The organism is Corynebacterium sp. NML 120412 (assembly GCF_002285155.1).
Classification (GTDB): domain Bacteria; phylum Actinomycetota; class Actinomycetes; order Mycobacteriales; family Mycobacteriaceae; genus Corynebacterium; species Corynebacterium gottingense.
Genome location: NZ_NSGL01000001.1, coordinates 115343 through 173013, shown reverse-complemented (window position 1 = coordinate 173013; position 57671 = coordinate 115343). Strand labels below are relative to the sequence as shown.

The following is a 57671-nucleotide window of genomic DNA, read 5'->3' as shown; positions in this document are numbered from 1 at the left end:
TATCATCGGCTACACCGACCTCGACGACGCAATCGACCTGGTTGCGCTGGGCAAGGGTTCCCTCGTCGCCTCTGCAGTGACGCATGACTCCGAAGCGGCGCAAAGACTCGCATTGGGCGTTGCTTCCCACCACGGCCGGCTCCACTTTCTTGACCGCGACGACGCCAAGACATCCACCGGGCACGGGTCTCCCCTCCCCCACCTCGTCCACGGCGGACCAGGCCGTGCAGGCGGTGGCGAAGAACTCGGTGGCGTGCGAGCCGTCAAACATTACATGCAGCGAACCGCAATTCAGGGTAGCCCGCAGCACCTCACCTCCATTACCGGCGAGTGGCACCGCGGCGCAGACGTGCGGCGCGCCACCCGGGAAGAAGTGAGCGCGGGTACCGCGGTCCACCCCTTCCGCAAGGACTTGGCGACGCTGAAGGTGGGCGACCAGTTCGCCTCCGGCCTGCGCCAAGTCACGCTCGATGACATTCTTCAGTTTGCTGAGGAGACCGGCGATACTTTCTATGCGCACACCAACGAAGAGGCCGCCACTGCTAACCCCTTCTTCCCCCGCCGAGTAGCGCACGGGTACCTGCTTGTCTCCTGGGCTGCGGGCTTGTTCGTGGAGCCGCAACCCGGACCAGTACTGGCCAATTACGGGCTGGATAACCTGTCCTTTCTCAAGCCAGTGACCTATGGCGACTCCATCCGCGTCGAGCTCACCGCCAAGCGGATCACTCCGCGTGTGACCGACGACTACGGCGAAGTTGTCTGGGACACAGTTTTGTACAACCAGAACGACGAAATCGTGGCGACGTACGACGTGCTCACCCTCGTGGAAAAGGTCAACACGACGTACGCGAACTAGGAGTAGACCACCCCCTTTCCGCAGCGCACGGGCGTGTTCGGCGCGGTTGCTACACTCACCACACAACCGCCACTCGCCCGAAAGGTCCCACCATGCTCCTGCCACAGCAGATAGGTCACGTGAACGTGCCGCCGCTGAAGATCCAAGGGATCAAGACCAAACTTGTCCCCTTCATCGCGGCGAACGTTCGGTGGGACGGATCGGGAACCTATTACGAACCGTTTATGGGTTCGGGCGTCGTGGGGTTCAACCTCGCACCCCAGCGCGCGGTGTTTGTGGACATCAATCCGCACCTGGTCAACTTCTACCGCAGCATCCAATCCGGGGAGCTCACCGCCTGGAGGGTCCGCGACTACCTGGAGCAGGAAGCGCCGAAGCTGGCCGCAACTCCGGCGGACAAGCACTCCTACTACTACGAGGTCCGCGACCGTTTCAACGAGACCGGCAGCCCCTTCGACTTCCTCTTCCTGCAGCGCAGCAACTTCAACGGCATGATGCGGTTCAACGCCAAGGGCAGGTACAACGTCCCCTTCTGCCGGAAGCCGCAGCGCTTCCAGCCTGCGCTGATTACCAAGATCGTGAACCAGGTCCACTGGGTGGAAACGCTCCTCGCCCAGCGCCCCGAGTGGGAGTTCCGCCACGCCGACTTCACCGACATCATCGGCCAGCTCACGGAGCAGGACTTTTTGTACTTGGATCCGCCGTACATCGATAGGCATGACGAGTACTTCTGCACGTGGAGCCAGGACCTCGCCGACCAGCTGGCCCGCCAGGTGCAGGACTCCCCCGCCGGGTACGCGCTGAGCATGTGGCACTCCAACATCCACCGCGAGAACATGCATTTGCGCGCCTGGGAGGGCGAGCTGCGCACCACCGAGCACTTCTACCACGTCGGCGCGTCGGTGCAGAACCGCAAGGCGATGACGGAGGCGTTGGTCATTTCGCCCGGGCACGCGGTGCCGGGGGATGAAGTGGCGTCGACAAGCGCCAAGGCAAGCGCCGAAGCAAGCCTGGCAACGCTGTTTTAGTTCAGCCGAATCGCCCAGCCGCGATCGGCCACGAAGTCCTTGTACTGCGCGTAGGACGCGCGCAGCTGCGCGGGGTCGAACGGGGCGCTGTCCTGGCGTTCCAGCCAGTCGAAGTACGCGGGCAGGTTCTTGAACTTCGCACGTTTGACCTCGGCGGAGTCGGCGTTTCTGGGGTGGTTGCGCCAGTAGTGCTCGAACACGTCGTGGCCGAGCAGGGCGAACGGGCCGGCGCCGTATTGGAACGGCTCCATCGACGTCGCCTTGAACGTGGCCAGATTGTCGGTGTTGCCGCTGCCGGTCTTGTCCCCGGCCAAGCGGTACTTCTCCATGAACGCCACCTCGACGTCCTCGTAAGCGGGGCGGATGCGGTCGATGTCGGTGACGGGAACGCGGGTCGTCTCGAAGCGGTTGGTCCGCGAATACAGGAACGCCAGCACGTAGTGCGCGTCGTAGTCGTCGTACGTGCGGTAGATGTTCTTCGTCCCGTTGCGCAGGTAGCTGGTGAAACTGCCCAGGGTGAAGCTGAACGCGCGCGTCGCCCCGCGCTTGCTCACGCTGCGGTACGTGGACTTGATGTCAATGGCAATGAGCCGCCCGTTCGGCTTCTCCAGCACGAAATCCGGGTACTGGGTCTGCACCTCGCTTTCGCGGAAGGTGTACCCCAGCGCATCGGCAAGCTGCTTCACGTACGCCGTTGCCACCACCTCAAACGCCCGCCCCACGATCTTCGAGTCATTCCCAAACGTGAACACGTCCCCGTCCTTGTTCACGATCCCCACCAGCTGCCAGTCCGCCGCATCCTTGGGCAGCAGCCCCAGCATCGTGCGCACCACCGCGTCCTCGTGCCGAGGCAGCAGCGCCTCCCGCTCCACTTCGCTTGCCGACGCCACCGGCCCCTCTTCAATCCGCATTCCCCTACCCTAAACCAGGGCGGTCTCGCTTATCGACGCCACCGCGCCCGGCGTATTGGGCGGGAACCCGCGCCTCTCCCTATCAATGGAGCCAAAGCGAATCCCCCCATCCCCGGTGGTTACGCTACCCAGTTGAGGCAGAAGACGATCCATGGCAGCGCAACAATGTCAATCAGCACGGCACCCGAAAGTGGGACAACCACCATTGCTACCTTTGACTGCAATCCGTGCTTGCGGCCAACCGCATCCATGTTGGCAACCGCGTTCGGAGTGCCGCCAAGGCCGTGCCCCATCATGCCTCCGCAAATGACTGCGGCATCGTAGTTTCTGCCCAGAACCCGAAAAACGACAAACACGACCAAAGCAGCAAGTACAGCAACCTGTACAAGCAAGATGACCAGGAGCGGCAGTGCGAGATCGTAGAGGTCCCAAATCTTGAGACTCATCATGGCTTGGGTGAGGAAGTAGCCTAAGGAGACGTCAGAAATCAGCTTGAGGGTTTTCCCGTGAATCTTCGCCCAACCAAGCGCGTCATTCAGGTTGCGCAAGACAATCGCAATGAGCATGGCACCGACGTATCCCGGCAGCGAGTACCCGGTCCATTCACCGAAGAGCTCGCCCAGGTAGACACCGATCACGACCACTACGCCGATCACGGCCGCAGTCGCGGTGACGGACCCTTCGCTGATGTCTGAGTCGTTATCTACTCCGCGCTCTTCGACGTTGCCGATATCGTGGGTCTCCACCGCGAGGTTGTTTCGCTTGATTAACCAGGTTGCCAAGGGGCCGCCAATGAGCGATCCCGCGATCAATCCAAATGTTGCTGCCGCAATAGCGACAGCGGTAGCACCTTGCGCGCCAAGCTCTTCTGCCGTTGGACCGAACGCCGCAGCGGCGCCGTGGCCACCTTCGAGTGAAACCGCTCCTGCCATAATGCCCAGCAGCTCGTTGAGCCCCAAGACCTTGGCAAGGCCAATTCCAACGAGATTCTGGAGAATCGCTACCGACCAACACGCCAGCAGGTACACCATGAGAAAACGCCCGCCAGTCTTAATCAGGCTGAGCGATGCTCCCAGACCAATCGTGGTGAAGAACGCCAACATTGCGGGCGACTGCAGCGTGGTGTCAACCGTGAGCTCAACCGATCCCCACTCCCGCAGCCCAAGCACCACAAGGGCAAAGAGAAAACCCCCAACCACGGGACCCGGAATGGCAAACATGCTGAATACCTTCCAGCTTCTCGCTGCCCAAGCGCCAAACAACAGCAAAAGCAGTGTGATTGCTGCCGAGCCAATCAGGCCTATCTCAATTTGCATATGTCACCCTCTCTCATTATTTGTGAACACGATTACTTTAATCACCACCGTGAGGTAGCTCGCACTTCGGGCGGGTGTTATCACCTTCACAAAAGGAGAAATAGGTTCAACTAAGCGACGCTCCATAAACCGAAAGACCAAAGGCCCCGCGTAACTCATTTTCCGTTCCCGCAGGACCTTGCCTAAGAGAAACCCCTACACCTCCGGCAGCAGCTCCGACTGCTCGCCCACCGTCGTGATCACCAGCGCGTCGCGGGCGCGCGAGGCGGCGACGTAGAGCAGGGAGCGCTCCTGCTGCAAAGCGGCGGCGCGGTCGTCGTCGGACAGCCCGGCGAGGCGGAAGGGCTGCGGGAGGATGTCGCGGCCCACGCTCATCAGGATGACGTGCGTGAACTCCATACCCTTGGCGCCGTGCATGGTCATCACGGCCACCTGCTCCCCCGACGCGTGCGCCGCGTCCTTGGTCTGCACGGCGTCGATGCCGTGGTCGGCCAGCCCGCTGACAATGCGGCTCAGCTGCCCGCGGGTGCGGCACATCACGCCGATGCGGGGCTCGTGGACCTCGTCGGCGTCCAGCCAGTAGTTGATGTAGGCAGCCGCTGCGTCGAACTCCTCGTCCGGTGTGGCGCAGCGCAGGAGCTGGGGGTTCGGGCCGGAGCGGGCGGATCGGTAGCCGTGGGTGTCATCGGTCTCTCCCGCGGAGTCGGTGAACTCCCCCGCCGCGCTGAGGATGCGCACGGCGTAGTCCAGGTTTTCCTTGGTGGTACGGTAGTTCAGCGTGAGCTTGCGCGACGCCTTGCCGCGCGTGGAGATGCCGAAGCGGCTGAGCACCAGGGGCTGGCCGTAGATGCGCTGGTGGGAGTCCTCGGCGAGGAAGATGTCGTTGGGGCCCGGGTCCACGCAGGCGCGGAGGAAGCGCCAGTGGCCGGCGTTGAAGTCCTGGGCCTCGTCAACCACGACGTGGTCGAACAGGGCGCGGTCCGAGCGGTCGCGTTGGATGCGCAGGAGCTCGGCACCCACGGCGGACATGGTGGGCCAGAACAGCTTGCCGTCCACCGCCTGGGTCTGCATCGCGGACTGCAGGAGCGTCCACACCACCTTTCGTTGAGCTCTACTCAACGGCGTGCCGCGGCCGGTACGGGCCACCTTGAGGTACTCCGCCTTGGTGGTGATGGAGTTGGCCAGCACAACGCCCTCGTACTCGCGCTGGAGGAAGGTCTCGTTGGTGGTGCCGGCGGGGAGGGAATCGGCGACGGTGGCGTCGATAAGCAAGAGCCCTCCCCAGACGCGGGCGGCCTCGTCGTTGCTGTACGGGCGCACGCGCGGGGTGCCGGTGCCGAGGACGCGGCGGGTGGCCTCCTCGACGTCGGCGGGCGCCGCATTGGAGATCACGTGGCGGACCAGCTTGTCAATGTTGGTGACGCACAGGCCGGGCTCGCCGGGCTCCGCGGCGGGATAGTTGGGGTTGAGCGCGGCCATTTGCTGGCGCAGGCCGCCCGCCAAACCGTCCGTGAAGGTGGTGAGCAGCACGCGGGGATGCCCCCGCTTGAGCAGGTGATTCGCGCGGTGGACGGCCACGACCGTCTTGCCGGTGCCGGCGCCGCCGAAGACGCGGGCCGAGCCCTTGTGGTCGCCCTCGACGATGCGGCGCTGCTCCGGGTGGATGTACACGCGCCACTGGTCGAAGCTGCCGGACTCGATGACTGCGCGCAGCGAGTCGGTGTCCACGTCGTCCACGTAGGCGAACTCCAGCTGGGCGGCGTCCTGTTTGAGGCCGGCGAGGATGCGCGCGTCCTCGGAACCCGGCTGGTCAGCGGCCTTGCCCGCAGCGTCGGTGGTGAGGTTGAGCATCTCCTTGACGTCGTCAATCGTGTAGCCGGCGACGAGCCCCTCCACGGCCTCCGTCTCCCACTTCGGGCGGCCCTGCATGAGCGCCACCAGCTGGGATTCGCGGGTGAGCACGAAGAGCATCTCCGCGATCGTCTCGTCCACGCCGAGCTCGTCGTGCAGCAGCGCCGGCGTGTACCCGCGCTTCTCCAGCTCGGTGCGCGGCGGCACCTCCTCCGGCTTCAGCTCCACCGGCGTGACAGCCGCCTGCGCCTTGGCCAGCTCCTCGGCCTCGCGAGCCGCCTCCTCGGCCTTACGCTGCGAGTCCGACACCTCCGGCTCGTGGGCGCCCGAATCGTCCGCACCATCCGGCGCCGTCCGCTCGATCAGCTCCGTGATGCCGTTGACCGCGTTGGCGCGCAGCTCCAGCCGGGCCGGGTCGAAGCGGCGCGCGGACTCGATGCCCTCGTCGTGCGAGTCGACGTGGACGAGGACGAAGTGGTGCACGTCGCCGTCGCGAAGCTCAAAGAGCACGGCGCGGAACTGGTCATTGATGCGCCCGGTGCGCACGCGCTTGTCCACCGAGTTCTTAATGGTCTTGATGTTCAGCGACGGGTTCGTCGGGTCCGCGGCGAGCGTCTGCAGGAAGTCCATCGTGGGCTTCATCAAACTGCCGTCCAGCTTCAACCCGCCGTACAGCGAGAAGGTCACCATGCTGTTACTCCTTCATGTCCTGGTCCGATGCTAGTTGCCCAGCAGTGCCTGCGGAATCGCGTCCGGGGTCAGCCCCTCCGGATGCACAATGGTCCACCCGCCGCGCACGAGGTCCGCCTCGGCCTCCGCGTACGACGGGTCCGCCTCCAGCAGCAGCGCCACCTTCGCCTCGCGCCAGATCAGCGCGGTGGGCAGGCTGCCCAGCTCCTCGCCGATCTCGCTCGCCGGCGTCGCGTGCTGCGCGGCAAGCGTGCGCAGCGCTGCCACCACGGCCTCCTCGTCTTCGAATTCCTCGATCGCCACGGCCCAGGCCCCAGCGACCTGCGGCGCGGGCTCCGCGGGCAGGGTTCGCTTCTCGACGCCCCCCGCACTCGTCTCCACACGCACACCCTGACCCGCAAGCCAGAGCACGTTGGCCATGCGCAGGTACTCGTTCCACGCGTCGGCCTCCAGAACGCCCGCGGAGGTGTCCATGAACAGGCGCTCGGGCACGAACTCGGTTGGCGAAAGCGGGCGCAGGTCCAGGCACGCCCCGCTCGGCAGGGCAACGCGGACCATGGAATCGACCACGCTCTGCTGCCTGCCCGGCGCGCCCAGCACCAGCTCGGCCAGCCCGCGTCCCAGCGCGGGGAAGGTGGCGGTGCGCGGCGCCTTGAGGTAGCGCAGCAGCTGCTCCATGGGGGAGGCGAGGAGGAAGTCGACGGCGTCGCTGTCCAGCTTGGGCAGGCCCGAGATCGTCCGGCGCAGCTCCGCGGTGACCCACCAGGGGGCGACGGCGTCGGCGCCCTCGCGCTCGAATCTGTCCAGGTCGGCGTCGGTGAGGCTCCACGGGATCGTGTCGTCCTCGAAGTGCAGGGTGGCGCGCTTGATCATGTCCTGCGGGAAGCGGAAGTGCGCCTGGCTGGCGTGGTAGGCGTAGCCGTCCGTGTACACGGCGACGGGGCGGATGTCGCCGCGGCGCCGGTGGGTGAACAGGAAGTCGGGGACCGTGTGCCCTTTATTCACCTGCTCCTTCATCACCCACTGCTCGCCGCTGGTGCCGGGGAACGTGATCTCCAGCTCCATGCGCCCGGCGTTCGGGCGATCCGTCACTGTGACGTTTCGCGCCTCGAGCGCGGCGCGCAGCACCTCGCGGAAGCGCAACTCCAGGGTGGAACCCTCGTCGGGCGCGGGCGGGGTGGTCTGCGGCTCCCACGGCACCGCGAGCGCGTCCGCGCCGTCGGCCGGGTGGGCCTCGTTGCGCAGGATGGCGCGGATGGCGCGCTCGGCAGCGCCGCGCGAGGTCACGTCCTTGTGGCGGAACTCGGTGTAGGGGAGCAGGCAGTGCGCGCAGGCGAGGCGCTCGTCGCTGTGGCACTCGCACGCCGCCACGCGCCGGTACGCCTGCTCGAACAGGCCGCGGACCTGCTCCGGGGAGGCGAACTGGGAGAGGTAGCCGGTGCCGCCCGGCACGCTGTCGTGCAGGAGCAGCGCCTCGATCACGCCGCCGCCCGCCGGGTTGGGCACCGTCACCGTGTCCACCTTGAGGTGCTCCGGGTCGCCGCCGAGCACCTCCTTGAAACCCAGGCGAAGCGCCGCGGTGAGGCTGGGCACGGTGGCCTTGTCGCCGGCGGTGAGCGTGCGCGGGATGTGCAGCAGCACGCCCTGGGTGCGCAGCGAGCGGCCGAGCGCGGTGGTGACCGTGTCCTCGTCGCGCTCCTTGCGCTGCGGGCACCAGGGGCGGTGGTCCCACTTGCTGTTCTCGCCGCGGGCGGAGTCCACGTGGCCGCAGATCCGGCACAGCGTGAACAGGGGAGCGTCCACCTCGCGCCCGGCGAGCATGCGCGGCTGCGCCTGGCCCTTGCCCAGGTTGAACCAGCTCAGGTCCGCCTGCGGCAGGTACTCGGCGCCGAAGCCGCCGCTTAAGTACCAGTGCCCGCCGTCGGGGGCGTGCTCGGGCACGGCGAAGGACATGGCGGTGTGGAAGAAGGTGGTGCGGCGCTCCTCGGCGGAGGCGTCGATGGTGGCGTTGCTGCGGTCCACCTCGGCGGCCACCTTGCGCATCTGGATCACGTCCATGAGCTGGCCCTTGTCCGCAAAGGCGGCGGCGCCGCAGCGCGGGCACGGACCAGCCCCCGGGGTCGCGCCGCCGGAGGCGACGCGCTCGCCGTAGGAGCACTCCGGGCACAGCCGCCACTGCTCGATGTTCTGGCCGTCAAAGCCCATCTCCACCGAGTCGATGGTGGCGGCGATGCCGCGGGCGTAGAAGGTGGCGCCCGGCGCGAGCTCCTGCAGGGCGGAGGAGACGCCGCGTTCCACCTCGAAGCTTTCCGGCATGAACTCCATGGTGGTGGGGTTGAGGTAGGAGATGGCCACGGCGAGTTCGACGGAGTCGTCGATAAGCGTGAAGTTGGGCAGCAGGCCGTAGCGCTCCAGGGCGGAGATCCAGCGCTCGCCGAAGGCTAGTTTGTACAGGTCGCGCTTGGTGCGCTTGAGCGCGGCCTTGACGCTGCGCTTCTCGCGCTCGAGGTCCTCGTCGATGAACTCGGCGTCCAGGTTCGCGGCGCCGGCGTCGCGCTTTTTCAGCTCGTCGTCGATCTTGTTGAGGTCGCGCTCGCGTTGCTTCAGCTGCTGCACTTCGGCGTCCCACTGCTCGCGGGCGGCGGTGAGCGCGCCGGCGAAGGAGTCGGGGCCCTGCCCGGTGGCCCAGGCGCGCACGCGCGAAAGCAGCTCCGCGTCCAGCTCCTCACGGGCGAGCGAGTCCAGGAACTCGTCGACGCGGGGGCCGACTCCGGCGGCGATGATGTGGTGCAGGGCGTCGATAAGCGGGACGCCCTTGCGCCCAAAGACCGACTGGGCGTCGGTGGTTTTCACGCCGAGGGCCGGGAGGTCGGTCGAGTCGATGAGGTAGGCGGCGACCTGGCGGTGCAGGATCTCGGTGGCGGAGAGGAAGGCGGCCGGCGGGGCGACGGCGCCGGAGATGACGCCGAGCGGCTCGTTGAGCTTGGGCAGTGTGGACCCGCGGCCGCGCACGAACGCAAGGACGAGCGAGTTGCCGGTCAGGCGCCCGGCGCGGCCCACGCGCTGCACGTAGTTGGCCACGGTGGTGGGCAGGGAGGCGAGCATGACGGTGGACAGATCGCCGATGTCAATACCCATCTCCAGCGTGGGGGTCGCCACCAGCACGTTCGGGGCGTCCGCCGTCGGGGCCTCGCCGCCGCGGAAGGCGCGCTCCAGCGCTAAGCGCTCCTCGGGTGGGACCAGGCTCGTGTGCTCCTTCGCCACCACGGTGCGCGGCTGGGCGGAGGTGTAGAGGCGCCAGTAGTAGTTCGGCTCCACGGGCACCTCCTGGTAGGCCCCGGAGCAGCCGGGGGTCGCGCACGCCTGCCCATTCATCAATGTTCGCGCATGCTTATCGACGCCCATCTGCGCGTGGCAGATCCCGCACCTCAGTAGTTTCGGCTCGGCCTCGCTGGACACCACCACCTGCTCCGGCTCGAGCGCGTAGATGGTCCCGCCGGTCTTGGTCTGCACCGACGTCATGGCGTTGCGGCTGGCCAGGGCGGCGAAGAAGTCGCGGAGCACGCTCGCCGAGTCGTGCGTGGACAGGCCCAGCATGGTGGAGGTCCAGCGGGCGTAGCGGCCGCGCGGGCTGGACAGGGGAGTAATGCCCCGGTCCTTGTCATTGAGCGACTCGCCCACGCGCGGGAACTCGGGCGCGCCGCCGCGGGGGAAGGGCGGCACGCCCTTGGACTTGGCCAGCCGGTTGTGCAGGTGCCAGCTGTTGCCGTCGTCGCGCAGGTAGGACTTCAGCCACGGGTGGTTGATGCCGCCGCGCTCGCGGACCTGCTCCACCACGCCGCGCGCCCAGCGCAGCTGCACGTCGGCGTCGCCGCTGATGGTGGACTGCTCGGCGGCGTGAGATACGGCCTCGCGGGCGGCAGAGGCGAGCACGGCGTCCGGGATGTCCACGCCGACGTTCAGCGCGCCGGTGAGCGTGAGCGAGCGGGCCAGGTCGGCGCGTTGGCCGAACTCCAGGGCGGCGTCGAAGGCGAGGCGGTGCTTCGCCTCGCGGGTGGCGCTGCGGCGCGCCTGGGCATCCACGCTCATGTCCCAGAACGGGCGGTAGTTCACCGTGTCGGCCAGCTCCGGGGGCAAAAGCTCGTAGCGTGCGCGGGCGGGGTCGTTGTCGGGGGAGTGGTGCACGGCGGCGTCGATAATGCGCTGCGGCATCTCGGCGAGGCTCACCGTCTCATCGCCCACGACCGCGTAGGTGAAGGTGCGCAGCGCGAACGCATGGGAACGGGACTGGACGAATCCTGCGCGGTGGGCGGCGTCCTGCACGGAGTCGGCGAAGACGAGCGTCTTCTTCTCGTCCTGGTCCAGCTCGCCCATGCCGAAGAGGTTGGACAGCCCCACGGACAGCAGCGTGGCCACGCGCGAACCGATGAAGCGGATGGTGTCCGACTCACCGCACGACGGACAGACCTGGTCCTTGGCGTAGTCGGCGGCGTCTTGGCCCGAGTAGGTGAGCACGGGCACGGAGGTGCCGCGCGAGAGCTCCTCGTCGCTGGGGGCGGCGGTGGACAGCGCGCGGGTCTCCGTGTGCAGCCACATGGGGGTGCGCTTGCCCTCGGGGTCGCGCGTGGCGGTGAAGTCCACGCCGTCGGTGGTGGCCTGGCGCAGCTCGTTGATGGCGGTGATCAGGGGGCGCTGGCGCTCGATGTGCTCGATGGACTGCGTGCGGATCTCCGCCGGGTCCAGGATCGGCGCCTCGGTGCCCGGCTCCAGGCTGGTCATCCACCCGGCGCGCCCGCAGGCGCGGCAGTAGCAGGCGGGCAGCCACACGGCGGGGGCCTGCTCGTCCGTGGCTTCGGCGGTGACGTCGGCGCCCTCGCCGACCACGCCGTCGTCGTACCAGCGGAACTCCTTGCCGTCCGCGGTGGGGGTCACGGCGCGGTCGATGCGCGAGACTTCGCGCACCCACAGATGTGTATCCACACCCGGCAGGCGCTTGCCCTCAAAGCCGTACTTCTCGCCCGCGAGCGCGCGCAGGTGCGCCACCGCCGTGAGCAGGTGCGTGACAAACTCGGCGGCCTCGTCGCCCCTGAGCTGGCGCACCACTGCCTGCCCCAGCACCGCCTCCGGCAGGGCGGTCGCCTCGCCCGCGCGCGCCACCATGGGCCGCGCCTGCGCCGCCGCCTCGATGATCGCCCTGGTCAGCGGGTGCTGGGCGTAGGCGGCGATCGTCGCCTCGAGCGCCTCGCCGCAGCCCCACACGCGCCTGCGGAACACGTCCAGCACCACCTCGGCGTGCTCGCGCCCCGTCGCGTCCCCCACGATCGCGCCCAGCACCTCACGGATGGCGTCTACGCTGGGCATTTCGCCTATCGACGCCCCCTCACTCCCCCCATACGTCCCCGCCATCTCCGCCTGCCACTGGTCGAAGGTCAGCGCGGTTTCCCCGATCAGCGCGTCGGCGGGGAAGGGCTCGCCGAAGATGGTGCGCGCGAACTCCAGGATGCGGCCAGTATCGCCCTCGCCGCCCAGCGTGGCCGACGTGGCCACCGGCGTGACCCGGCCCAGCGGGTTGTCCGCGTACTCGCCCAGGGACCCGTCCGGCTGGTGCGACTTCAGCATGAGGCCCAGGCGGCGCAGGAGGAGCGCGACGTCGGTGCCCTGCGCGCCGTCGTAGGTGTGGAACTCGTCCAACACCAGGTACTGCAGGGAGGTGGCGCTGGCCCGCCAGATGTCGCGGTCCGCGGGGCGCAGGAGCAGCTCGTCGAGCATCTTGTAGTTGGTGAGCAGGATGTCCGGCGGGTTCTTGCGCAGGGTGTCGCGGTCCGTGATCAGCGAGTCCTCCGTCACCTTGGTCACGCTTGTGTTCTGGTCGCCGACGTAGATGCCGGCGTCCACGCCCTCCAGCCCCGACTCCGAGGTGAGCAGGGTGGCCAGGCGGCTGGCCTGGTCGTTGGCCAGCGCGTTCATGGGGTAGAGCAGCAGCGCTTTGACGCCGCGCTGCCCCTTTTCCCGCATCCGTTTCGCGTGGGCGAGGATGGGGTAGAGGAAGGCCTCCGTCTTACCGGAGCCGGTGCCCGTGATCACCAGGGTGGGCTCGGGGCGACGCTCGCCCGCCCGGGTGCGGCTGCGCAGGCGCTGAAAAGCTCCTGCCTGGTGGTGATAGGGAGTAAACCAGGCGGGGAGCCACCCCAGCAGCCCCTCCCACTGCGTGGCGCGCGCATAGGGGAGGCGGGTGCGCACGTAGGGGCCGCGGAACATGCCGGTCTCGGTGTCGTCCAGAAACGACCTCAGCGCCTTCGCAGTATCCGGGTTGGCCAGCGAGAACGTCGTGGTGAGGTACTCAGTGACGCCCTCAAGGACGTGCGCGGACGCGTGGACGGGAAGAAGAGTAGACACGTCTTCCTACTGTATGGGGTGAAGCGCGATCCATCAGGGAATCCCAGGTAAAGCAAGCGCCCCGAGGGACCTAGTCGGACCCAATAAGGATCCCGGTAGCCTCGAGGCTCACACGTAAAATCCTAGCAGCAGTCTTTGCACCTCGACGCATGAAGATATGGAGATGAAAGCATTCATGCCAATTAGAAAACGGCTAATGCCCGGACAGCAGCTTTTTGGAGACGTTTTTGACGCGCGAGAATCTATCGAAAGTGCACGGACAGGGTTCATCGAAAAACTTGCAGATGGCCGGATTAGGGTGACGATCCTCTACCCAGAGGCCCATTTCTTCGAACGCTTAGGAGGGCTGGGTGGGGTACAGCACCCTGGATCCTCTTTTGAGAACACCACTCGTTACTTCATATTCAGCGGAGCCGGGTCTTCCATCGCTCTCTACGGGTGCCGCGAGTCAGGGCGGTCATCGTCAACATTTCGGCATACCGCAAGCATCTCGTTTGTAGCGGAGCATGCGGTTCATCTCCTTCCAGAAATTCTTCTAGGTGGTGGGTGTGGAGCTATGCGAGCAGAAATCAGTGGACTGTTCAGTTGGATAGGCCAGGGTGCGGTCGAACGCGAATCAAGTTGCAAAAACGGCAGCAGTCCCGAGTCAATTTCGGTGAAAACTATCAACAATCCACCTTTTGAAATTGACAAAACGTCAAAGTTCAGACGTACCCTCCGATCAACGTGGGCTGTTCACGAAAGCGGGTACCCTTCTCACCGCGGCCCCGCCGTCACCGTACAAAGTCGTGGGCTGTTCCAGTTAGATTATTTCGCTCCTGGGCCTTGGCGGCCATCTCTCAGGGATATCGAGGCAATACGGGACCTCATATCAATTTCGAGTTGGTCTCCTCAAGAAGTACTCGAAATCGATGTGTGCTTCAGCATTCTTGAGCCGGAAGAGCAAGACGAGGAACCTGACTGGAAACCGATGGATGGGATCGACACAATCCAGTCGGTCCCTGAGCAGAAACCGCCCACGATCCATCTGTTTCCTTTCAGCGAGATTGGTCGAGAAGGTATTTGTAAGTGGCTCGAAATATATAACGACCCACGCTCAGCTCGTACGATCCAGAGCTTGAATCTACTTCTGCGAGAGGACCTCGTCCTTCCACAACGCATTAACCTCATCGGTAACGCAATCGACGGGATCTTCCACTATCTTTTCCCGCAAGAAGAAACCAAGGATGATTTCGTTGGTTTCAAAACTGAATGCGACAGAATCCGGAAAGAGGTTCGTTGCATCTTCAATAAAAACCAATTCCCGAATTGGTCCGCGAGAATGGCTGACGCGTATAACCGCACTAAACACGCTGGGAAAACAGTTACCTCTGACTCTCACGATGAAATCCGGACTTACATCGAGGCGCTGTTCATTGTGCGCGTATTGCTCGCCAAGATTTTAGGAGTTGAAATGCGCACCCTGAAGGAGTTGATCCAAATTGACTACGGGAACCCTAGACGGTTTACGTACGGTGTGACTCACGATCCTTTTGACGATTGGTAAAGACACCGCCACCAGTCAAGTATTGGCTCCCTTTCCTTGTAGGTTCCCGCACGACTCCAAATACGAGCTCATCTCGTAGCAACGCATAGAGATTTCTTCACAGCACGTGCCGGTGCACCCCTGATCCAATCCATGGAAATGCACTGGACCAGGGACCGAGCACTCTCTCCTACCCCAACTCCGCCAGCAACGCATCCAGCGTCGCCTCCGCACCGACCTCGTGCAGCGACTTCAACACGCGCGCGTAGGGTTCGGTGAATCGTTCGTCATCAACCAGATCGCCGAAGACCTCGCGGTCGCGCAGGAAGGCGAGGACATCTTCGCGGTTACCCTGCGCCGTTTCCTGCAGGCGGTCCGCCATGCGGTCGACCACCTTTATCGGGTTGCCCTGCTCGTCAACGCCTTCGGCGTAGCGGGCCCAGGAGGCGACGATCGCGGCCGACAGCGTCACGGGAGCCGCACCGGATTCCAGGTTTTCGCGCACGACCGGGAGCAGCCACTTCGGGATGCGGTCCGAAGACTCCGCGCACAGGCGCGCGACGGTGTCCTTCACCGCGGCGTTGCCGAAGCGGGCGATGAGCTGGTGGCGGTAGGCGTCGAGGTCCACGCCCGGCAGCGGCCGCAGGGACGGGGTGCCCTCGCGCTCCATGTAGGCGAGCAGAAAGTCGCGGAAGCGCTTATCCGCCATCACATCGTGGACGAGCTCGTGGCCGGCGAGGTGGCCGAAGTAGCACAGGCCCTGGTGGGAGGCATTGAGGAGGCGGAGCTTCATCAGCTCGTAGGGCACGACATCTTGGACAAGCTCAACGCCCACCTTGTCGTAGTCGGGGCGGCCGGCGACGAAATTGTCCTCCAGCACCCACTGGGTGAAGTCCTCGCACACCACGGGCCATTCGTCGACGTAGCCGAACTTCTCGGTGATGTCGGCGCGGTCGCCGTCCGTGGTCTCCGGGGTGATGCGGTCCACCATGGAGTTCGGGAAGGTCACGTTGGCCTCGATCCACTCGGCGAGCTCCGGGGAGACGGCGGTGGCGAAGGCGTGGAACATGCGCTGCGCCATGTGGCCGTTGCCCTGGATGTTGTCGCAGGACATGATGGTGAACGGGCGGGTGCCGCGCTCCTTGCGGGTGAGGATCGCCGCGGTGATCAGGCCGTAGAAGGTGGTCAGGGAGGCGAAGTCGCCTGCCTGCAGCGCCTCAATATCGGCCGCGATGTGCGGGTTGTGCAGGTCGAACTCGCCGCGGACGTGGTCGAAGTTGTAGCCGCCCTCGGTGACCGTGAGCGAGACGATCTTGATCTGCGGGTCCGCAAGCTTATCGACGGCCACCTGCGGGTCGTCCGGCGCAAAGACGTAATCAATGATGGAGCCGACCACGCGCGAGTGCTCCGAGCCGTCCGGCGCCTTCTCGGTGACGGTGTAGAGGCAGTCCTGGGACTTCAGGGCGTCGCGCATGCGCGAGTCCCCAGGCATAACGCCCATGCCCACGATGCCCCAGTCGGTGTTCAGGCCCTGGGAGAGGAGCTTGTCCAGGTAGAGGGCCTGGTGGGCGCGGTGGAATCCGCCGACGCCGAAGTGAACGATGCCGGGGGTGACGGCGGAGCGGTCGTAGGTGGGGACGACGACGTCGGTGTTTTCAGCGATCTGCTGCAGGGTGTCGTTGGAGAGGTGGATGGTCATGGTGCTTCCTTAGGCAAGTGAGGTGGTGTGGGGGACGCCGTCGAAACCGGGCTGCGTACCCTTGAGCTGGGTGCCCATCCAGGCGGCGAGGAGGAAGAGGGCGCAGAAGATGAGGATCAGGCCGGTGGCGCCCACGAGCGGGTAGAACACGGCCACCAGCAGCGGGCCGGCCGCGACCGCGCCACCGACGCCCAGGTTGTAGGCGGCCATGGCGGCGCCGGGGCGCTCCGGGTTGAGCGAGACGGCGATGGGGGAGAGCGGGACGAACCCGGCCAGGGCCACGCCGAGGAGGCAGGCCGCGACCAGCGAGAGGGCGAAGCCGACTCCGTCGGGCAGGCCCGCGTCCACGGAGAGCATCGGGACGAAGTACACCAGCGCGAGCGCGATGCAGCAGGAGATGGCACCGGCCCAGACAACGGTCTTGGACCAGCCGATCTTGTCGCCGACGATGCCAAACAGCGGGTTGAACGGCAGGTTGACCAGGTAGATCACCGTGGTCATGATGAGGAACCACTCGAGCGGCCAGTCCAGCCGTTCGGAGAAGTACGCCGGGAAGAACACAGCCATGGCGTAGGTGGGGATGGAGTTGATGGTGCGGATGGCGGCGACGTAGATGGCGCGCTTGTCGCGGGCGAGGAGCCGGAAGGACTCGCCAAGCGTGTCGCGGATGTCGTCCGGGTTCTCCACCAGCGGCTTGCGGCCGCGCGCTTCCTTCACGCCCAGCAGCGCGATAAGCGCGCCAATAACGACGAGGGCCAGCGAGATCCACAGCGTCTGGTAGAAGGAGAGGTGGAAGACGCCGATGGAGACGGTGGCCACGAGCGCGCCCAGCGTGGGCAGGCCCGCAGAGAAGCCGACGTAGAACCAGCCGGTGCCCGCGCCGCGGTGCTCCGGCGCGGAGACAGCGGTGATCCACACTAGGAAGGCGTAGGCGAAGAGCGGGTAGCCGAACCCGCGCAGGCCGTACAGCGCGAAGATGAGGAACTTGCTGTTCATCGGCAGTGCGACGGTAAGCAGCAACACCTCCAGCGCCACCCAGATGGCGGCGCCGATGATCATCACCTTGCGCGGGCCCCACAGGTCCGACAGGGCGGCAGCGGAGAACGCGGCGATGGCCACGCTCACGCCGTACACGGTGACCAGAGTGCCCACGAGGGAGACGTTGAAGCCGTGCTCGCCGGAGAGGAACGGTTCCAGGATGTTGGTTTCTACCCCGTCGCCGATCATGAAGATGGTGAGGCCAACAAAGCCCCACAGCAGCGGTCGGGGGAAGCCAAGCCGATCGGCCCAGTCTTTGGGCCGTGTTGCTTGTGTTTGCAAGATTTGCTCCAGCCTGCAGTAAGAATGTGAATGGTGTAGATCACATGACTGCGGATGTGTGTGACCTAGGTCAACAGGTAGCACCGCTTTCACATTTAATGCAACATCCTGTGAGAAATTTTGTAAATACTCGCCCCCGCACAGGGGTATGTCCACACCGAAAGCAACATCTCGCAACATGCAAATGTTAGATTTTGTGGCAGCTGCGGACCCACCCCAGGACGAAAGTACGCACATGAGCCAACAAACACTCCGCCAGGCGGCGCTGATGGACGAGCTCCGCCTGCGAGGTGACACCAAAACGGTTGACCTCGCCGACACGCTGGGCGTGAGCTCGATGACGGTCCACCGCGACCTCCGGGCCCTGGCCTCGGTGGGCAAGGTGGAGCTCTTCCGCGGCGGCGCGCGCCTGAAGCACGGCGAGTTCCGCGAACGCGACGTGGCCATCCGCCGCGCCACCAACACGCAGATCAAGCAGGCGCTGGCCACACGGGCCGCGGCGCTCATTGAGCCCGGCATGGTCATCGCCCTCGACGACTCGACCACCGTCGGCGCGATGGTCGACGCGGCGCTGGACGCCCACCCGGCCGGCCTGATCACCCACTCGTTGTCGGTGCTCAACCACATCGCCACCACCGCCCGCCCGCAGGAGGGCCTGGTGCTCACCGGGCTGGGCGGGCGCTACGTCGCGGCCACCGACTCGTTCCTCGGCGCCTCCACGTGCCGGGCGATGGACACGCTGACCGCGTCGATGTCCTTTGTCTCCACCACCGCCATCAACGGCGACGCGCTCTGTCACCCGGACGAGGACGCCGCGGTGACCAAGACGGCGCTCATCGGGTTGGGCCAGCGCAAGGTCCTCGTGGTGGATTCTTCCAAGTTCGCGGTGGAGGGGATGCACTTCGTGGCAAAGCTCTCTGCCTTCGACGACATTGTCATTGACCAACACACCACCGACCAGCACAACCGCGTCTTGGAGGAGTCCGGCGCCACGATCCACGTCGTGCGCACCGACGAGCCCGCGCGAGCCACCACAACCGCAAGCTAGGAGCCACTATGTCACTTGTACTCGGAATTGATTCGTCCACGCAGTCGACGAAGGCGCTGCTTGTGGATGCCGCCTCGGGCGAGGTCATCGACCAGCGCCGCGCCGCCCACCCCACGGGCACGCAAGTGGACCCGACCGCCTGGCTGGACGCGATGCGCGAGGCCACCGCGGGCCTGCTCGAGCGCGCCGACGCCGTGTCCGTGGGCGGCCAGCAGCACGGCATGGTCGCGCTCGACCGCGACAACCAGGTGGTGCGCAAGGCCATGTTGTGGAACGACACCTCGTCGGCGCCGCAGGCACGCACGCTTATCCACGAACTCGGCGGACCCCAAGCCTCCGCCGAGAAGGTAGGCAGCGTGCTGGTCGCCTCCTTTACCGGCACGAAGCTGCGGTGGATGCGCGACCACGAGCCGGACAACGCCCAGCGCACGGCGTCGGTCTGCCTACCGCACGACTACCTCACCTGGCATTTGGGCGGGCGCGAGTGCTTGACGACGGACCACGGCGACGCCTCCGGCACCGGCTACTACTCCACCCGCGACCGCGTCTTCCTCCCCGAGCTGGCGGAGCAGTACCTCGGCTCCCCGGTGGCGCTGCCGCGGATTGCGGAGCCGAGCGAGATCGTGGGCACCACCGCGAGCGGCGCCAAGGTCGCGGCCGGCACCGGCGACAACATGGCCGCCGCGCTGGGGATGAGCCTGGAGCCCGGCGACGTGTGCGTGTCCATCGGCACCTCCGGGGTGGCCAGCGCGGTCTCCACCAAGAGCGTGCACGACAAGACCGGCGGCGTGACGGGCTTTTGCGACGCCACCGGCAACTACCTGCCGCTGGCCTGCACCCTCAACGGCGCGAAGGTGCTGGACTTCGCCGCGACCATGCTGGGCGTGGACCACCACCAGCTGGCGGAGCTGGCGCTGGCGGGCACGCCCGGCGCGCACGGTGTGACGCTCGTGCCGTACCTGGACGGCGAGCGCACCCCGAACCGGCCCAACGCGAAGGGCCAGGTCTACGGCATCACCACGACCACCAGCCGCGAGGACATCGCGCGCGCCGTGGTGGAGGGCCTGCTGTGCTCCATGCGCGACGCGATCGAGGCGCTGCAGCGCGCCACCGGCGTGACCACGGAGCGCGTTCTGCTCATCGGCGGCGGCGCGAAGAGCAAGGCGGTGCAAAAGATCGCCCCGACCATCTTCGGTGCCCCGGTGGTGGTGCCCAAGGCGTCCGAGTTCGTCGCGCTCGGCGCGGCCCGCCAGGCGGCGTGGGCGCTCTCGGGCGAGTCGGAGCCGCCGCAGTGGGGCGTGCATGATGCGCAGACCTACGAGGGGATCTACTCCGCGCAGGCCGTTGCGCAGTACGAAGCGCTTCGTGACGCCACCGAGCACTTCGACGAGTTTGGCCAGGAGTCCTAGAGGCGCCGGAGGATGAGGGAGGCTAGAGCTTCCAGGGCTGCCGACTACCCCCAAGCGTGAACGAATGTCACAAACGCTTGTGCATGAACTTCCGACTGCCCTATACTTCCACCCCATAGTTACGTGCATCACATACGTTGCAAAGGAGTGACAATGGAAGCCACACAACACGGAGAGAGGCCAGTCACTAAATGGGACTTGGCCGGCATTCCAGATCCAATTAAGTGGGGCTTCCCAGCTGTCCTACTCTTCATGACGGCGGTGGGTGTGGAATCCAACTTCCTCACGCCCCACCTCGTCGCCGGTCTGAACACCTCTGAAGCCACGGTCTCCTGGGTTATCACCGGCTACTCCTTGACCGTTCTCGTCGCGAGTTACTTGTCCGGTGCGCTGGCCGACTTCTTCGGCCCGAAGCGAGTCATGCTCGCCGGAGCGGCAGTGTTCATCGTCTTCCAATTCGCATTCATTTTTGCTATCAGCACCGGCAACCTCCACTTGGTCGGCCTGACGTACTTCATCCGCGGCTTCGGGTTCCCCCTGTTCGCCTTCGCGTTCCTCGTCTGGATCAACCACCTTGCCCGACCATCAAAGCTGGGCACGGCGATTGGCTGGTTTTACGTCATGTTCACGGGCGGGCTCCCCACGCTCGGCTCGCTGGTCGCCTTCGGTGTTATTCCGGCCTTTGGGGGTGGCTTTGTCGGTGAGACTGCTGCCCTCTACATGTCCATCGCGCTCGCTGCCGTCGGCACAGCCCTCGCGTGGTTCGGGTGCCGGGACCAGACAGGATTGCGCCGACTCGCAGAGCCTGCCATGTCCAATTCCGAGGTACTCATGTCTGGCCTGCAGCTGCTAGTGTCCAACAGCAAGGTCCGCGACGGCTTCCTTGTCCGCATGATCAACACGGCACCGCAGTTCGGCATGTTCATCATCCTCCCCGCCGTGATCTCCGATGAGCTCGGATGGGGCCAATCCCGCTGGCTGATGATGACGGTGATCGTCTACGCCGGCAATATCCTGTTCAACGCAGTGTTCGGCGCTATTGGAGATAAGCACGGTTGGGTGTCCACGGTCCGCTACTTTGGCATCTTGGCCTCGTCCATTGCACTCCTGGCCTGGTGGTACGTTCCGCACTGGGTTGAGCCCGGCTCCACCTCCGGCTACGTCCTTGCCGTCATTGCCGGTACCGCGTACGGCATCTTCTTGGCGGGGTTTGTCCCGATGGGAGCAATCGTCGCCGCGAACGCGCCTGGCCAGGAGGGCGGCGCCATGGCGATGTACACTACCGCCGCCGGTGGCGCGACCTTCCTTGGTTCGCTTGTAGTCGCCGTGGTACTCAACGTGACCGGCTGGTTCAACCTCGGCAGCTACGCACAAAACACAGCCGTTGTCTGGGCTTTCGTGGCACTGTACGCCGTCGCCTTCATCTTGGTGGGACGCCTGCGCACGCGACAGGACGACCCCGAGTACCGGAAAGAATTGAAGCGCAAGGACGCCGCTCTAGTCGATGCCGCCTAGCCGGGCGAAGTCCTGCACACGATAGTGGCCGACTGGTTACCGCTACATCCTGCGAAGGATCAACTCTGCGGTGGCCACGTCGGTCACTAGCTTTTTAAAGAAGCCCGCTCGGGCGGCCACGATGATGCTTTCCACTTTCTTGGGGCCGACTGCGCAGCCCAGTGTCTCCGGGATGGCCATCAATTGCTCGCGCGAAATGTGCACCGTGCGTTCCGAGTTTGGGAAGCTCAGTTCGCGCCCCTGGGAATCAAAGAAGTGGAGGCACACGTCCCCGACGGCCGAGGGGAGCGCATCCTTCGGAATGGCCTGAGAGATGGACACGCGGCCCGTCGTGCGGGAACCAATGCCAACGATGGCTCCACGCGCTCGCTCCCACTGTGCCCGGACATTCAGGAAAGACTCGTCTTTTTGCAGCGCTTCAAACACCGGCGCAGACGGGATCGCCTCCGCGAAGAGCGCCGTGTATTCCGCGTTGGAATTCAAGGCGAGGCGTCGCACCGTTTCGTTGGTCTGGTACCACACCTCGGGTTCGTGGGCCCCTCCCACCGCGGGGACGAGTTTGGTGTAATCCAGGCCGCTACATTGCATGTTTGCTATCCCCGCTGTTGCCATTCCTGACGCAACCACGACGGAATCGCCCGGACGTAGGTTCATCTCTTTCAGCGCAGTCTGCACCGCAGGCTCCATGCCGTAATCAAACGCGGGAGACTGCGAACCTGGAGCCAGGTAGACGCAACGCAGCCCAAGCGCATCCGCCAGCTCGCGCGCCAGTGGAGTCATGGTCGTCGCGCTGGGACGCACCACCCGGATCTGCACAATTCCGGCTTCACGGGCGCGCGACAGCAAGCGCGACACGGTTGGGCGAGAGACACCTAATGCAGCCGCGACCTGGGATTGCCCCAATCCGACCTCGTAGTAGAGCCGTGCCGCCTCATAGAGTTTGCCCTCATCTGCGTCTTCCATGCCTGGGATTCTATGGGGTCTTCGGACACAGCGAAAGCGCACGCACAAAAGTGCTTGACATGCGTTCAAGCAGGTCATAGTGTGTTATCTGCAACACTTTTTCATCTCACATGAGAGGCCTCACAATGAACCTACCTTCTGAAATGCGCGCCGTGGTCTGCCACGGCCCGGAGGACTACCGGTTGGAAACCCGCCCGGTGCCTACCCTCGGGGAAGACGACATTCTGATTCAGGTCGAGGCCGTGGGCGTCTGCGCATCGGATCTGAAGTGCTACCACGGCGCCGCCAAGTTCTGGGGCGGAGATGGACGCGAGCAGTGGGCCCAGGAAAACGTCATCTCTGGCCACGAGATCACCGGCACTGTGGTCAAGGGCTCCGAGTCGGGGCTGAACTTCCACGGTGTCGAGGTTGGTGACCGAGTGGTCGTCGAGCAGATCGTTCCGTGTGGCGAGTGCCGCTACTGCCAGCGCGGCGAGTACTGGATGTGCGGTCCCCACGACATGTTCGGCTTCCGCAACTTCGACGGCGGCATGGCTGAATACATGCTGATCCCAACCCGAGGCCTCGTGCATAAGATCTCCAATGAGATCCCGGCCCATCACGCCGCCTTCGCAGAGCCGCTTTCGTGCGCGCTGCACGCTGTTGAGCGCGCGCAGCTCCAGTTCGAGGACACCCTGGTCATCGCTGGTGCAGGCCCGATCGGCCTCGGTGTCATCGCGGGTGCCCGCCAGAAGAACCCGCTGCGCATCATCGCCCTGGATATGGACGACAAGAAGCTTGAGCTGGCGAAGCGTTGCGGCGCGGACCTGACCATCAACATCCGTAACGAGGACGCTGTTGCGAAGGTCAAGGAGCTTACCGACGGCTACGGCGCCGATGTCTACATCGAGGCCACCGGCCACCCGTCCGGTGTGGCACAGGGCCTAGAGATGCTGCGCAAGCTGGGCCGCTTTGTGGAGTACTCCGTCTTCGGCTCCGAGACCTCCGTGGACTGGTCCATCATCTCTGATGACAAGGAGCTCGACGTCTACGGCGCGCACCTCGGCCCCCACACCTGGCCGGCCGCGATCAAGCTCATCGAGTCTGGCACGCTGCCACTCGACGACATCTGCACCGACCAATTCGGCCTGGAACAGTTCCAGGACGCGCTTGATCTGGTCGGCGACTCCAGCGGGGCATCGGTGAAGGTGTCCATTCTGCCGCAGAAGTAGGTCCCAATGACCAAGCTTTTCTTGGACCCTGCCGAGTTCTCGGAGGACCAACTCGACGGGTTCGTTGACCTGTATTCAGACCGGCTCACGCGCGTCACTGGCGGAGTTGTCACGCATCCGCCGAAGGAACCTCAAGTCGCGGTGGTCGTGGGCGGTGGCTCTGGCCACTACCCGGCCTTCGCAGGCCTAGTTGGGCCAGGGTTTGCATCCGGCGCTGTGGTGGGAAACATCTTTACCTCACCGTCTGCTGCGCACGTTTATTCCGTGGCAAAGGCGGCGAACCAAGGCAATGGCGTCATCCTCACGTTTGGCAATTACGCAGGCGACAACATGAACTTTGGCATCGCGGCCAAGCGTCTCAACGCAGAGGGGATTGATACCCGCATTGTCGTTGTCACTGATGACGTCGCCTCTGCCTCCACGCCCAAAGACCGACGCGGTATCGCTGGTGACTTCACTGTTTTCAAGGCCATGAGTGCAGCTGCCGCGGCCGGCAAGTCCCTCGACGAGGTAGAGCGAATTGGCCGCCACGCCAACGACATGACCCGAACGATGGGTGTGGCGTTCTCCGGGTGCACGATGCCTGGCGCCACTGAACCGCTTTTCGACGTCCCACAGGGAAAAATGGGAGTCGGTCTAGGCATTCACGGCGAGCCGGGAATCAAGGACGAAACGATCGGAGACGCTGAGGAGATCGCTGATCTGCTGGTCAGCCACGTCCTCGACACTGAGCCGAGCGACGCTGCGTCCGACCGCGTCGCGGTGATCCTCAACGGGCTGGGCGCGACGAAGTACGAAGAGTTGTTCCTCACGTACGGCAAGGTCGCGGCCAAGCTTCGCGCCGCGGGTCTTTCCATCGTCGAGCCGGAGGTGGGCGAGCTTGTGACCAGCCTGGACATGGGTGGAATCTCGCTGACGCTCATGTGGCTCGACGATGAGCTTGAAGCAGCGTGGCACGCGGAGGCGTACGCCTGCGGTTACCGCAAGAGCCACGCACCGCTGAAGACGCTCGATCCGACTGCCGTCAGTACCGCGACCAATGAGGCTGAGGTGGAGCTCACCGAACCGGAGGGCGATGCTGTCGCAGTGGCCGAGCAGGTACGGCACGGCATCGGCATCGTCGCCCAGCTGATGAAGGATCAGGAGTCTCACCTGGGCAAGATCGACGCCATCGCCGGTGACGGCGACCACGGCCGCGGCATGGTGCGCGGCACTACCGCGGCTCAGAACGCGGTGGACAAGCTGGTGGCAAAAGCCGGCTTCACCCCTTCCGCGTCGGACCAGCTCCGTACCGCCGGTGCTGCGTGGGCTCTCGAAGCCGGAGGCACGTCTGGCGTCTTGTGGGGCGCCGGCTTGGAGGCCGCCGCTGGTACCTCAACCGTGGCAGAAGGAGTCGCCGCGTTTGCAGACACGGTCCAGCAGCTTGGCGGGGCGCAAGTCGGTGACAAGACGCTGCTTGACGCACTCATCCCGTTCCGCGATGCGCTTGGCGCTGGATCGTCATTCAGCGATGCTGCGGATGTCGCAGTGAAGGCCGCGGAGGCGACCTCTGATCTGGTGCCGCGCAAGGGCCGCGCCGCGCCCCTTGCCGAAAAGTCCGTTGGACACCCCGACGCAGGCGCGATCTCGTTCTCCATGATCGCGCAGCGTCTTGCTGAAGAATTCACCCAAGAAGCAAACTGATAGGAGCAAGCGATGACAGAAAAGCTGCGCATGATCGTCGGATGCGACGACGCTGGATTGCAGTACAAGGAAGAGATCAAGAAGCTGCTCGAGACTGATGAGCGCGTCGAGTCTGTGACGGACATCGGAGTGAACGAAGACGAGCACACGCCGTACCCGTCCGTAGCCATCGAGGCCGGCGAGCGGATTGCGAAGGGCGATGCCGACCGCGCGGTGCTCATCTGCGGAACTGGCCTTGGCGTGGCAATCTCTGCCAACAAGGTCAAGGGAATCCGTGCCGTCACCGCACACGACTCCTTCTCCGTGGAGCGCTCCATCCTGTCCAACAATGCGCAGGTGCTGTGCATGGGGCAGCGCGTTGTGGGTATTGAGCTGGCGAAGCGTCTGGTGGGCGAGTGGATCGGCTACGTCTTTGACGTCAATTCCCCGTCCGCCAAGAAGGTCCAGGTCATTACCGACTTTGAGGCCGGCTGCTAAACCAGCCCCCGCACCCCTACCCCCGAGCCGCCAGGTTGTGCATGATGCCTGCCGTGCTCGGGTACAGCGCTTTGTAGTCCTCATACAGCGCATCGAAGTCGAAGTCCGCGGACGGCACGAACTCCTTGCTCACCGGGTTCCACGCATCAATGCTGTCCGCCATCCCGATGGTTTGGGCGACCATGAAGGCATCGCCTAGCGACGCCCCAATGTGGTACTTCCGCCGCGTCTGCACTCGCCCCGTCACGTCGGTGACAATTTGCGGCCACAGGTCCGCAGTCAGCCCGCCTCCAGCGCATGCAACGCGATCAATGCACAGACCAGACTGCTCCATTACCTCGATGTTGTGGCGCACGGCCAGCGCCGTCCCCTCGAGCACCGCGCGGTACAGGTGCCCACGGGTGTGGTGCAGTCGCAGGCCGGCGATGACGCCGCGCGCGTCCGGGTCCTGGATGGGCGTGCGCTCGCCCTCGAAGTAGGGCAGGACCAGCAGGCCTTCCGAGCCCGCGGGCACGGCTGCCGCCTCCTTGGTCAGCACGCTGTAGTCGGTCTCGCCAGTGAGCTGGCGCATCCAGTCCGTGAGCGAGCCGGAGGTGGCCAGGCCCCCGGCCATGTTGTAGATGCCCGGACGCGTGCCCGTCGTCCCCCACATGGACGCGTGGCGGACGCGGTGGTCCGCGTTGCCCACGAGGAAGAGCGTGGTGCCGTACATCAGGAACAGTTCGTCGGCGTTGACTGCGCCGACTGATTCCTGCTCGGCCCAGGCGTCGATAGTCCCTGCGATGACCGGCACCCCGGCCTCGATGCCGGGAATTCCCAGGTCGGCGCGGGTGGTACCGGCGATTTCGCTGCTCCACAGCAGTGTCGGCGGGAGCGTGTTCGGCGCGATTTCGGCCCACACCGCCTTGTCCCACTCGCGGGTTTGCGGGTCATACAGCGGGGTGCACTGGCTGGCAGACTGGCGGTCAAGCACGTATTCGCCGGTCAGTTGCTTGACGACGTAGCTCGCCGGCATATAGAACCGCGACTCCCGCTCCCGCAGCTGCGGGAAATGGCGGTAGAACCACGCGAACTTAGGGCCGGCGGCCTGGGTGGTCAGGCACGAGTCGCGGGCCTCAAGCAGCGAGTCGGCGCCGAACCGCTTGGTCAGCTCCTCGATCTCCGTCCTCGCGCGCGCGTCGACGCCGTAAAGAGCCGCCTCGGCGATCGGGATGTCATTTGTATCAGTAAGCGCGACGCACGGTCCCATGCCGGAGACTCCGATGCCGGCGAGGCGCACATCGACGCTGCCCAGCAGCTTCGCGGCCAGGGAGGCGAACTCCTCGAACCAAATGCGCGCGTCCATGGACACGATCCCGTCCGGGGTACGCGACACCGCGTGCTCGCAGGTCTCGCTGGCCAGGACGGTGCCGTCCGACGCCACGAGCACCGCCTTCGAGCTCGAGGTACCGACGTCAAACCCCAGGACTGCTTCTTGGCTCATACTCACTCCTCTGGATCGGAAGGTTTCTGACCATTATCGCAGGTGTGGGGCAGTGGCAAAGTTGCTCCTGCCCCACAAGTGCGCCGCAAGCATTCGTGGCAGCATTTACATCGGCCAGCAAAACTGAACCGCTAAGCACTCGAAGGCCAGATATGGCGAACCTGAGAAAAAAATAGTGGGCATCAATTGAACAAAAGCAATTCGTCTGTTGCGCGCGTGCATTTAGTAACACCGTGGTGAGTATCGGGTAACGCGATGGTGAGTATCGAGTAACGCTTGAACTTTCGGGGAAATTCTTTGGTGACCGCGTGACTTCAGGGCACGCGGCATTGCCAAAGGAGTCCGATTGTGACTGACTACAGGGCGGTGATGGACCTTGTGCTCAAAGGTTGGTCCGTTCGCCAGATCACAGCGTCGATTGGATGCTCGCATTCCACCGTGCAAAAAGTTCGTAAAGTGCTGCAAGCAGAGCAGATCACGACCACGGCCCAGATTGCTGGGCTTAATGATGAAGCCGTAGCTGTGCTGTTTCATGACGGAGGATCCACAGGTCAGGGTGTGTTCGTCCCGATCGATTTCGATTCCGTGGTGAAAGCACGGACCGGAAGACATAAGACCACGCTGCAGGTTCTGTGGGGGAAGTACACCTCAACGCCAGCGCTGCCGGGCCAGCGGTACTACAGCTACGAGCGGTTTCGCCAGCTTGTAGCGCAGCACGTAGATGCCACCGGGGTACCCGCCTGGATCGTGCACGCACCAGCTCACACTATGCAGGTGGACTGGGTAAGAACGAAGATGCGCTTGTTCGACCCCACCGGGGGACGTCCGAGGAAGCTCCCCGCCCATCCCCCAAACGCCCGGGTGTTACTGGATACTCACCCGGGCGTTACTCGATCCTCACCATGGCGTTACTAAATCGGTGGTCTGAACAATTCGTCTTCCAAGCCTAGAACCCGAGGACCATAATCGGAGATTCAGCCGACCCCATACGCGTTAGCAATTCGTCCAAACTGAACGTCTTCAGAGAAGGAACCTCATTTCAGAAAACTTCACCGTAGCTGTTCGGACTACGGGCAAATAAATCGCACACGACCCAAACGCAGACATCGGCCACGTATTCAGTATCGAGTCGCTGCATTAGTTTCGGTGATTCCTATCTTTCCGAGCGCCGGGCGCGAAATCTATACTGAGATCAATTTAACGCTGCAGCTGGTTAGTGCATTTTCGTAACTCCGAGATTCGGGTGCAAATGCTTCCAGGTTAAGGATCATGCGAGTTTGCCAACTGTAGTTCACGCGACTGCATAGAACAAGCCTTTGAGGCCTCCTCGCATATCACCACTCACCCAGTGCTCGATTGCAGTTCGTCATATGATATTCCGCGCCTGCAATAATTTGAGATTTCTACGCTTACCGGGTCGATCAAGTCCAGTGACGATTCTGGCCTGCGATTCAGGGGACCAATAAATGGTCAAATCCTTTCGCGCACGCGTAATTGCAGTGTAGAAAACACTGTGCGAGATGTGTTCCTCTGAGTCAGACGTAATGACAACTCTGACCCTATCAAATTCAAGACCTTGAGCCTTGTGGATAGAACTTGCGTACGCAACCTGAAATGGGACAACACGACCGTCCTCTTCGAGGTCCTGATCATCAGAGCGCAAGAGATTCACATAAATACGAATCGTAGATCCCGCTACGTGATGGCCCCCTTGCCCGACCATCCCTCTAATATCTTCCTCGGGCCGGTCAAGTTCAACATCAAAGGTAATCCCGTGACGCTCTGGATCCTCCTCGATTTTTACGATCTTTCCTTTAAGATTGTTGTAGACCAAACCGCGCAGACGGCTTGAATCCCTAAATAGGACTGGATCATTTACCTTGTAGACCCTTGAATTCCAGACCGCTGCTCGGCCGGGATTAGACTGCTGCAAAAAACGATTAATATTATTTACACCGTATAGACCGTCATAATTTAGACATAAGGTGATTTCATCCCCCCTCGTCCCAATGGCGCTAAAGAAGGTTTCATCTAAATATCTAACGAAGTTACTTTTACTTAGTCGCTCTTCGATTTCGCCATCGAGCTTGCGCACAGAAGCCCACAGCTTCTTAAGGTAGTCGTTTGTTGTCCGAAACCCCATGTCAAGTTCGAATACATTAAAGGCGTCACCCGTTTGCTCCCGCTCTTGGCCCAGCATTTTAATAAGATCGAACCAATTCCCGAACCGCACCGATTCTAACTGGTAGTTATCGCCTACAAGGAGGATGTAGTCGAACTGTCGCCTTTCTAGAATCTTCAGCATTTCGCGATTATCAACTGTACTACATTCGTCAATGACAAGTAGCGTGTAGCGTTGCCGCGAATCTCGATTCAAATATGAAGCAATTGTTGAAAAGCTACTGTTCCGCTTGTCCTTGACGCGTCTCCTCATATTGTCAACCGCGGGCTGTGTATGAGCAAGGAATAGCTTTTCGTGCTCACTAAATAGCATCGCGACCATGTTGATCATTGTCGACTTGCCGGTACCAGCCGGACCATACAAAAATGTCGCGCGTGATTTACTGAACAATCGCTTTAGATAATCTACCTTCTTTTCGTCATCGAAGCCTGCATCCAGGGTTTCTCTACTGCCAATGCAGTAAGTGTCTTCAAGCCACCCACAGACACGCTGCTCGTAGTATTCATCACCGCCGTGCGTAAGCTCACGCAACTCCTTAAATATTTGGCCGAGAGTTTGCTCGTAGTTACTTATGGTTATGTTCCTTTTGTCAACGATTAATTCTTGCTGTTTCAGGGCCTTAACACTCTTAACACTCGAGTTGAAAGAGCGTACTCGCTCTAGTAGCTCTGTGTTGTCCGATGGCATCTCCTCATCGGACAAGTTAGCGATCGGCACATAGATCTCACCGGTCCGTTCAATTTGATCTCGAACTCGCCGGTACAGCAGCTCCCCTTCGCGCCCCTCACTGGGTATGCACGCAAGAAGTGTCGCAAGTTTCGGGTTATGCTTGACAAGGCTGGACGCAAACGGCATTGTCTCGAATGGATAGCATGCCGATGAAACCGCTAAGGGGCCCCTAAGGCTCTTCTGCCCTTTTAGCTGACACTTTATGATTCGGTTGTTAGCGGTGAATAGAAGATACCTGAGTACGTTTTCACCCTGTTGTTTTTCGACAATAATTTTTCTACAGTCGGTCAAGAGCCTGGATATTTCCCCATCCCTCTGACCGCTTCGAATGGCATTCAAATAATTTTCAAAGTCCGATTTTCCAGCGAGGACGAGCTCGAGAAGATTCAATCTCTCGTGCGTAAGTAGCTTCGAGAGATTTCGGTACTCCGCGGTTCCACTTCTTACGTCCGGGCGAGCGGAACTACCAGTCACCCAGATCAGGTTCGACAACTCTGCAGGGCGTATCGACACTTCATGATCCAAAATCAGAGTAATCGGTAATGACTGATTCATGATTTGAATTTCAGTCTGTTTTAGCCATAATTTAGTTGAATAGTTTGTGTCGATCCTACGGTCGGTAAATGCGATCATACGGTCGACCTTGTCACTGTAATCCGTTGCGTCTCTAAACTCGACTTGATAGTAGGTTTTTGGACCAACAAACCAGGGACGGATACTGTCGATGTAGTATCGCTCCGGCTCCATGGAAGTACCTTTCCAAGCATCAGATTCTTCGGAAAGGGTAGCGGCTATGAGCGCATAGTATTCCGCCAGTGCTGGGTCACGATCAACAGGAAAGTCTTCAAGATTTTCGAGGATTGACAGGCCTAAGTCCGAAGCTACAAGTTCTCGTACCTCTTTAAGATTGTCGAGGTATTTCAACATTAGGCGCTCGGCGTTGTCACCATCCGGTGAGTAGTGGGATACACTTATCTGCAAATAATCGTGAAACCGGAGCAGGCATCGATTTTTTGCGCTTCCGGAGATTGACTTTTTACTATCTTTGATTTTCTCGTAACTCATCTCTTCGTCAAGAAGGCCATCCAATCCCAAGATGACTGCTTCGACGAGATTACGCAGAGTATTAGCTATAAATTGGGATTCTAAAGCTCGATCTTTCTTAGCACCCGAAATTGAGTGCGCGATTTGTCGACTTGAAATCTGGATTTGTTGTAAAACGGTTGGCAATTTATACCTCCAGCACATAATCGACGTATTTGCCAGTATTTTAGACGCCCCTGCGCGCCCATGTGCTCAAATACGTTCAGGTATCCAATTCTTGTATATCTGTTTCCCTCGGCTAAAGATTTATGGCTGCGCGCAGGCTTGCTATGTCCATAGAGTTTTTGGACACAACATTTCTAGGTTGAGGACGCCATTCCTGCGTACCCCTCATACGCTTCGCGCAGGTCTGCCTCCCGGTCCAGCTTTCGGAACGGGTACTCGAACACGTACGTCACCTCGGATTGCGGGTGGATCCACGAGCGGTCTGCTTCCGAAAGCTGCACATCGTCTTTCAGCTTCGCATCGGCTTTCAGAATCTCCTTCGGGACGAGTCTCCCGTTCGCGTCAAAGCGATCCTCTTCGTCGTAACGGCGCATAACCGGGAACTGCGTTCGGTAGATCATGCAGAGTTCATCAGCGGTAATGCCGAGTGAATAGGCGACGATTGCGTCAATCTCAATTTGTGCAGCCCGGCGTTCCCACTCGTTGCGCAGCGGAGTCTCGGCCGTCCACTCTTGTCCGGTAATTTCCTCCCACAGAGGCGCGTAGGCATCGGAGAGACAGTTCAACTGCAGATATAGCTCCACCACGTGCTTTTGATGACTTTCCGAAAAGGAGGGCATCGGCAAGGACTCAATTGTCTGCGCATAGATGTTTGCCACCCCTGTACTTCGAACGACGTAGTCAGAAAGAAACGATGATGTGATGACCCCAGCCAAGACAGTGTCTTCCAAACTTGGAGAAAAACCACTCATTGCTGCACCAGAAAGCGCTGCACCACAAGGGATCAAAGACACGATTAGTGTCCTGAAACCAGTCGTAGCGGCCATTTTCCGCCATGCAAAGCGGAAGTTTTCCCTGTCTCGGATCACCGCGTTACCGATTTTGTGGGCTGAATAGTCTGCGTCGTAGGTTGGTTGAGCCTTACGGTCGGGTTGGTAGGCGGTCGCTGGGATGAAGTCCGCGGGCATAGCCTCGAGGTCGATTTCGGACCAGTCCTGGTTGTGCTTCAGCGTCGGGTTCGGCTGCTTGATCATTGGCGTCGAGACGCCGAGGTGCGGTCCCTGGAGGATCACGTCGTCCCAGGATTCGGGGTGTGCCCAATCGACATCAAAGTATCCCTTCTTTTTGTCGGAAGTCTCGTGCCAGCCAGAAGAGAACTTGAGTCCGAGAGAACCAATACGTGGCTTGTCGGCGAGCTTCGCTAGGACTGCGGCGGCCTCGGTGTTGACGGTGTAGACCATGCGGGTGTCGGCAACCGCTACATCGTCGCCCTCGAGAATCGAGTGCCACGTCTCGAGGACCGACATGTCGACCTGTTGGATACGATCACGGTGGGGGCGAAGGTCCCAGTTGTTGTTGTCGTCCTTGAGACCCGGTAGCGGACCCGAACCGTCATGAGTCAGTGATTCCTCGACGGTCTGCGGATGGTACAATGATGCCGCGTGTTCGAATGCAGGCTCGTTTCGGAGCGAACCATAGGTGTGTACGCCGTAAGCATTGTGGTGGTCAATATCGAAGAGCACCAACTCGTTGATGAATTGCCAGTGCCGGCGAAGCCGGAAGTACGCATCGTGCCGAAGAGCAACCGCACCCTTTTCGGTGAAATGTGATTCCGGGTGGATGAGTGAAACGACGCCGTTTTTGCCCATGTTTGCCCAGGTGCGCTCCATAAAAGCTCGGTACAGATCCGGCTGTTGGTTCGTCAGGTGCGGGTACATGGCAACGTCGCCAAGCACGGCGGCGGTCGAAACTGTGTCACCCGTGCCGCTGAACGCGATCTCGCGGGCGCGTTCGTTGTCATTCCACTGCTCGCGGCGCTCCCGCTTCTCTGCCTGCGTTGGCTTGTGTGCAAGAGAGAACCACGGGTCCACCTCGGAGTACAGGCCATCCATGTCGCCTCGGGGTCGCACCCACGGCGGGTTGCCCACCTGCAGGTCGAAGCCGCCACGAGCGAAGACGGCGGCGAAGTCCAGGTCCCAATGCAGGAAGCCCTGCTCGTCGGCCACCTGGCGCACGGTGTTGAGCCAGGGGTGGAGCTCCAGGACCTTGTCCAGCGACTTGGCACCGGACAGGCTCAGGTTCATGTCCTCGTGGTGGTTCAACTCATCCCAGGTGTCCGCGTTGGCGATGACGGTCTGTGCCTCGTCGCGGGCTTGGGCCTCAATGCCAAGGAGGTCCTCCAGGGTTTCGAGGTACTCGTCGAAGGAGGGCAGGGCTGTGTGGACCTCGCCTTCGGCGTCGACCTGGATCTCGGTGAGCGGCCAGAAGGTGAGTGCGTTCCACGCATCGAGGGCGAGGCGTAGGCGTCGATAAGCTCCCTGCTCATTGTTCAGCAGGTCGCGCTCGATTTCTGCGCGGGTGACGTTGCGCGAGGTTGGCGTGTGCTCGCGGCCCCACAGCGGGATGTCGCGGCGGATCTGTTGCTCCGCGATGTTCATGCGGGTTAGGGCGAAGGCCCACAGGGTTTCCACGCGAGCGGCAAGGTTGAGCAGCTGTTTCTTCTGCGGATTGGTTGGCATGGTGAGCACGCTGCGTCGCCAAGCGTTCAGCGCCTTCTGTTCATCACCGGCGAGCTTCTTCAGGTCCTTCGCCGCGTGTGCCGCGCCCCAGGTCTGCGAGGGCAGCAAGAAATGGTGGATGCGGCCGGCGGCGTGGGGGTCGCGGTGGCCGGCGTCGATAGACTGCGCGAGGTTGGCCACGGACTCCCGGCGCGGCACGGCCGTAAGCCAGGCCTTCTTCTTCAACTGGGAGGGGTCGTAGGTGGCGCGCAGGGCGCCGATGAGCGAGTTGCCGCGGCGCAGGTGGAGGCCGAACCAGGGGGCGGTGAGCTCGCCGGTCATGGTGTCGAGCCACAGGGAGATCTCCGCGAGCTCCACCGCGGTGGGGTTCAAGTCCACGCCGTAGACCTGGTGCAGGGCGATGTGGGCTTTGACCTTCTGCAGCTCGCGGGTGCGGTCCTCGGGTGGGACCTGCTCGCCGAGTTCGGTCTCGCGCAGCTTGAGGTAGCGCTCCGCGAGCTGGCGTACGGCCTCCACGGCGAAGGCGCCGGATCCCATGGCGGGCTCGCAGATGGTGAGATCCAGGATGTTCTCGGCCGTTTGGATGCGACCTTCCTCCTCGAGGACCTCGAGGGCCTGGCCAACGGTGAACTGGGTGAGCACTTCCGGGGTGTAGAAGGAGGCGGAGCGCTCGCGGTCGCGGCTGGACTGGCGGAAGACGAACGAGCCGCGCTTGTGCTCGCGGCGGGCTGGGGCGTAGCCGCCCTCTGGCTGCTCGCGCATCTCCATGACGAAGCTGTCCTCCGGGACGGTGCTCGCCCGGCCGACGGGGAGGACCCAGGAGCCCTTGGAGGCGTTGCCGCCCGGCGCGACCTCGTAGAGGTCTTCCTGGGCGATGAAGCCGTGATACGACATGAGACCCTCGTAGACCTGGCCGAGCTCGGTCACGCCGAGGGTGGCATAGGAGATGAAGCCGCGGTCTTTTCCTGCCTTCTCCTTGGACAACAGCAGGCGCTGGAGGACCTGGGTGAGCGCCTCATTGGACAGCTTCGTGCCGCTGAGCAGGGAGGTGGCTTCCGGCTTGAACAGATCCGCCTCCAGGTTGCGGAAGGTCAGGCCCTCGTTCTGGGCGTCCTCGTCTGCGTTTGCTGCAAGTTCCGGGTGGTGGCCGTGGCTGACCTGGTCGAAGAGGATCTGCAGCGAGTCGTACAGGTGGGTACCGCGCCGGGCCTGCTCCGTGAGCGGGGGCGTGAGCGCGTAGTCGCGCAGGCGGTCCAGGCCGTAGCCGTCGACGTACTCCGCAGCGCCGGTAGGCAGGATCTGCAGTTCCGGCGACGCCTCGGCGAACAGGAGGAAGAGGATGCGGTACAGGTAGCGTAAAGACTGACGCGCCAGCTCGTTGCCGTCTACGTCCTCGAGCGGGAGGCCCTGGTCCTTGCGACGTTCAAGGACGTCGTTGCCGATGAGCTCGATGGATTCACGCACGGCGTCGCGAAGATCCTCGGAGACTTTGACGGCGTGGTTGCGCGCTGCTTCGAGGACCTCGGCCCACCAGGTGGTGCCGTCGGCGGCGCGCTCCAGGTTCTCGCGGGCCAGGATCACGGCGGTGCGCTGCAGCTCGCCGCCCTGCTTTGCCTCGTTGCGCTCCACCACCAACTGCACGTTCACACCCAGGTAGCGGCCCAACGCCCAGGTCTCGCGGTGCGCGAGCACGGCCCAGGGGCCGGCGAGGACGACGATGAACTCCGGGGCGTTGTCGGTGAGGAAGAGCTCGCCGACCAGCTTGGCCACCGGGAGGGGCTCGGGCTCACGGTCTTGGCGGGTAATGCCGCCTTCGACCGGGGTGGTGGTGATGTCCTCTAAGTCCTCGATCGGGTCGGCGTTGAGCACGATCAGCGTGTCGTCGGCACCCGCCCAGCCCTGGTAGGTCACGGTGTGGTTGGCGCGCTCGAAGGTGCGCGTGGTGGGGGCGCCGTAGCCGAGCGCGCGGCGCAGCGTGTGCTGGGCGGCGTCCTGGTCGGCGGTGGCGTAGGCGTTCTGGAGCTCGCCGCGGGCCTTTTTGAAGCGCTCGGCGGGAGAGAGGCTGCCCGTCTCCTTTTCCAGGTCCTTCCACTCCTTCACGCGCGCCTTGACCGACTTGGTGAAGGACTCGCCCTTCTCGTCGGTGGTGAAGAAGTGGTCGCTGAGCCATTCATCAACGTTGATGAGTGAGTCGTAGGACGCCATCGGGGGTCTCCTTACGCGGTGTGTGGTTACTGGGTGTCGGGCAGGGCTGGCAGGACCAGGACGAGGGGGCGGATGAGCTCTCGGTCCGGGGCGAGCGAGGCGATAAGCTGCTTCTCCTGCTGCAGCAGGTGCTGGGAACGGCGCACGATGCGCGAACTCAGGGCGGTCTGGGTGTCGTGCTTGGAGTGTTCCCAGTTCTCCGCGCGCTGCATCCAGTAGTCAATGCGCTCCTGGGCCTGCGTGCGCGCCGCCTGCATCATCGGGGTGAGCTGGCCGCGGGCGACGGTCACCGAGTCCGCGATGAGCTGCTGGGCGTTGTCCGGCAGCTCCAGGTCGCCGGTGTTGATCGCGTCGGCGGTGAGCCCCACGCCGTGCAGCCAGTCCACCGGGTTCAAGATGGTCTGCGGCAAAATCCCGTTGGCCACGGTGACGAAGGCGCGCGAGACCACCTGGCCGCGCTTGTTGGTCAGCGTGGCCATCAGCAGGACGGTGGGGAAGTCGAGCGTGCCTTCAGCGGCGCGGATGGCGGGGATCTGCCCGCCGGACAGGGAGGCGAGCGCGCGGTCCGCGGCCCAGTCCGTCACCGGGTGCAGCGGCCCGAGGAAGTGGGCGCGGGGCCAGGTGGAGCCGTCGTCGCCGGTGCGGGCGCGGCGCAGGAGGTCGTTGCCCAACTCGCGCGTGGTGGCCAGCTGGAAGGATTCGCGCACGCGCCGCTGCGCCAGGTAGTCCTGCGGCAGCACGTCCAAGCGGCGGCGCAGGTCCTCCGGGGGCGCGAGCTCCGCCACGCCGTTGGGGTGCTGGGCGAACGCCACGCCCTTGTTGGTCAGCGGCTTCTCCGGGGCGTTGTGGAATGCGGCGTTCAGCGCGTCCTGCAGGTACGCGATCTCCGAGGGGTACAGGCTCGTCGTCCCCGTGGAGGTCGGCGCGCCGGTGCCAGTGGGTTCCGGTGGTGCCGCGGGTGGGGTGGTGCGGTTGAGGCGGGCGAGGAGGGCGTCGATAAGCGACTGCTCATCCTGCGGTTCCTCCTCGGCAACGGTCTCGGCGCGCTTGACCACATCGTCGAAGCCCGCGCTGCCCTGCAGCACCTTGCGGATCACGTCCTCCTCGCCGCGGACCGTGTGCTTGCCCATGAGCGAGGCGACGTCGCCCAGCACCGCGTGGGCCTCGTGCTCGCGGTCGATGAGGCGGCGCAGCACGTGCAGCTCACCGACGCTCGCGTCCTCCGTATCCAGCAGCAACGCCGTGATCTGCGGCGGGTGGGTTTGCCCGTAGCGGTCGACGCGGCCGTTGCGCTGCTGGATGCGGATCAGCGACCACGGGATGTCATAGTGCACCAGGTCATGGCACAGCGTGTGCAGGTTCACGCCTTCCGACGCCACGTCACCCGTCACCAGGACGCGCAGGGGAGAATCCGTCCGCTTGAACTCGTCCACCAGGCGCATCTGCTCCTGGTCCGACAGGCTGCCGTGCATGACCGCGATGGCGTCCTTGCCCAGGTTGAGGTCCTTGGACAGGTGCTCCTTGAGCCAGTGCAGGGTGGCGACGCGCTCTGAGAAGATGACCGCGCGCGTGGGGGAGCGCTTGCCCACGCCGATCTCCTGCAGGTAGTTGACCAGGGCGGCGTACTTGTTGGAGTTCTGGCGCGTGACCTTGGCGTTGAGCGCTCGGAGGCGCTCGAGGGCGTCGCGCTGAGTCGTATCATCCGCTGCGACGGATTTGAGGCGGGTGGTGATCGTCTCGTCCAAGGCTGCGGGCGAGGAGAAGAAGGACTTCACCAGCGTCCACGGAAAGAGGCGATCCGTGTAGGTCTGGCCCTTCTTGTTCACCGCGTCCGGGATGGGGCTTTTCCCTTCCGGGTGAACCCAGGTGGTCTCGAGCTCGCGCGCCACCGCGTTTTCCTCCGCCGAGGCCTCCACCGGGATGTTGCGCGGCTCCGCGCGCTCCGCCCACTTCGGGCCCACCACGCTGGCAACCTCCTCGCTGTGGCGGTGGCGGCGGATGACCAGGCGGTCCACGGCGTCCTTATCAATCTCCCCGTTGGGCCGCACCGCCGTGGGGTCCAGCAAGCGCAGGATCTCCTTGAAGGACTCCGGGTCGCCGTTGTGCGGGGTTGCGGAGGCGAGCAGCAACGACTCCGTGGTGGGGGCGAGCGTCTTGGCCAGCTTGTTGTTGTTCGTCCCGGCGTTGGTGGCGTTGTGGATCTCATCCATCACCACCACGTCCCAGCGCACCTTCTCCAGGTTGATCAGGTGCTTTTCTGCCTTAAGCGTGTCCAGCGAGACGATCACGCGGGAGAAGTACGTGAACGGGTTGCGGCTGCCCGGCAGCTTCTGCTTGATCTGCTGGATGCCCGCGGAGTCCAGGCGCACCAGCGGGATGGCAAAGCGCGTCCACATCTCCTGCTGGAACTGCTCCATGATGTGCTTCGGCGTGACCACCAGGATGCGCTCGCCGCGGCCGCGCCTGATCAGCTCCGACAGGATCATGCCGATTTCCAGCGTCTTGCCCAGGCCGACGGCGTCCGCGATGAGGATGCGGGGACGCAGGTTCTCATCCGACAGCGCCTTCTTCACCGCCGAGAGCTGGTAGTCCAGCGGGTCCATGAGCATGTCCTCCGCCACCGACAGCTCGTCTTGGTACAGCGGGACCGGGGTCTGGCGCAGCGTGGTCTCCAGCCACAGGCGCGACGTGCGGTAGCCGGGGGAGTCATCCGGGACGACGCGGACCCGCGCCGGGTCCACCACCTCCACGTGGTCGATAGCGGTGTAGAAGCTGGCGGTGGAGTCGCGAACGAAATCCGACAAGCCACGCACCGTGAGCAGGAAGCCGTCCACCGCCTGCGTGACCTTGGTGATCAGCCACAGCTCGTCGCGGACCCGGACCGTGAGGCCGGGGGCGAAGACGGGGGCGGGGGTTGGGGTGGCGCTGGCTGCGGTGCTGGCGTCGGCGGGAGTCATGCCGATCATGGTAGTTGGCTGTGAGGGGTGTGCTGTGTGGGTGGTGTTGGAGTGGGGTGGCGGGGGCGTCGATAAGCGGGCTCGAACTCTGAGTTCGATTTCGAACAATCGCACTCAAACCATAACTCAAAGTCGCATTCAGGATTGGTCTTTATCGCCGTGAGCTGCTGCTTTATGGTTTGTGTTTGAGTTATACTTTGAGTTCTGGTTTGAGTTATACTTTGCAAGGTGAGTGAGAATAGCGTTCGCGAATACGTCGAAAAGCTGCGAGACATTGGCAACGATACCTATCGGATCGAAGCCAAGGATGCCTCCGGCGGTCTTCCGGAGAGCATTACTGAGACACTCTCCGCTTTCGGGAACATGCCGGAGGGCGGGGTGATCCTGCTTGGCGTGGCCGAGGACGGTGGCACCTTCCCGGTGACCGGCATTGCTGACCCCAAAACCATGGAGAGCCAATTGGCAAACAAGGCACGGCAGAAAATCGTGCCTCCCCTCCAACTCGGAGCGATAGAAACCGCGACTATCGAAGGCAAAACGGTACTCCAGTGCGTCGTGCCGCCCCAACCGTCGGACCGGAAGCCGTTTCGAGTTGGTAGAGGGGGCCCGGCCTACATCCGTAGCGGCGACGGCGATTACGAGCTTGACTCAAACGAAGAACTTCTCCTCGTCTCGCAGCGGGGCGTGCCCAAGCACGACCGCGCCCCCGTCGAAGGCGCAAGCGTAGAACGTGATCTGGACCCGGAGCTTCTACAACAATATCTGGAGCGAGAACTCTCCCAATCGAAGCGACTCGCCCGTTTGCCCAGGCAAGAGCAGCTCATCAGAACCAATGTCGTCGCGCCGGAAACGGGTGAGCCAACAGTTGCAGCGGTCTACGCACTGGGCGTCCACCCACAGCAATTCTTGCCGCTCACGGTGAAAGCGCATGTCACACGCAATCCGTCCGACCCCAAATCGGTCCGCATGCGCGATAAGCAAGAATTCACGGGGCCCGTCCCAGACCTGCTGGAGGCAGTAGTGGATTGGGTGACCGATCACCTGCAAACCAGTATCACGTTCTCGGACGGCCACGGCAAAGACGTTCCGGAGATTCCGATCCTGGCCATCCGCGAGATCGTTGCCAACGCGCTCGTCCACCGGGACCTCTCACCCGCCAGCTTGCTCGCGTACACCCAGGTGGTGAAGCAGCAGGACAAACTCATCGTGGTGAACCCTGGTGGGCTGTGGGGACTGACCGAGCGCGAGTTGGGCAACACCGGACCCCGCGCCAGAAATCCCGTGTTGTACCGCATGTGCACCGCGGTGAAGACGTCGAGGGGCAACCGCGTCATTGAGGCAAGCGCAACAGGTATTCCCGCTGTACGCGAGGCGCTTCACGACGCCTTCCTGCCCGCCCCCTACTTCAAGGACCGCGTCATCGATTTCCAGGCGATCTTGACATCCTCAACGATGCTCTCCGAAGATGACGTCGCGTGGGCATCGCGCCTACCAGGCGGCGAGATCTTCTCCACCGCGCAACGCCACGCGCTGATACGGATGCGCAACGGCGAAGAGCTCACCAACGCTTCGTACCGCGAGGAGTTCCCCATGGACTCGACTCGTGCGCGGACGGAGCTACAACAGCTCGTGGAGTATGGCCTCGCCACTACTCGAGGACAAGCCGGTGGCACCGTGTATTCCTTCCGGCACGACGCGGAAGACGACCTTGCACGCAACCACGCGGACGGCAGCGCCACCACGCGGCCGGAAGCTGCGAATCCCGCGGTTCCAAATCGGAAATATCTCCGCCTGGAAGAGAAGATCCAGCTCATCCAGCACGTCCTGGAGAATGCGGGTCACCCCCTGACCAAGCGGGAGATTGGTGAGCAGACTGGCATGAGCTATGGCCAAATGACTCCGGCGCTCAAACGAATGGCCGAAATTGGTGAGATTACGTTTACCGAGAAGTACTGGAACGCGAAGAATCAGCGGTACGCACTCCCGCACTGGCCAGCTTCGGGCTCAAGCTAGCTGGCGCGGGTCATGCCCCGAACCATAACTCAAAATCGCACTCAGGATTGGTGTTTATCGACGTGAGCTGCTGATTTATGGTTTTCGTTTGAGTTATACTTTGAGTTCTGGTTTGAGTTCTGGTTTGGACGGAAGACGCCGCGCAGCTTCGGGCTGAGCAGGAATGCGGTGATGATGAGCACCAGAATCATCGAGATGACGAAGGCGCCGTACGAGGAATCGTCGCGCGGCCACAGATCGATCAGGCCAGGGATGGCAAGGGCGGTACCGACGATCGCCAGATTGATATTGAACTGCTCGCGGCGATCCTGCGCCTGCTCCGCGCGGCGCCGCTTCACGTTATCCAGCGCCACGCGGATCGCATCGCCCTGCGTCTTGTAAATGTCCTTGCGCAGCTCCAGCTCGGACGCGACCTCGTGGAAATCGTCGCGCGTACCGGTCTCCTTGAGCATGTGATGCAGCACGGCCGTATCCACCGGCCGGCCGCTCACCGACTCGTACCAAAGGTAATCACGGAAGATGACAAATTCCGTCTGAATGTCCTCGAAGTCGCGCAAGCTGGAGCGCAAGATTTTCGACGCCAACTCCACGTCCTCGTCGTCCCACTCCGGCTTCCGGCGGACCGCTTCCAACTCCTCGGAGCCGAAGGACATGCGACGCATCTGCTTCGCCATCACGGACAGGTAGTTGTCCGCCCGGCGGACCAGGATGGCCAGGTCGACGAGGCGGGTGCCGGTGAGCATCCAGAAGTTGTTGTTGCGGTTCTCAATCGGCGAGCGGCGCACCACCGCCAGCCCGTTCTCATCAGAATGCACCGTCCAATCCTGGAACAGCTGCACCCGCGACGCGTCCAGCGAGACCTGGTCCATCGCCGTGAGCTCCGGGCTGTAATCGTCGGCGCGTGTGGCCAGGAACCACGCCCACGCGTCGTGGCGCGTCCAGGTGCCTAAGCCCTCGCGGAGAGAGCTGCGCATGCGGCGGGGCAACTCGGGCTTGTCGCAGGCCGGGATCGCCGTGATCGTGGTGTACGGGCGCGTTGCCAGCGGGCGCCGGCGATCCCCCTTCACGTAGGCGGTGCCGCCGCGGCTGACCTGCAGCTGTGCGCCGCCGAGGACCTCGTTGACCATTTCGAAGCACACCTCGAGGAGGTTCCTGGTCCGCGGCTCCTCGCCCGGCCGCCCCACTTTGACCTTGCTGCGCGGGCGGTGCAACGACTTCGACACCGCCTCGAGCGCGTCGCCCGAGCAGTGCTCCGCAACCACGTGGAGCACCAGGAACTGGTTGCGGAACTCCCGCGCGTCTGTGTCTAGTGTGTCCGGTGTGTCCGGCGTGTCGGGTTGGTTGGCAGTATCGGCGTACTTGAGCTCCGGGCCCTGGTAGTCCAGGAGCTCGGCGCAGGTGAGGGTGACGGAGGCGAGGGGATTGGTGGCGTCGATAAGCGAAAAGCTCGAGTCCACGGGAGCCTGACGCGGATCCGCTGGCGGCTCCTTGCCGTTTTCCGGGGTGATGTCCGGCTGGAACAGGAAGCGGCGAGCCGAGACGCTCATGCCGTGGCGATTGCGCGAGGGAGCGAATTCCGACGCCCCGCCCTTCGCGTCCAGCGCGTCCGCGCCCATCGACTCATTGAGTGGGCTGCGGAAATGCACGTTCGCGCCGCGGTGGAAGACTCGCGGCGAATACCTCCAGGCCGGCTGATCCAGCTTCCGCTCCCGCTCCATGGTCTCCGGGTTGCGGTAGGTGCCGCGCGCCTCGTCGAAGGCGGGGACCTGGATCGACTTGATGCCGCGGAACCGGCCCGGCGCCCAGCGGGTGAAATCGGCGCCGTCGAAGGCCCCCACCGGAAGCGGGACAATCACCGCGAAGTGCGCGAGGCGCCACTCCGGGAGCTCGTCCTTTGTGGCCTCGAAGTCCGCGGGCAGGTCAAACTTGGCGCCCTGCAAGTCGTAGGCCAGGTTTGTCTGGACGTCGTTAGCCTCATCGGGCGTGAGGTCCTCGGCGCGGCGGGAGGACGTGTGCTGGTCGCGCTGCTTTTGCGTGGGCGTGTCGTGCGTGGAGCGGGTCATGGCGCCTTCGGATTTCGGGGCTGGGGATGAGGTGCATGCGGACTGTCCGTGCGCTGACATAGTACGCCAGGCGAGGGGAATGCGCCGGGTGAAACGGGTGGGGGTAGTGCGAATTTCGTTGCTCTGAGCTGGGGTTTTGTTGATTTGGTGCGTATGAGGCGCTGCCGGGGTAGACGTATTGGGCAATCCGTGCCATACTGCAATGAGCAGGCCCCTTCGCCCACGGCTCACCCCCCCCCGAAGCCGGAAGAGCGTTCAACACCCCCCCCCATTTAGAACGCGAGTGTGCGAGGGGGTTCTGCGTTGCCGTAGGGAGGATCGGTGGGAGTTGAGCATTGCGGCGAGTATGGGCGTCGTCATCGCCCCGGCACCCACATGACGAGATCACCTTGACGAAGATGCGACAAATTCCGTATCTTCGTCATCCTGATCTCGTCAAACGGCGCACATCGCCCCCGCCCGAGCCATGCGCTCCCTAGAAGGAGCTGGAGCCGCCCGAGCCGGAGAAGCCGGAGCTGAACCCCGAGTTCGTCCCGCCGGAACTGGAGCTCGCGCGGTTGGTCGTGCTGTCCCACAGGGAGAGGGTGGCGTAGGTGTACACGCCCGGGTACGCGTAGTCCCGTTCCCACAGGCGCGGCGCGCGCGGATCCTTCACACCCTTGCGCGCGGCGAACTGCTGCTTCTGCATGACGTCCATGAGGATGCGGTAGTCCGCAAGCAGGCGCACGAACGCGTCCATGAACGCGGGGTTCGCCGGGTCCGTGGCTATCGCGTCGAGACGGTTCACGATGTCCTGCAGCCCCGCCTTCAGGTGGGAGTCCTTCGCCTTCTTGCCGGCGTCGACGGCGTCGGCGCGCAGGGTGCTCAGGCGCTCGGCGCGCACATTGACGTCGCCCTGCTCCATGCGGAACAGGAGGTTGATGTTCTCCTCTGCGCGCTCCACGTCCTTGACGGTCGCGGCGGCGTCGTGGAGCTGCTCCCAGTTGGTCAGGGCGTCGCTGTCGGTGTCGACGGGGAGGTGCGCGACCGCGTCGTCGATGGCGAGGAACCGGTCGCGGACCTCCTCCCACTCCTGGCGCAGCTCGCCGTTGGCGAAGCGGGAGGACAGGGAGTGGGCGCGCAGGTCGAGTTCGGAGAGGCGGAGGGCGAGGGACGAGTGGGCGTCGATAAGCTTCTGGCGATCGAGGCGGGCCTCGGCGATCCGCTGCTTGCGACGCTCAATTCGCTTCACCGGCACGAAGCCGACCGCGAGGGCCGCGGCGAACAAGCCGAAGCCGGTGGGGATGGCGGTGAGGTAGCCGAGGAAGCTGGAGTCGTTCCGGCTGGCGACCTCCTCCGGGTCCATCGCGACGCGCGCGCCGTCCAGGAGGCCGCGCGGGATGTCGCCGGAGGCCAGGCCGTCTTTCATCGCCGCGAGCGAGCGGTCGAGGTGGCTGCCGCTGCGGAGCTCGAGCTGGCTAGCGACGTCTTTACCAGCGAAAATGAACTGGTGGCGCGTCTTCATCGCCGCGCCGACGAGGATGACGCCGTCCGCGAACGTGTCGTGGCCGATCTCGTCCGGGTAGGTGTCGCGCATGAAGTTCTCCACCGAATCGTTCACATTGTCCAGCGAATCGTCGAACACGATGAAGCGCAGCTGCTGCACCGTCGACGGGTGCGGGAGGTCATCGGCGCCGTCGAGCAGCCGCAGCTCCTCGTCCGGGGAGAGCAGGTCGTCCGGGTCGTCCACGAAGGCGGGCGGCGCCTCCGCGACCGTCTCCACCGGGTCCGGCTCCTCGGGCGCGCGCCACAGGGCGAACATGAGGATCGCCGGGAGCAGGCCGATCACCACCGCGACCAGCACCGCTAATCGACGCGCACCCTTCGCCCTGAACTGACGCTCGAACGCGCGCTTCTTGTCCCACTCCGCGTTACGACGCTTACTCTCCGCAGTCTCCTGCAGCTGCCACCACTTGCCGCCGGGGACAGACTCGTACTCTCGGCTCACCATACGGGGATTATCACACGGATTGGGGCGGTGCGCTGGGGGTTTGGTGGGGTTTGGTGGGGGGTTTGGTGGGTGTTGGCGGGTGTTGGCGGGTGTTGGCGTGGTCTGCCCGCGCTTTGCCCGCAGATACCGTTACTAAGACACCGTTTTCGCGCTCCCAGAGCGCATTGTCGGGGTCTTAGTATCGGTATCTATAGCCGGGGCAGCACGCGTGGGGCCCGTGGGGCGCGTGGGGCGGAGCTTGGAGGGAGACGGCGCGGCTCGGCAGGGCATTCCCGCGCTTTGCCCGCAGATACCGTTACTAAGACACCGTTTTCGCGCTCCCAGAGCGCATTGTCGGGGTCTTAGTATCGGTATCTATAGCCGGGGCGGCACGCGTGGGGCCGGTGGGGCGCGTGGGACGGAGCTTTTGGCGGCACGAGAAAGGCCCGGCGTCCGTGTTCAAAACGCCGGGCCCTGCTTCGAAATTCTCCGGCCCTTAGCTTACAAAACACGAAGGGCGTTGCATACCCGTTGAAAACAGCAATTTCGGTGCATAATTCTCATTTTTGAAAGCGCTACACCGGCGCGGGAAGTCCCACTGGCACTACGGATAACCTGGACAAACGTGCACAACATGGTTGTAGTTCGAGGTAGATGGCATGTTTCAAAAATTGCATAGATAGTGCATATAAACCAGGGCGCGAAAACGGCTCAAGGGGATTCCTAATTGTAACGACAGGAGAAGCTGAGCCGGGCGTGTGATGTGTGACGTAATTCACGTCAAGGGGGCGGGTATTGCGGCACAAACTCGGAATATAAATGGGACCGGAACGCGGAAACGCCGGCGAGTTGAGATGACTCGCCGGCGTTTAACGGACCGTTTAGATGTTGAGGGCGGAGCGGATCTGGTCGACGATCGAGTTGATCACGCCGCCGAGGTCGAAGACCAGGGCGCCGAACAGCGTGAGCAGGCCGATGAGGATGCCGCCCGCGAAGAGGCCAGCGGACTCGGCGGTGGAGGAGCCCTCGCTGGGGGAGGCGGTCTCGGTAACCGTGACGGTTTCGGTTGCAGTCGCCGTTGCCGTCGCCGGGGCCGGGGCCGCAGTGGTCGGCGCAGTCGTCGGTGCAGTGGTCGCCGCAGTGGTCGGCTCGGTGTTCGGGGCGGTCACCGTAGTGGTGACGGTGGTGGTCTCTGTAGCCGCCGGTGCCGTCGGCGACGTGGTGGCAGCCGCAGTGGTGGCAGCCGCAGTGGTGGCAGCCGCAGTGGTGGTCGCCGAAGGAGCCGTGGTCGTGGGCGACGGGGTCGGGGCGTCGGCCGCGCGGGCGGTCAGCCACTGGTCCGGGCCGATCGGGTGGTCCACGATGCGGACCTCGCCGATGTTGCCGAACCAGCCGTCGACCTTGTCGTTCTCCCAGGCGGAGGTGCCGAGGAGCCACTGGGCACCTTCGCCGCCCATGCCGAGGGGGCCGTAGCCGTCGCGAAGAATGGGGGAGCCGTCGACGTACATGGTGACCGACTTGTCCTTCGGGTCATTGACCACGGCCACGTGCATCCACTCGCCCTTCGGGACCTCGTGGGTCCAGTTGGAGAAGCCCTCGCCGTTCTGGCCCCAGGCGTACCAGCGCAGCTCGCGGAGGCTGGACACGCCCAGCATCTGGATCGGGTCGCCGTCCTCGCTGTCGGGGTGGGCGACGGTGCCGGACTCGTCGCGGATGAGGGCGTTGGACCACTTGTTGTTGTCGGCGTTCCAGTCCTCGTCGAGCTTGAGGAAGGCCTCCATGGTGTAGCCGTTCTCAAACTGCATGTCGTTGATGTCGGCGCCGGTGGCGGTCTCGAACCAGGCGGTGGAGTGCTTGAACTTGGGGTCCTTCCAGCGCAGGGAGCCGCGGTCCGAGGAGAGGGGGTGCGTGTCTTCCGAGAAGGTCACGGCGTCCTCGCGGGCGCCGACGCGGTAGCGGACGCGGGTCATGTCGTTGCCGTTGGCCACATCGGGGATGACGGCACCCTTGGGGGCAGGGGAGGCGTCGTTAAGCACCTTGCCCTCGAACGTGGTCTGGCCGGGGCGCCAGTGGACGGCAGTGCCATCAACGTGGACGTAATCCTGGTCGTTGCGGGGCTTGTCCTGCTCGGTGACCTCGTAGGGCTGGAAGCCGTCGGCGACGGTGGTGCGGAGGAGCTCGGCGTAGTCGGGGTCGTTCTCATCGCCCTTGGTGAAGTCGGGGGCGAAGGACTTGAAGCGCTCGGCGAAGTTGAGGTCGATGGAGTAGGAGTCGCCCTCGCCCTCGGGGAGGAGGTGGTCGAAGCTGGTGAGCTTCGCGTGCTCCTTGTCCTTGACCCACGGCGAGTAGGCCGTCATGTCGAGCGTGTTGTTGGTCAGGTCGAACTGGAGCTGGCCCATCAGGCCATTGCCGCCCAGGTAGGCCATCTGGTAGTCCTGCAGGATGTTGATGACGTCGTGGCCGGCGTCGTTCTTCTTCACGTGGTAGCCCGCGCCGTGGTGGTGGCCCGCGATGGTGAGGAAGATCTGGTCATTCTTGCGGATCAGCTTGTCCCAGAGGTGCTCGCCGTACTCCTTGGTGAAGTAGGTGGAGCCGTCGCCGCCTATGCCGGAGATCTCGTGGGCGGTGAGGATGACGGGGAGGTCCGGGTGCTCGTCGATGACCTGCTGGGCCCAGTCGAGGGTGTCGTCAGGCGCGCGGAAACCCAGCGCAAGCAGGAGGTACTGCTGTCCCTCGGCCTCGAAGATGTGGTACTCGGAATCCGTCTTCTGGCCCGGGAAGCCGTAGCCGTCGCCGCCGTCGTGGATGCCCGTGGACTGGTGGCGGGCCTGGAAGGTGGCGTTCTGCTTCGCGCGCTCCTCCGGGAAGTACTCCTCGAACGCGGACGGACCGTCCTCGCCGTCGAACATGAAGTAGTCGTGGTTGCCCGGCAGGATGGAGTAGTTGAGGTGCGCGTCCTCCAGCGGTTTCATCGCCTCCGAGCTGATGTCCCAGGAGTTGCGGACGTTGGCCTGGTCGACGACATCACCAAGATGCGCCACGAACTGGGTGTTCAGGTCCTCGTGGTGCTTTGCCAGGAACTCGGTCTGCACGTCGAACGGGTTCGAGCCGTAGCGGGTGCCAAAGATGTCGCCGGCGTCTTTGTCGCCGTAGCGGGCGTAGAACTGGGTGTCCGGAAGCACGCCGAGGGTGAAGCGGGAGGCGAGGTCCGCGCCGGCTTCTGCGCCGGCTTCGGCGGCGTTCGCGGTGGGGAGCGGGAGCTGCGTCATCGGGGTGAGCAGGGCGAGCGCGGTGACGGCCGCGATGTGTGTGCGCATGGGAGATCCTTTACGGTGCGTGACTGACGGGATTGCTTTGGTGGGTGAAATCCACACTCAAACGTAGCGCTGCCAGGTTGCGTTACGGTGAAATTGAGGTGAAGGCTGGGAGTTGGAGAGGGAAGTCCAATGTGCGGGGGCGGGCGGAAGAGGGGATACAGTGGACCCGCACAACCGAGCCCAGCAGGAGGACCGCATGCCCACACCGAAGACGCTGCAAATGTTCATGATGGACGGGACGCCGGACGGGCCGATTAAGGCGTCGATTGCGAATTGGGTGGGCCGCGTCTATTCGATCCCGCGCACGGAGATCAATTCGGCGAAGCTGAAGCAGCGGCCTGACCTCAACCAGCCCGCGGTGTACTTCCTGGTGGGCACGAACCCGGACACGGATCAGCCGAAGATCTACATCGGGCAGGCCACGCGCAGGCAGAACGGCATGGCGTTCGCGCGCGCCGCCGAGCACACGCGCAGCGACGACAAGGACTTCTTCAACCGCATCATCTACCTCGTCGTGGTGGACAACTCGTGGGGCCCGACCGAGATCACGTTCCTGGAAAACGCGTTCCACCAGCGCGCCGTCAGCGCGGGCCGGTACGAGGTGGCGAACGGGAACACGCCGTCGCCGGGCAACGTGACCGAGGAGGTACAGGCGGTGCTCGACGAGTTCATCGAGAACACCAACCTGATCATCAGCGCCCTCGGCATCACGGCGTTCCAGCCCGTCGCGTCGGAGGCAACCCGGCGCGGGCAGGCGGCGGTGCCGCAGGAGCACGCGCCGAGCAGTGCTGACGACGAGCCCGTGTTCGAGCTGGCCAGCTACGACCGCTCCATCCACGCGCTCGGGCAGCGCACGCCGGGCGGGTTCGTGGTGTTCAGCGGAGCCAAGCTGCGCGAGGACCTCACGGCGAGCGCCCCGAAGGCCATCACCGCCAACCGCGAGCGGTACGCGGACAGCATGGACAACTTCCGCCTGACCAAGGACGTGGAGTTCTCCAGCCCAAGCTCGGCCGCCAGCTTTGTGCGCGGCGCGGCCACCAACGGGCGCACCGCCTGGCACCTGGCGGAGAACGCAAACGTCAGCCTCGCGGACTGGGAGGACCGCGAGACTGATGAGGTGGAGGCGGAAGGGATGGGGGACGGAGGGGCGTCGATAAGCGGCTAGAACATGCCCCAAATGGACACGGCGAGGATGAGCGAGCCCATGACCAGGAGGAAGATGGTGTCTGGGCGGCGGGCGTAGTGTCTGAACGCGGTGGCTTTGAACGCGAGGAGCGCGGGCAGGATGTAGAGGAGGAACGCGACGAAGACGCCGCCGACGACGGAGATCATGTCCAGGACCGACGGATTGAGCACCGCGACGAGGACGGCCGTGACGAAGACGAAGACATTGACCACACGGCGGATCGAGCGCGGGGTGAGTTTGGCCGCCGTGCGCGGGGCCGCGACGCGGATGAGGTAGCCGGTGCCTTCCTCGGTGCCGAGGAGGTGGCCGAAGTAGGACGTGATGATCGCGCAGATGGCGATGAGCGGGCTGACCCACGCGAGGAATGGCGTGTGCGTCTCGTTGGCCAGGTAGGACAGGACCGGGACGTTCTGCTCGTTCGCGGCGTCCATGCCGTCGGCGCCGAGCGCGAGCGCGCACGACCAGACGAAGAACATGGTGAAGAGGACGAGCATCGCGGCCGTGACCAGCTCGATCTTGGAGACGGCGCGCTCGGTCGCGGCGACGTCGCCACCCGTGCGCTTCTGCATATCCAGCGCGAACTGCGACACCGCCGCGATGTGGCTAAATGAGAACACCAGCACCGGCATGATCAGCAGCACCGCCTGCCACATCGGCGTCTGCGACTCATAGGCGCGGAAGCTGGCGACATCCCACCGCGGGATCAGGTAGATCGACACTGCCGCGAGCGCGAAAATCAGCGGGTAGACCAGCGCATTTGCCAGCCACAGGGTCACCTTCATACCCAGCGCGTAGGCGCCCGTGAGCACGCCGACGCACGCGGTGGCCAGGATCCAGCGGTTGATGTCGGGGCCATGGAGCTGATTAACGACGAAGCTGTCAACCGTATTCGTGATCGAAATGGCATAGATGAGCACCACCGGATAGATGCCCAGCCAGTACATGAGCGCGCTGGCCAGGCCCCGCTTGCGGCCGGTCAGCGCGGTGACGACCTGGAGCACGTCGAGGCCTTTCGACGGCGACGCCGCCACGATCCGGGCGTACGCGCGGTGCGAGAGGAACACCATCGGCCCGATGATCAGCGTGGCGATCACCAGCGGCCAGAACCCGAAGCTGCCCGCGTTGATGGGCAGGAACAGGATGCCGGCGCCGACGCCGGTGCCGAACAGGGCGATCACCCAAGAGAAGAAGTTGCCGTCCGGGGCCTTGGAGCGCCGCTGCTCGCGGATCTGCTCTTTGTCCGCCTCGGTGAGGTGGTCAGCGTCGAACTGCGCGCGGCCGAGCTCGAGGTGCTCGTCGCTGTACTGCTCGGGCAGGTCGGCGTAGGGGACGGGATGGGTAGTGTCTTGCTTATGTGAAGTGGTCATAGTTCCACGCTTTCAATGTCGTAGCTCACAAGGGTAGCACGGGGGTCGTACCCACTTTCGACGCCAAATCGAGTTGGTAGGCTGATGCGCGGGGAGGGGACATGGAAAGAAATGCGCTAGTGACGCACCTGGTCCGGCCGGGGGAGAGCGACGCGCTCGCGTGCCGGAAGCTGTCCGCGACGCGGTACGTGGCCGAGCAGGACTGGCGCGGCCTCAAGGCCTATGAGCAGGAGTTTCTGCGCGCGTACGCGATCGGGGTCGGCGCACAAAAGGCGGTGGTGGTGGGCCGCTCTGCCGCCGTCATCATGGGCCTATGGACGCTGCCCGCGAAGCACTCGCCGGTAATGCTGGCCAACCCGCGCCACTCGCCGCCGCCGAAGAAGCAGTGGCCCGAGGGGGTGCAGTACCGGGAGATGCGGATCCCGGAGGTTGACCGGGCTTCCATCTCGCTTCTCGACGGCGACACCGTCCTCCTCACCACCCCCGCCCGCACCGCCGTCGACGTCGCCCGGCTCCACGGGGTGCGCCACGGCGTCGTCGCGATGGACTCGTTCCTCCACCAGTTCGGCCCCGGCGCGCGGGCGGAGCTCGAGGCGACGGTGCGCCGCCTGGCCAGGAAGAAGGGCATCGCGCACGCGCGGACGGCGCTGGTCTGGAGCTCATCCCTGTCGCAGTCGCCGTACGAGTCGCTCCTGCGCGTCATCCTGCGCGAGCGCGGCATCGAGGCGCAGGAGCAGCTGTGGATCGGACCGTACGTGCGGCCTGACCTGTTGTGGGACCAACTGGTCATTGAGGTCGACGGCGACGTGAAGTTTGCCGAGGACGGGCAGACCGCCGCCCTGGAGCAGGCGCAGCGGGAAAACTGGATTCGGGTGCAGGGCTACGAGGTGGTCAGACTCACCCCGCGGCAGATCCTGCGCGACGAGGACTGGTGCATCCGCCACATCCTCGACCTCAAGGCGCGCTCGGAGCAGCTCGGGCCGCCGCGGGTGCCGGCGACGCAGTGGCGGCCCGGCCACGGGGAGCACTGGCGGCGGTAGGCGGGCCGGGGGTTTGGCGCTGCGGTTGGGGCTGGTGGGGCTTTTGGGGCTGGTGGGGCTGGAGTCCGGGCCTTTGCGGATACCGGGCGGCCACCGCCCAGCTAGATACCGATAGTAAGACACCGATAATGCGCTCCAGGGGGGCGAAAACGGGGTCTTACTATCGGTATCCGTGGTTTTGGGGCGGGTCGGGGTGGTTTCGGGACGGGCCGGGGCTGTTTTGAGGGCGGTCGGGGCGGCGAAACTCGGCACCGGCGCCCCCGCGCACGCGAAAGCGGGCCCGCCCTGGCTTCCGTTCCAGGGCGGGCCCGCCGCACTTACTGAGTTACATTCTGCACGATCGCCGTGCCCGCGGGGCCGGTTTTCGCGGCCGGATTCGCACCAGCGCAAGCACCAGCGCGAACGCCGCGCAACCTAGGCGCGCGGTAGGACGGCGATGGGGGTGGCGTCGAAAAGCGTGGCAATGCCACGATCTTCCGAGCGGAACCACTTGTGCAGTCCGTCAATGAGAGCCTTCACAAGCTCACCTCCTTCCGTGTCAGCGAAAGGTTGTTAACCTTCCGTTCATGCGGGGGTAACTTTAAGTTACCGGGAATCGTTTGTCAACACCCACTATCTGCGCGCTCCCATCAACTTAGGCGGCGAGGCGTCAAACCTCCGTATACTTGCCCGCATGACACGCACGCTGATTGTTACAGAGCAAGGACCGGAGATCGTCGAGACGCGCGACGAGTTCGCGGGCGAGGGCGACACGCTGATTCACGTCAGCCACTCGTCCATCAACTACAAGGACGCGATGGCACTGAGCGGCAACCGCGGCGTCCTGCGCCACCTGCCCACCGTGCCGGGCATTGACGCAGTGGGCACGCTTGACGACGGCACGCTGGTTACCGTCAACGGCCGCGGCATCGGCGAGCGCCGCCACGGCGGGTACACGCCGCAGCTGCGCATCGACTCCACCCACGTGGTCCGCGTGCCGGAGCGCTTCAGCGCGGCGGACGCGGCCGCGATCGGCACCGCCGGCTACACGGCGGCACTGTCGGTGGCGGGGTTCGAGCGGGCCCTGTACGAGGACACCGCCGAGGACCCGGTGCTGGTCACGGGCGCGACCGGTGGCGTGGGCTCCATCGCGGTGCAGCTGCTGGCCGCTCGGGGTCACGAGGTGTGGGCGTTGACGGGGCGCGTCGATAAGCATGGCGACTGGCTGCGCGAGCTGGGCGCGAGCGAGGTGCTGGACCGCGCCGAGTTCGCGGACGCGGGCAAGCCGCTGCAGAAGGCGCGCCTCGGCGGCGTGGTGGACACGGTCGGCTCGACGATCCTGGCCAACGCGCTCGCGCAGCTGCGCTGGGGCGGCGTGGCCACTGCGTGCGGCATGGCCGCCGGTAACGACCTGCCCGCCAGCGTGCTGCCGTTCATCCTGCGCGGCGTGCAGCTCGTGGGCATCAACTCGGTGGATACGCCGAATGTGCTTCGCGACGCCGCATGGCAGCTCCTCGACGAATCCCTTGACCTCGCCACGATCCACACCGAGACGATCGGGCTGGACGACGTCGCCGAGATGGGCCGCCGCATCCTCGCCGGCGAGCACAGCGGCCGCACGGTCGTCGAGCTCTAGCGCCGGACCGCAGCGCCGTGCTCTGGCGCCGCACATGGCGAAAGCCGCCGGGACCAGCACTGCGCTGGACCGGCGGCTTTCTCATCCCCCGATATGAAACGGCCTTTAGGCGTCGGTGCGCCCGGGTACCAGGACGTCGATGGGGGAGACTTCGGTGTGCGGGGGGATGCCCCGCTCCTCGTCACGGAACCACGCGCGGAAGCGTTTCAGGAACTTCATACGGGTTCACCTCCTTTCCTCTCGGCGGAAGGCGTGTTTACCTTCCGTTCATATTCGAGAAACACTAGGTTCCGGTAAATGGTTTGTCAACACCCACCATCTACGCGCACCCACCATAACCGATAAACCCGCAGCGTAGGAGCGAAAAAAGCGCCGGACCAAAAAGGCCCGGCGCGGTTTCGCTCAGCGCGTGAGAGGGAGCGTTAGAGGAACGGGTAGGGGTCCCAGCCCGAGATGTACTCGATGCGCTCGCGGGCGATGAGCAGGAGCGCCGCCACCACGGCGATGAGCACCAGCGCCATGAAGAACCAGGCGATAGCCTTCTTGCCGCCGGACACCGGGGTGCCGTCGTCGGTGGGGGAGAGGAAGTGGATGCTCAGGGAGAAGAGGGTCGGCAGACCGGCACCGAGCAGGATGCCAACTGCGGTGACCAGGAAGAGGGATTTGATGAGTTCCATGGTGATAATCCTTTCTGGTCGCGCTTACTTGCGGTGCTTGTTGTTGACAGCGGTGCGGGTTGCGGTTGCGCCCGCCAGGCCAGCGCTGGTGTCAACGAAGTCGGCCGGCTCGCCGTAGACCTTCTTGTCAGCCTTGTCGGCGGAGGTGCCGAGGGCGCCGCCGTCCTCGTCCCAGTCCTCGTTGACGTTGTCCTTGTGCACCGGAGCCTTGGAGGCGCGGTAGAACATGTAGCCGCCGCCCAGGGCAATGATGAGGGCGATGGCGACGCCGCCCCACACCAGGTCGCTGCCCGCGGAAGCGGCGCCGTTGCCGATCCACCAGATGACAAAAGAGACGAACGCCGCGACCGGCAGGGTGGTGATCCAGGCCAGGGCCATGCGGCCGGCGACGGACCAGCGGACCTCGCCCTTCGGGCCGGTCAGGCCGGAGCCCATGATGGAGCCGGTGGCCACGTGGGTGGTGGACAGCGCCATGCCCAGGTGGGAGGAGGTGAGGATGATGGCGGCGGAGGAGGTCTCAGCGGCCATGCCCTGCGGCGGGTGGATCTCAACGAGGCCCTTGCCCAGGGTGCGGATGACGCGGAAGCCGCCGGAGTAGGTGCCGATCGCGATGGCCAGCGCACACGCCAGCTGAATCCAGAACGGCATCGGGTGGTCGGAGTCGAACTGGCCGGCGGCGACCATGGCGAGGAAGATCACGCCCATGGTCTTCTGCGCGTCGGAGGTACCGTGCGCGAGCGCGACCAGGGAAGCGGAGCCGATCTGGCCCCAGCGGAAGTAGCGGTCGCGGTGCTCCTTCTCGGAGTGGTTGGTAATGCGGTAGACCAGCCAGGTACCAATCAGGGCAACCAGGCCAGCGACGAACGGCGCGGCGAGCGCCGGGATGATGATCTTGTTCAGCACACCGACCCAGACGACGCCGTCGAAGCCGATGGCGGCGATGGCCGCGCCGATCAGGCCGCCGAACAGGGCGTGCGAGGAGGAGGACGGGATGCCGAAGAGCCAGGTGAACAGGTTCCACATGATGCCGCCGCCGAGACCGGCGAAGACGACAAGGAGGAGCCTTTCAGAGTCAATTGGGTTGCTCAGGTCGAACACGTCGAGCTCCACGATGCCGCCCGCAACCGTCTTCGCCACCGCGACCGAGAGGAACGCGCCGACGAGGTTGAGGATACCGGCGAGTGCGACAGCCACCTTGGGTGTCAGCGCGCCGGTAGCGATGGACGTTGCCATCGCGTTTGCAGTGTCGTGGAAGCCGTTAGTGAAGTCGAAGAACAGAGCAACGACGATGATGAGGACAAGCAGGATCGTAATACTCACGGGAAGGAAGTATGCGCCTCTTATGTAACGCTGTCGATACTAAAAGCAAGAATTCATGTAAAGGTAAACTATCCGTTTCCCGACGTTTGCCATACACCGCCGAGTTGTGGCCCCGACCACAACTTCGCCGACCCTAGAACGAGCTCGACCCGCCCGCTCCGGAGAACCCGGAACTGAAGCCTGTGTTGACCCCTCCGCCGGAGCTGCCCGACTCCGCGTCCTGCGCCGCCTGCACGTTGTCGTGGTGCCACGAGGACATCGCCACGTACGGCACGTAGCCGGAGTAGACGTAGCCCGGGTCCGTCAGCGTCGGGCGCTCGAGCTCCTTGTATTCCTTCACGTCGCTGAACTCGCGGCGCTTGACTTCGTCGAGAAGCAAACGGTAATCGCTAAGCAGGCGGACGAAGCGGTCGAGGAAGTCGGGCGCCTCCGGGGCGGCGTCGAGGGCGTCGACGCGTTCCTGCAGCCGGGCGAGGTCGCCGCGCAGCGTCTCGTCCTTGACCTCGTAGCGGGCGCGGACGATGTCCTCGCGGATGTCCGTGAGCAGGTTGCGGCGGGCCGGGCCGTCGCCGCGCTCCACCTCGAAGAGCCGGTTGATGTTGTCCTCGGCGTGGCCCGCGTCCTCGAAGGTCTGCGCCGCCTCGCGCAGGTTCTTCGCGCTGTCGTAGGCCTGCTCGTCGGTGGCCACGCTGTTGCGCTGCGTCACGTCGTGCAGCGCGAGGAAGCGGTCGCGCACCTCGACCCACTCGTCGCGCATCTCGGCGTTGGCGAAGGCCGAGGACACCGAGTTCGCGCGGACGTCCAGCTCGTCCAGCCGCTGGCTCAGACCCGTGTATTCAGTCGCCAGCAGCGCGTGGTCTTCCCGCGCCTGGTTGATCGCTTTTCGACGCTTCCGCCTCCGCTCCGCCACGATCGTCCCGCCCAGCAGGCTCGCGCCCGCCGGGATGCCGGCCCCCGCGACCGTCCGGCCGACGCGGCCACCCTCTGCATCATTGACGCCCCACTGCTCGGCCTTTTCCCCGTCCATGGCCAGGTTCGCGCCGGCGAACACGGCCGCGGGCAGGTTGTTGTCGCGCAGCCCCGGCTTCATCTCCTCCAGCACCGATTCCAGGCGCTGGCCTTCGCGCAGCTTCAGCTGGTCGGCGACGTCCCCGCCCGCGAAGACGAAGTTGTTGCGCGACTCCATATCCGCGCCGAGGATGAGTACGCCGTCAGCGAAGGTGTCGTTGCCAATCTCGTCCGGGAAGTTGTCGCGCAGGAAGTTCTCCACCGAATCGTTGACGTTGTCGCGGCCCTCGGAGAGGTAGATGTAGTGGACCGTCTGCACCGTGTCGGGGTGGGGGAGACGCTCCGCGTCGTGCTGCATGCGGGCCTCGTCGTCAGCGCTCACGATGTCCTGCGGGTCAGAGATCACCAGGTTCGCAGCGTCGGTTTGGGTGGACACGGCGAACTCGGCAGCGTCGGGGACGTCGGCCGTGGCGAAACTGGCCACGCCGCCGCCCACCGCGAGCAGCGCCGTCGCGCCGAGCACGACCGCCCAGTCCTTCGCGCCGGAGCCCTTCGCCGGTACGATGTTCGCCTTTGCCGCCTCGCTGCGGGAGCGCTGCAGGCGGCTCGCGGGAGTGTTTCGTGGGTGCGGATTCAAAGCCATAGACCAAAGCATAGCGAGCCGATGGAGTGGAGGCAGGGACGTACGGTACGGGCGACAGGGGGTTGCGCTTCGCGACGTGGTGGGCACCGGCGTGATCGATATGCGGTAGCGCATGTCGGAGTTGTGACGCTTGATCAGGATTGGGTGCTGGCGCACTCCATAGGGAAGCGCCAGCACTCAGCTCGGTGCTATTCGACCGCGACGGCCTCGG

Annotated in this window: 33 protein-coding genes and 1 pseudogene (2 of these 34 running past the window's edge); 14 read left to right on the top strand and 20 right to left on the bottom strand. The window is 64.1% G+C overall.

The features are described 5' to 3' along the window. A protein-coding gene (paaZ, locus tag CKJ84_RS00660; protein ID WP_095545614.1) for a phenylacetic acid degradation bifunctional protein PaaZ crosses the window boundary here: on the top strand, positions 1-856 show its final stretch. It extends 1205 nt beyond the left edge of the window; only the last 856 of its 2061 coding nucleotides appear in the window; its start codon lies off the left edge, out of view; its stop codon occupies positions 854-856. Between the two features lie 92 nt (positions 857-948). Further along, on the top strand, positions 949-1884 hold the full coding sequence (locus tag CKJ84_RS00655; RefSeq protein WP_095545613.1) for a Dam family site-specific DNA-(adenine-N6)-methyltransferase: 936 nt from the start codon (positions 949-951) through the stop codon (positions 1882-1884). Here CKJ84_RS00655 and CKJ84_RS00650 read toward each other — a convergent pair. The 4 genes from CKJ84_RS00650 to CKJ84_RS00635 all read right to left on the bottom strand — a co-directional run bounded on the left by CKJ84_RS00650 (position 1881) and on the right by CKJ84_RS00635 (position 13048). Then, positions 1881-2795: a type II restriction endonuclease gene (locus CKJ84_RS00650; protein ID WP_095545612.1), complete on the bottom strand. Its 915-nt coding sequence runs from the start codon at positions 2793-2795 to the stop codon at positions 1881-1883. The genes CKJ84_RS00655 and CKJ84_RS00650 overlap by 4 nt on opposite strands. A 119-nt stretch (positions 2796-2914) precedes the next feature. Next, on the bottom strand, positions 2915-4111 hold the full coding sequence (gene gltS, locus CKJ84_RS00645) for a sodium/glutamate symporter (protein ID WP_095545611.1): 1197 nt from the start codon (positions 4109-4111) through the stop codon (positions 2915-2917). A 195-nt stretch (positions 4112-4306) separates the two neighbouring features. After that, positions 4307-6652 (bottom strand): 3'-5' exonuclease, encoded by a 2346-nt coding sequence (locus CKJ84_RS00640; RefSeq protein WP_095545610.1) that lies wholly within the window; start codon positions 6650-6652, stop codon positions 4307-4309. A gap of 30 nt (positions 6653-6682) precedes the next feature. Then, positions 6683-13048: a DEAD/DEAH box helicase gene (locus CKJ84_RS00635; RefSeq protein ID WP_095545609.1), complete on the bottom strand. Its 6366-nt coding sequence runs from the start codon at positions 13046-13048 to the stop codon at positions 6683-6685. Between the two features lie 163 nt (positions 13049-13211). On the opposite strand from CKJ84_RS00635, the gene CKJ84_RS11970 reads away from it, so the two are divergent. Further along, a complete protein-coding gene (locus CKJ84_RS11970) occupies positions 13212-14594 on the top strand; it encodes a hypothetical protein (RefSeq protein ID WP_158221655.1) in 1383 nt (460 codons plus the stop codon). Between the two features lie 169 nt (positions 14595-14763). Here CKJ84_RS11970 and CKJ84_RS00625 read toward each other — a convergent pair whose 3' ends face one another. Further along, a complete protein-coding gene (locus CKJ84_RS00625; protein WP_095545607.1) occupies positions 14764-16272 on the bottom strand; it encodes a mannitol dehydrogenase family protein in 1509 nt (502 codons plus the stop codon). Positions 16273-16281: 9 nt separating this feature from the next. Continuing rightward, positions 16282-17595 carry an RbtT/DalT/CsbX family MFS transporter gene (locus CKJ84_RS00620; protein ID WP_369801162.1) on the bottom strand — a complete coding sequence of 438 codons (1314 nt, stop codon included), beginning with the start codon at positions 17593-17595 and terminating at the stop codon, positions 16282-16284. 232 nt (positions 17596-17827) lie between these two features. On the opposite strand from CKJ84_RS00620, the gene CKJ84_RS00615 reads away from it, so the two are divergent. The 3 genes from CKJ84_RS00615 to CKJ84_RS00605 all read left to right on the top strand — a co-directional run bounded on the left by CKJ84_RS00615 (position 17828) and on the right by CKJ84_RS00605 (position 21564). Beyond that, complete coding sequence (locus CKJ84_RS00615; RefSeq protein ID WP_095545605.1) at positions 17828-18640, top strand: DeoR/GlpR family DNA-binding transcription regulator; 813 nt, start codon at positions 17828-17830, stop codon at positions 18638-18640. Between the two features lie 8 nt (positions 18641-18648). After that, positions 18649-20049 carry a xylulokinase gene (gene xylB, locus CKJ84_RS00610; RefSeq protein WP_095545604.1) on the top strand — a complete coding sequence of 467 codons (1401 nt, stop codon included), beginning with the start codon at positions 18649-18651 and terminating at the stop codon, positions 20047-20049. Between the two features lie 153 nt (positions 20050-20202). Next, a complete protein-coding gene (locus CKJ84_RS00605) occupies positions 20203-21564 on the top strand; it encodes an RbtT/DalT/CsbX family MFS transporter (protein ID WP_095545603.1) in 1362 nt (453 codons plus the stop codon). Between the two features lie 42 nt (positions 21565-21606). On the opposite strand, the gene CKJ84_RS00600 is transcribed toward CKJ84_RS00605, so the two are convergent. Together CKJ84_RS00600 and CKJ84_RS12660 are read right to left on the bottom strand one after the other, a co-directional pair. Then, positions 21607-22344: a sugar-binding domain-containing protein gene (locus CKJ84_RS00600; RefSeq protein WP_369801161.1), complete on the bottom strand. Its 738-nt coding sequence runs from the start codon at positions 22342-22344 to the stop codon at positions 21607-21609. Between the two features lie 36 nt (positions 22345-22380). Beyond that, positions 22381-22527, bottom strand: a pseudogene (locus CKJ84_RS12660) (helix-turn-helix domain-containing protein); the annotation flags it as partial. A 125-nt stretch (positions 22528-22652) separates the two neighbouring features. Here CKJ84_RS12660 and CKJ84_RS00595 point away from each other — a divergent pair. From CKJ84_RS00595 to CKJ84_RS00585, 3 genes are read left to right on the top strand one after another with little or no spacing between them, the layout of a single operon-like run. Then, positions 22653-23738: an alcohol dehydrogenase catalytic domain-containing protein gene (locus tag CKJ84_RS00595; protein ID WP_304441704.1), complete on the top strand. Its 1086-nt coding sequence runs from the start codon at positions 22653-22655 to the stop codon at positions 23736-23738. 6 nt (positions 23739-23744) lie between these two features. Further along, on the top strand, positions 23745-25421 hold the full coding sequence (locus CKJ84_RS00590) for a dihydroxyacetone kinase family protein (RefSeq protein ID WP_095545600.1): 1677 nt from the start codon (positions 23745-23747) through the stop codon (positions 25419-25421). Between the two features lie 12 nt (positions 25422-25433). After that, the gene (locus CKJ84_RS00585) at positions 25434-25898 is read left to right on the top strand and encodes a ribose-5-phosphate isomerase (RefSeq protein ID WP_095545599.1); all 465 of its coding nucleotides are present in this window, start codon (positions 25434-25436) and stop codon (positions 25896-25898) included. Between the two features lie 16 nt (positions 25899-25914). On the opposite strand, the gene CKJ84_RS00580 is transcribed toward CKJ84_RS00585, so the two are convergent. After that, positions 25915-27381: an FGGY-family carbohydrate kinase gene (locus CKJ84_RS00580; protein WP_095545598.1), complete on the bottom strand. Its 1467-nt coding sequence runs from the start codon at positions 27379-27381 to the stop codon at positions 25915-25917. A 348-nt stretch (positions 27382-27729) separates the two neighbouring features. Between CKJ84_RS00580 and CKJ84_RS00575 the strand changes: the two genes are divergently transcribed. After that, a complete protein-coding gene (locus tag CKJ84_RS00575; protein ID WP_095545597.1) occupies positions 27730-28296 on the top strand; it encodes a hypothetical protein in 567 nt (188 codons plus the stop codon). A gap of 451 nt (positions 28297-28747) precedes the next feature. On the opposite strand, the gene CKJ84_RS00570 is transcribed toward CKJ84_RS00575, so the two are convergent. The 3 genes from CKJ84_RS00570 to CKJ84_RS00560 all read right to left on the bottom strand — a co-directional run bounded on the left by CKJ84_RS00570 (position 28748) and on the right by CKJ84_RS00560 (position 39242). Next, a complete protein-coding gene (locus CKJ84_RS00570) occupies positions 28748-31522 on the bottom strand; it encodes an ATP-dependent RecD-like DNA helicase (protein WP_158221654.1) in 2775 nt (924 codons plus the stop codon). Positions 31523-31695: 173 nt separating this feature from the next. Continuing rightward, the gene (locus CKJ84_RS00565) at positions 31696-36285 is read right to left on the bottom strand and encodes a DNA methyltransferase (RefSeq protein WP_095545595.1); all 4590 of its coding nucleotides are present in this window, start codon (positions 36283-36285) and stop codon (positions 31696-31698) included. 26 nt (positions 36286-36311) lie between these two features. Then, the gene (locus CKJ84_RS00560) at positions 36312-39242 is read right to left on the bottom strand and encodes a DEAD/DEAH box helicase (protein ID WP_095545594.1); all 2931 of its coding nucleotides are present in this window, start codon (positions 39240-39242) and stop codon (positions 36312-36314) included. 228 nt (positions 39243-39470) lie between these two features. Between CKJ84_RS00560 and CKJ84_RS00555 the strand changes: the two genes are divergently transcribed. Continuing rightward, on the top strand, positions 39471-41255 hold the full coding sequence (locus tag CKJ84_RS00555) for an RNA-binding domain-containing protein (RefSeq protein WP_095545593.1): 1785 nt from the start codon (positions 39471-39473) through the stop codon (positions 41253-41255). Positions 41256-41296: 41 nt separating this feature from the next. Here CKJ84_RS00555 and CKJ84_RS00550 read toward each other — a convergent pair whose 3' ends face one another. The 3 genes from CKJ84_RS00550 to CKJ84_RS00535 all read right to left on the bottom strand — a co-directional run bounded on the left by CKJ84_RS00550 (position 41297) and on the right by CKJ84_RS00535 (position 48604). After that, on the bottom strand, positions 41297-43318 hold the full coding sequence (locus CKJ84_RS00550) for a hypothetical protein (protein ID WP_095545592.1): 2022 nt from the start codon (positions 43316-43318) through the stop codon (positions 41297-41299). A gap of 475 nt (positions 43319-43793) precedes the next feature. Beyond that, a complete protein-coding gene (locus CKJ84_RS00545; protein ID WP_095545591.1) occupies positions 43794-45308 on the bottom strand; it encodes a DUF5129 domain-containing protein in 1515 nt (504 codons plus the stop codon). A gap of 860 nt (positions 45309-46168) precedes the next feature. Further along, on the bottom strand, positions 46169-48604 hold the full coding sequence (locus CKJ84_RS00535; RefSeq protein ID WP_233125423.1) for a LamG-like jellyroll fold domain-containing protein: 2436 nt from the start codon (positions 48602-48604) through the stop codon (positions 46169-46171). Between the two features lie 160 nt (positions 48605-48764). Here CKJ84_RS00535 and CKJ84_RS00530 point away from each other — a divergent pair, with 160 nt between their 5' ends. Further along, positions 48765-49769 (top strand): GIY-YIG nuclease family protein, encoded by a 1005-nt coding sequence (locus tag CKJ84_RS00530; RefSeq protein WP_095278619.1) that lies wholly within the window; start codon positions 48765-48767, stop codon positions 49767-49769. On the opposite strand, the gene CKJ84_RS00525 is transcribed toward CKJ84_RS00530, so the two are convergent. After that, entirely contained in the window at positions 49766-51157 is a 1392-nt protein-coding gene (locus CKJ84_RS00525; RefSeq protein WP_143340291.1) for an aromatic amino acid transport family protein, read from the bottom strand. The two genes, CKJ84_RS00530 and CKJ84_RS00525, sit on opposite strands and share 4 nt — an antisense overlap. Positions 51158-51258: 101 nt before the next feature. Between CKJ84_RS00525 and CKJ84_RS00520 the strand changes: the two genes are divergently transcribed. Next, a complete protein-coding gene (locus tag CKJ84_RS00520) occupies positions 51259-52197 on the top strand; it encodes an endonuclease domain-containing protein (protein WP_143340290.1) in 939 nt (312 codons plus the stop codon). Positions 52198-52870: 673 nt separating this feature from the next. Then, on the top strand, positions 52871-53812 hold the full coding sequence (locus tag CKJ84_RS00515; protein ID WP_095545589.1) for an acryloyl-CoA reductase: 942 nt from the start codon (positions 52871-52873) through the stop codon (positions 53810-53812). 422 nt (positions 53813-54234) lie between these two features. Here the strand turns inward: CKJ84_RS00515 and CKJ84_RS00510 are convergent, their stop codons facing one another. The 4 genes from CKJ84_RS00510 to CKJ84_RS00495 all read right to left on the bottom strand — a co-directional run. Further along, positions 54235-54489 (bottom strand): hypothetical protein, encoded by a 255-nt coding sequence (locus tag CKJ84_RS00510; protein WP_095535566.1) that lies wholly within the window; start codon positions 54487-54489, stop codon positions 54235-54237. Positions 54490-54513: 24 nt separating this feature from the next. After that, positions 54514-55809 (bottom strand): inorganic phosphate transporter, encoded by a 1296-nt coding sequence (locus CKJ84_RS00505; RefSeq protein ID WP_095545588.1) that lies wholly within the window; start codon positions 55807-55809, stop codon positions 54514-54516. A 133-nt stretch (positions 55810-55942) separates the two neighbouring features. Beyond that, positions 55943-57460: a DUF5129 domain-containing protein gene (locus CKJ84_RS12150; protein WP_158221653.1), complete on the bottom strand. Its 1518-nt coding sequence runs from the start codon at positions 57458-57460 to the stop codon at positions 55943-55945. A gap of 188 nt (positions 57461-57648) precedes the next feature. After that, a protein-coding gene (locus tag CKJ84_RS00495; RefSeq protein ID WP_095535564.1) for an MFS transporter crosses the window boundary here: on the bottom strand, positions 57649-57671 show its 3' portion. It continues 1150 nt past the right edge of the window; the window shows 23 of its 1173 coding nt (coding positions 1151-1173); the start codon falls outside the window, past its right edge; the stop codon is at positions 57649-57651.

Excerpts from the sequence above, each read along its gene's own strand:
- CKJ84_RS00655 (WP_095545613.1), top strand. The coding sequence starts at position 949 with ATGCTCCTGCCACAGCAGATAGGTCACGTGAACGTGCCGCCGCTGAAG.
- CKJ84_RS00650 (WP_095545612.1), bottom strand. The coding sequence starts at position 2,795 with ATGCGGATTGAAGAGGGGCCGGTGGCGTCGGCAAGCGAAGTGGAGCGG.
- gltS (WP_095545611.1), bottom strand. The coding sequence starts at position 4,111 with ATGCAAATTGAGATAGGCCTGATTGGCTCGGCAGCAATCACACTGCTT.
- CKJ84_RS00640 (WP_095545610.1), bottom strand. The coding sequence starts at position 6,652 with ATGGTGACCTTCTCGCTGTACGGCGGGTTGAAGCTGGACGGCAGTTTG.
- CKJ84_RS11970 (WP_158221655.1), top strand. The coding sequence starts at position 13,212 with ATGAAAGCATTCATGCCAATTAGAAAACGGCTAATGCCCGGACAGCAG.
- CKJ84_RS00625 (WP_095545607.1), bottom strand. The coding sequence starts at position 16,272 with ATGACCATCCACCTCTCCAACGACACCCTGCAGCAGATCGCTGAAAAC.
- CKJ84_RS00615 (WP_095545605.1), top strand. The coding sequence starts at position 17,828 with ATGAGCCAACAAACACTCCGCCAGGCGGCGCTGATGGACGAGCTCCGC.
- xylB (WP_095545604.1), top strand. The coding sequence starts at position 18,649 with ATGTCACTTGTACTCGGAATTGATTCGTCCACGCAGTCGACGAAGGCG.
- CKJ84_RS00605 (WP_095545603.1), top strand. The coding sequence starts at position 20,203 with ATGGAAGCCACACAACACGGAGAGAGGCCAGTCACTAAATGGGACTTG.
- CKJ84_RS00600 (WP_369801161.1), bottom strand. The coding sequence starts at position 22,344 with ATGACTCCACTGGCGCGCGAGCTGGCGGATGCGCTTGGGCTGCGTTGC.
- CKJ84_RS00595 (WP_304441704.1), top strand. The coding sequence starts at position 22,653 with ATGAACCTACCTTCTGAAATGCGCGCCGTGGTCTGCCACGGCCCGGAG.
- CKJ84_RS00590 (WP_095545600.1), top strand. The coding sequence starts at position 23,745 with ATGACCAAGCTTTTCTTGGACCCTGCCGAGTTCTCGGAGGACCAACTC.
- CKJ84_RS00585 (WP_095545599.1), top strand. The coding sequence starts at position 25,434 with ATGACAGAAAAGCTGCGCATGATCGTCGGATGCGACGACGCTGGATTG.
- CKJ84_RS00580 (WP_095545598.1), bottom strand. The coding sequence starts at position 27,381 with ATGAGCCAAGAAGCAGTCCTGGGGTTTGACGTCGGTACCTCGAGCTCG.
- CKJ84_RS00565 (WP_095545595.1), bottom strand. The coding sequence starts at position 36,285 with ATGGCGTCCTACGACTCACTCATCAACGTTGATGAATGGCTCAGCGAC.
- CKJ84_RS00560 (WP_095545594.1), bottom strand. The coding sequence starts at position 39,242 with ATGACTCCCGCCGACGCCAGCACCGCAGCCAGCGCCACCCCAACCCCC.
- CKJ84_RS00550 (WP_095545592.1), bottom strand. The coding sequence starts at position 43,318 with ATGACCCGCTCCACGCACGACACGCCCACGCAAAAGCAGCGCGACCAG.
- CKJ84_RS00545 (WP_095545591.1), bottom strand. The coding sequence starts at position 45,308 with ATGGTGAGCCGAGAGTACGAGTCTGTCCCCGGCGGCAAGTGGTGGCAG.
- CKJ84_RS00535 (WP_233125423.1), bottom strand. The coding sequence starts at position 48,604 with ATGCGCACACACATCGCGGCCGTCACCGCGCTCGCCCTGCTCACCCCG.
- CKJ84_RS00525 (WP_143340291.1), bottom strand. The coding sequence starts at position 51,157 with ATGACCACTTCACATAAGCAAGACACTACCCATCCCGTCCCCTACGCC.
- CKJ84_RS00520 (WP_143340290.1), top strand. The coding sequence starts at position 51,259 with ATGGAAAGAAATGCGCTAGTGACGCACCTGGTCCGGCCGGGGGAGAGC.
- CKJ84_RS00515 (WP_095545589.1), top strand. The coding sequence starts at position 52,871 with ATGACACGCACGCTGATTGTTACAGAGCAAGGACCGGAGATCGTCGAG.
- CKJ84_RS00510 (WP_095535566.1), bottom strand. The coding sequence starts at position 54,489 with ATGGAACTCATCAAATCCCTCTTCCTGGTCACCGCAGTTGGCATCCTG.
- CKJ84_RS12150 (WP_158221653.1), bottom strand. The coding sequence starts at position 57,460 with ATGGCTTTGAATCCGCACCCACGAAACACTCCCGCGAGCCGCCTGCAG.